Genomic DNA, 42,515 nt, shown 5'->3' with positions numbered 1-42,515 from the left:
CAAACGCAATCTGCTGCTCGGTAAATTTGCTTTTCTTCACGTCATGACTCCTTTCCAAAAAGGTAAAAATCATGCCGGAAATTCTACTTTTAAATGGTACGGTTTATCGGGGTAGGGTCATCTCAACAAAGCCTTCAGAGCTTCGATTGTGTCATGAGAAATTGAGTCTGGTACAAGCGTAAAAGGTCTATCCATTATTTCCCTCCTTTCTTGTTAATGGAATATGACGACGCTCCTCCTTTACCGTATTTTCTCGCTGGCGCCGCTCCCCTCCAATCCGTCTTCCCCCTATCCTCCCCTCGTCCTTGGGAAGGAGGGAGGCTATTTTAAGTAGCGCCTCCCTGGCCTCTGGTTGTATAGCATGAATAACGTTTAGTAATTTCTCTTGCGCTTTTATAGGCACTGCTTGATCCAGAGACCTTGCTTCTTCTCCTCTTTCTTTTTGCCTTTGAGATGTGTAGAAAAAATCAATCTGGCTCCACAAAGTGGGACTGATTGCCGAGGCATGGACGCCTAAAGCGTTGGAGAATTTTGTTAGAGCGTCATGGTTTAACGGAATCGTTCCGCTCAAGTACTGCCATACCACTCCCTGAGTCCCAATACCAGACTTGTCTCCAAATTTCTCCTGACTAATCCGATGCTCAGCACTATAGCGATCAAAAATTGCCTTGAGCCTCGCCGCGTCCTCTATTTGCCAATCCTGTAACTGCTTTCTTTTTGCCATGGGCATTAATTTATAGCTTTGCTATTAACAGTTCAACAAGCAATGCCATTGACATTAGTAACTAGCCCAGCTATTATTTTGATATGAAACTAAATGAATACCTAAAAACTACCACCTAATCTGCTTTTGCAAAACGAATTGGCGTATCGCAAGGAATGATCTATCAGTGGCTATATGGAATCCGTCCGGTATTCATTGATAAATGCGTCTCTATCGAGCGCGCCACAAACGGCGCTGTTATCCCGCCATCCCTTTTCTGAGAGTTAATCGCATACCTCCGTCAACACCTTGATCACCTTCCGGCTCTGCTTTGATAAAGCCGAGATGTACGTCTGATCCCCTGTACCAAAGTCCAGGATGTACTTAAGTCCAATAGCGATATGGCGTGCCTTAGGTAAGATGGCGCCCGATTCTGTTGTTTTCTTTTTAATATTCAGGGGGGAGTATGAATAAATTTCTTCACAGCACAATTGTATCCGGGATTTTTGCAGTAACTGTATCGGCTACCCAGGCAGCACCTATTTATATGACTGCCGATTTCTCCGGTGGGATTCTCGCCACGGGCGGGTTGGCTAACAGCCTGGGCTTGCAACGAACCAATACATGCAGCGGCTGTGCCGCCGGCAGCGTCAGCGGCAACGTGTTATTCGATCAAAATCTCATACCCGGGAGCGGTACTGGTACCGTGAATGTTGCACTCACAGACGTTGCCAGCGCATCAAGCAGTACTGTCTTCGGAATGGAATTTGGTAGTAAGCCACTGGAGTTTGAATTTGGAGACGCGGGTATTTTAGGGGGTCCCTCCATTCAGTTCCAGAACGGCGTATTCAATGGGTTTTTCTTCGTGAAAGATTTTGTGGTCAACGGAAAAACTTACGAACTCAACATGCAGGGTGCGAGCTGGACTATGAAATGGTTAAAAAACAGTTCCTCTTCGGATCTTGTTGCATCCGGGTATCTGAACGTGGGTAACCAGGGGTTGACGAACCCGACATATTTTGATCCTACACCAGCTCAATTGCCTGGCGGTACAGTTCCGGAACCTACCGTCCTCGCGCTTATCATGATTGGTGCTTTGGGTATTTTTATGGTTCCCCGCGTGAACAGACGTGCAGAGGGCTCGGTTTAGTACGCTTTATGATGAAAGCAGGTGGTGTTCGAGCATGGCGTCAAACCCATGCTCGGGCTTTCCCCCTGGTTTGGCAGGGATGCGTTGCATTTATGACCGCGTTACCTGTGCTTTGAAACGACGTCCCGAGGACCGAAACCTGATGAAGTATTTGATGAGAGAAGCGTTTCAGGAAGTTCTGATTGGTGAGCCGGATTACGAGTGGTTGATGATCGATCCCCATGGCAAGGTTCACCCGCACGCCACTGGAGGGTGAGCGGGTTCGAATTCTTCTTCATGCGAGTCTCCTTCTTGACTCGCTCAGCCTCTCATATTCTCGATCTCGTGACTACATAGCGAAAGAATTCGCTTGAGTAACTTGTGCGTTACGTGCTCAATTATTGCTGAAGAGGATGTGCCAATTAAAAATAGATAGCGAGACCCCTTAACACAATAACAATGATAAGAGGAATGGAAACCCTTCGTACGCCACCGTACGGAACAGATTCTGGAATGGATTATTATTCAAGCAGGCAATTTTGCTGAAATAAGACGGGGTGCAATATGAAACAGAAATATGCTTCCACTTTGACACATGCTGCGCTGGCATTGATCACCGGCATAATGTTCGGCTCAGTTGCCGTTGCTCAAGCCCAAGGTGACTCTGACCAGAACAAATCAAAAGCAGGACAATCCTCCTCTGGCAAGGCAGGTTCAGCGAGCAAGCAAAAGGGTCAAGGTAGTACAACCTCTGACGAGGATAGCTACGTTTACGGGAAAGACCAAGCTAGTGACTATTGGCGCTCTCAAGGCTACACCAGGGGCCAGGGGTCCAAGTCAACCGGCCGCGCAACGGGTATGGGGTCCAGTTCCTCTCAAGGATCAAGCACTTCAGGTCAGAGCTCGGGGTCGGGAGGCTATTAATCCCTCTTCGTTAAGGGCAAGTCCGGTTTACTGGTCGGAAATCTCCATGCGGCCAGCATTACCAGGGCGATACGAGTTCACTGCTCCTATTTTTGGATGTATAGGAGCGTCATCATTTATCTGATATTGAAGAGCGGATCAAGGAATCGCTTGCCACGCAAATCCGCTCTTTGATCAGGCAGATTCCCTTCTGACGAGGGAAAGATTGATGTCGGCTGTCAGACCGCCGAGAAAACGCTGAAATTGACCGTCTGCTTTCAATACGGCACGGACGTCGATTATGAGACGTAACTGGCCGCTTTTCAGCCTCAGGAGCTTCAGGTAGTTAGGGAAGTCGGGATGAGCAGGCACAGCCACACCGTGACCCGGATCCGCAGGATAACCGAGCCAATCGGGTACCAGGCCGGATTGACGCAGAGCTTCCTCCGATTCTTCGAATATGTAGGTAGTAATGCCGATGGCAGCGCTCGTCCAGCAGCTGATCGGTATGGGTGACTGCGTCGTCTGAGGATTGGGCTTCGGGCCTCTTAGCGGCTCGGGCTTGGGTTTTGCGTTCATAAGACTCCTCTGTAAGAGCGTTCCTGCCAGCGTTCAAAACTTGCTCTCTCTGCCAACGGATAGAACAGCCTGGGATGGATCGGTTTCCTGTCCAGAGCAAACTACGTCAAGAGGGATGTAAAGGGAATCATCCCAGAGAGATGCACGTATTCTACTGGTTTTCAACCACGTTGCCCATTGGACTCTAGTACACCCTATTCCTTGACTGAAACCGGAGCAGTGGGAGAAATTCTCCGGGCAGGCGAGAGCGCATTGACAACAGACAGTGGCAACGGCAGCAATTGTCCGCACGCGGTTGCCGCAACCGATTCGGCCGAAAGTCCAGCGGTAATCAGCCCACGCGTTCCATGACCGAGGCTGGTATACAGTCCGGGCAAAAGTTCGCCGACGAGCGGCATGGCGCCTGGAACAGACCCCCTGATAGAGGCGCGCCCATCCAGTTGCTCAAGCTGCCTGGTATCTTGAGTTACATCGTCACTCAGCCTGTGGAGCACGGGAGAAATTTCGCGCAGCCTGGATAAGTTTTCGGCATGCTCCGATACATTCAAGTTAATCGATGTATCGTTGAAACGATGGGTTGCTCCCACCACATGCCGTCCTGCAACAGCAGGGGCGAGATAGCCGCTGCCGCATACGATGGTGCGGAGATTCTGGCTTGCGGGTGTTGCAGGAATCAAGGTAAGCTGCCCCCGTACCGGGGTTAGCGGCAAGTTTGCCAACGCTGGAAGCGATTTCACCTGGTACCCGGTGCAAACAACAACTATCTCGGCCTCCAGGGACCACGCTTGCTTCCTCCGATCTTCTGCCTGCACACGCCAGCCGTGACTTGTTGGGGTAAGTGATTTTACTGTGCGACCGGTATACAGGGTGATAGCCTGACTGCCAAGCAATGCTGCACAAAGTTGAGGCGGAGCAAGCCAGCCGCTACCGGGGAACCAGAGGCCGCCGTATGAAAGCTCAATTCCCGCTAGGGCCGATGCTTCAACCGCATCTACCGGTCGGAATACATGCGAGGGCCAGTCGAGGGCCGCAAGCTTCTCGATCCGTCTTGCTTCTTCGGCGGAGAAGGACAACTGCAGCTCTCCGCATTCACTTCGCATGACATCATCAACGGGTAGTTTTTCGTCAAGCAAGGTGAGCGCATGTCCGTAGGATGCCAGCACAAAGCGGTGCAGGACATTCATTCCTGCACTCAGGCGGGCATGCAATATGCCAATTGGATTGCCTGATGCACCCGCGCCAAGGGTCTGTGATTCCAGAAGTTCAACTACAAGTCCACGGTTGGCCAGCGCCGAGGCAGCGGTACATCCCGCTACTCCCCCTCCGATAACGATCGCGGTGGAGGGAGCAGGTCGAACGGGAGGTGCGCCAGGAAGCTCGCCTTGCAGCATTTCACGCTTACGGCCAAAGCCGGATATTTTTCTGACCTGAAACCCTGCTTGCTCCAAACCGCGACGCACAACACCGGCACAGGTATAGGTCGCAAAGGTTGCGCCTGCTCGCGACGCGCACATAATCCAGTGGAAAATCTGCTGTGTCCACATTTCTGGATTTCGCGCGGGTGAAAAGCCGTCAAGAAACCACGCATCGATGCCATGCGTTTCAGGCAGCGCCTTGGCTACGTCATCTATTACCAGCGTGAGACGTACTCTTCCCCCGGCAAAACTCCATCGATTCCATCCGGGTACGCGCCGCCGCCAGCGCAGCATGAGTTCATCGGCGTATGGGCGCAGTTCGGGCCAAAGCGCGAGCCCTGCGCTCAGTTCTTCTTCATCGAGCGGATATTTTTCAACACTGAAGAAATCAAGGCTGGTCCGAAGGGGTGCAACTTTATCGAATAGCTGCCAGGCGCACAAAAAGCTCAGTCCTGTGCCAAATCCCGTTTCTCCAATGGAAAGGGCGCTGCCCTTCGGCAACAAGGTGAAACGCTCAGGCAGCCGATTGCCTTGCAGGAAGACGTACTGTTTTTCTTCCGGTCCCGAGTATCTTGAGAAATAGACGTCACCGAAGCGGGCGGAATATGGCTGGCCGTTTTGCCAGTCAAGCATGCGCATGAAGATTCAGCTGGTATGCTGGCGGAAGGCCAAGTCCTGCCCTCAATCGACGTTGTCTATGTGCCGGTGCAACCTGACCGGCTCCACCGTTTTCTTGCGCAGTCGAAGGTTGAGAAATTCCACAGTGACCGAGAATGCCATTGCGAAGTAGATGTAGCCTTTCGGAACATGGACGTCGAAACCCTCGACGATGAGGGTAACGCCGACCAGTATCAGGAAGGAAAGGGCAAGGATTTTGATTGTTGGATGCTTCTCTACAAAATCTCCTATTGGTTTGGCTGCCAGTAGCATGACCAGAACTGCGAGAATAATGGCAATAGCCATCAATGTAATGTGGTCGACCAGGCCGACAGCCGTTATGACAGAATCCAGCGAGAACACAATATCAAGGATGGCAACCTGTAGCAGGACCATGCCTACGCTCGTGACGGAGATGTTCTTGCTGCTATTGTCCGTACCTTCCAGACTGTTATGTATTTCATGGGTTGCCTTGAACAGGAGAAACAGTCCTCCCCCGATCAGGACAACATCGCGCCCTGAAATGGAATTGCCGAAAATTGCAAACCAGGGTTTGGTCAAGCTCATTACCCAGGAGATCGAGAACAATAGCGCAAGCCGGCTCAGCATCGCGAGACCCAGGCCCATCCTTCTGGCAAAATTTCGCTGGGCTTCGGGAAGACGTCCTACCAGTATTGAGATGAAGATAATGTTGTCGATACCCAGAACGATTTCCAACGTCGTCAACGTTACCAATGCAACCCATGCTTCCGGGCTTGTCAGCCACTCAAACATTTATACTCCTCATTCTCGATTCCCCGGCGCAGATTTTTTATTTGAACGCATTTGTCTTCCCGTGATTTTACTGTTTGGCCCGTCTTTGATACTGATACAGCGAATGGACGGGTTGCCCGAGTGCTGCGAGTTGCAACTCGGAAATGGAAATCGTGCCGGAATCGAAATCACACCAATCGGATCAGAAATCTGAGCAGTTTTTATGTTATCACGCCAAGGCTGACCGCAAACCAGGAATCAGGATCTGTCCAGGTATGCTCGACCCGGAAGCCGCTGGATCGGAGCAGGTTTTCGAGATGCTCAACGGTGTATTTGTAACTGTTTTCCGTGTGAATCCGCTCACCCTGATCGAACTGCAATGTCATATCAAGTGCATCAATTCTTACTGATTGCCGACAGGCGCTTTCAAGATGCAGTTCGATGCGCGATTCTGCCTCATTCCAGAATGAGATATGGCAAAACGATTCGGGGTCGAAGTGCCCCCCCAGTTCCCGGTTGATCCGTACAAGAAGGTTTTTATTGAATGAAGCGGTCACTCCCGCGTCATCGTCATACGCCGCATGCATGACTTCGGCATCCTTCACGAGATCTGCGCCAAGAAGCAACCTATCTCCGGTGGACAAATTCCGAGCAATGTTCTGCAGCAAGGCTATCGCTTCATCGTTTTCCAGGTTCCCGATACTGGAGCCAATATAAAGAACAAGGCGTGGCGGGGTCTGATGTTCAAGAAATGTCAGGTTGTCGAAATCGCCCACCTGAGGGTGAACTTTCACCGTGCCCAATTCGCTTTCCACCTCATCCTTGGCTAACTTCAAGGCCGCATCGGAGACATCGAGCGGAAAGTAATTCACGCCGAATTGCCGCTGCACGAGAGAACGCAACAGAATGCGGGTCTTGGTTGCGGTTCCTGCGCCAAGCTCGCTGACAGAGACATTGCAGCGAAGATGGCTGCATATCTCCTCCGCATGTGCCGTCAATATCCCCGCTTCTGTTCTCGTAGGATAATATTCCGGCAAACAGGTAATCTGCTCAAACAAGGCGGAGCCGGCAGCATCATAAAGGAGCTTTGGCGGCAGGCTCTTGGGTGTGCGAGAAAAGCCTTCCAGCACATCCTCGGCGATGGAAGGGAGAGGGGCAGGAGTAAATTTCCGGTGAAGGTGTTTCGATGTAATAATCATGAAATCCTGTCGTTACTGTCATGAGCCAGGCGTATTCCGGAGAACTGCCAGCGCTTCTGTGGCAGAAAGAAATTACGGTATGACTTTCGTATATGAGATCGAGGCGTAACGCAGGAACCGCCCCGCAGGACTATCTGGTTACACATGAATTTCCCGTTATATTCACCTTCTGCCCCTGCTGGCGGACGGTAACCGGCATAGGCGGAATAAGGACTTGAGGTCCACTCCCACACATCACCCAGCATCTGTTGGATGCTTGTCTGTTGAGATGCCCAATAAACGGCTGGCGCGGGATGAAAAATTCCGCTTTCAAGCAGATTTGGAGAATTGTTGTCAGAACATCTGTTCGACCGTGCAGCAACCTCCCATTCGGATTCCGTCGGCAGGCGGGCACCCGTCCAGCGCGCAAAAGCATCCGCTTCATAGAAGCTTACGTGGCATACCGGTTCACTTGGGTTGACCGGCACGCTTCCGCGGCAGGTAAATTGAGTCCATCCATCCCCGGTCTGTTCCCAATAGAGTGGCGCCGTCCATTGATTCTCGCAAACATGGTCCCAGGCATCCGACAGCCATAATTCCGCCCGCCGATAACCTCCGTCGACCATGAATTCCAGGTATTCCTCGTTCGTTACAAGGCGGGAGGCAATGCGAAAGGCGCTCAAGTAGGTGAGATGCCGGGGTAATTCGTTATCAAAGGCAAAACCTTCTGTATCGTGCCCTACCTGGTAGATGCCTTCTTCAAAACGACACCATTTCAATGGCGCAGCGGCTGTCGCAGTCGTTGCGACAGTACGCATTTGCTCCCCCAGGTAACTGGGCCGCAGGGGATTGGTCCAGAAGGCGTGTTTGATATCCGTGACGATCAATTCCTGGTGTTGCTGCTCATGATTCAATCCCAGTTCGAGCAATCGTAAAACTTCCTCTGAAGCTTCACTTGCAAGAAATTTCTCCATGGCATTGTCTACGTAGGCACGGTAAAGGCGAATCTGGTCGAGAGTGGGACGGGAAAACGTACCCCGAATAGAGCGATGGGGATGCCCTCCCAGTCGTTTGTAGTAGGAGTTGAAGAGGAAGCTGAATCGATCATCGAAGCGGGCGTAACCCTGAAAATGCTGCGCGAGGATGAATTCCTCGAAGAACCACGTGGTGTGGGCGAGATGCCATTTGGACGGGCTCGCGTCGGCCATGGACTGGACCATCTGATCATCCGGCCCAAGCGTTTCAACGAGTTTCAACGTCTGCCTGCGAATTTCACGATATCGTTGAAGCCATGTCGGCAATGGCGACAATACGACAGGTCGATCGAGTGTTTTCAGCATGATTATTTATCTATCGTGACGATACTCATTTCGATTGGAAGGGATATCTTTCCTTTCGTATGCTTTCATATGAACAGGCCAATTTCTGCATTCCTTCATTCCTTATCCCTTATCGACGACTGGTTCCTGTTGCAAATTTTCCCTAAAGAGAGAGGGTGCATTCTGTACGCTTTCAGACATATAAGTTCTGAATGAGGTGAATTACGTGCGATATGTGGGAAAAGTCTGTTTTTGTTCGATACCGTACTGACCCTCTTTCCCGGTTGGAGCATCCTGTACATGTCTGAAGCGCTTCGAGGAAGGACCGGCACACTGGCAGAAAGCGGCAGAATCCGGATCGAAGCGGTGAGGGTGAATGAAGAGAAGTTCTTACAGGAAGTTCAAGCAGTAGCCTTTAAGAATTTACTAATTTCATACTTTCATAGGAGATAATCATGGCTTATACAGATCGCGATACCTACGGCATGTACAAGAAGTATGGTAAGGAGGAAGGGAAGGGACCCGGGCCCCGTCTGATGGGAGCGGATACCCTTATTGGCGAGGATGTATACAACACCAAGGACGAAGATCTTGGCGACATCAAGGAAATCATGCTCGACATGAACAACGGCAAAATCGCTTATGCCGTGCTGTCTTTCGGCGGATTTCTGGGAATGGGAGATAAGCTCTTCGCCGTGCCCTGGAGCGCGCTGACACTCGATACGGAGAACAAGCGCTTCATCCTCAATGTGGAGAAGGACCGCCTCGACTCCGCGCCGGGATTCGATAAGGATGACTGGCCGGACATGGCGGATCCATCCTGGCAGAACACCATCAATTCCTACTATGGAACGAAGTCTTACATGGATACAAGCTACGAAACCACATCCAAGAAAGACTATACGACCTCTGCCCATCGAAACAATGAAAGGATCATTCCGGTTGCACCGGTCGGCGCTGACCACGTGAAAGATAAAACCGACGATACCTTTCACACGCACAAGTAAAGACTATTAGGTAGTGTCAGGTGAACAAGGGGTGCAGGATTATCCTGCACCCCTTGTTTTATGGGTTGCAAAACTGCTCGACCTTCCACACGCGGGTACCAGGCGCAGAACTCGTGCTTTAAACCGCATACGCGTTACAGGCTGGTTAAATGATCTGTCAAATAGCCTGTAAACTCGCATAAATGCAATCCATTCCCTATTGGCGTCTTTCCGGCTTCTATTTCTTCCATTTTGCCTTTATTGGCGCCTTTGCTCCTTACTGGACTCTTTACCTCAAATCCCTTTCCTTCGCTTCCTTTCAGATCGGCGTCCTCATGTCCCTGCTGCATGTCACTCGCATCTTTGCCCCGGCTGCGTGGGGCTGGCTTGCAGATCACATCGGCAAGCGCATGCTCATTGTACGATCGGCTGCAATTGCAGGCTTGGTCAGCTACTGCGGCGTTTTTCTCGGCGAGTCCTATGGCTGGCTGTTTGTGGTCATGGCGCTGATGAGTTTTTTCTGGAGCGCCTCCCTGCCGTTGATCGAAGCTACGACGCTTTCATATCTTGGAGAAAGCATCACAAAATACGGACTCATCCGGGTCTGGGGCTCGGTAGGATTCATTCTGGCGGTAACCGGCGTCGGTTATCTGCTGGATGTAACCAGCATCAGCTCGCTGCTATGGGCCGTCCTTGGCTTCAAGCTCGGTATTGTCTTTTTTTCACGCCTCATTCCTGAAGTCGGGACAGTAACGCATCCTGCCACCGAGCATTCCATTCCACAAATATTCCGACGGCCGGAAGTACTGGCTTTTTTTGCGGCGTGCCTGTTGATGGTGTTTGCGCATGGCCCCTACTACACCTTTTACTCGATTTATCTTGTCGAGTACGGATACAGCAAAAGTCTCGTAGGCTGGCTGTGGGCCACAGGGGTTATCTGTGAGATCGGCATATTTTTCCTGATGCCGCAGTTGATGCGCCGATTCCGCATGAAACAGATCATGGTGTTCAGTTTCGGCTGTGCCGTAGCACGCTTCCTGATGATAGGCTGGGGCGTGGAATGGCCGTTTGTCATATTGTCCGCACAGGTGCTGCATGCCGCAACCTACGGGGCGCATCACGCCACGGCCATGATGGTGGTGCACCGGCTCTTCGGTGGGCGCCACCAGGCGAAAGGGCAAGCCCTCTACACCAGCCTTACATTCGGGCTCGGTGGCACCATTGGCGGCATATTCAGCGGTTACTCGTGGGATTGGCTGGGGGCAGGGCTCACTTTTACGATCAGTGCGATGGCCGTGTTGCTCGGCCTGGGGCTGGTAGTCTGGAAGATGGACATCGACCGGTCCGCGTGACAATTGCCTCACTCTTGCTGTTCCTTGATATTTCATTATGGGATAATGAAATATTGAGATTTGAAGCCGTTATTCCCATTTCCACAAAAATGCAAACGTTATACGACAAACTCTGGCAAAGCCATGTGGTGCACGAAGAATCCGATGATCCGGAAGGCATGGCGCTGCTATATATCGATCGCCACCTCGTACACGAGGTGACCAGCCCCCAGGCGTTCGAAGGGTTGAAGCTGGCGGGACGCAAGCCGTGGCGCCTCAATTCCATTCTGGCGGTAGCAGACCACAATGTGCCGACCACCGGGCGGGATCATGGCATCAGCGATCCGGTATCTCGCCTGCAAGTGGAAACGCTCGATCAGAATTGCGAGGAATTGGGTATTACCGAATTCAGGATGAACGATCGGCGCCAGGGTATCGTGCATGTCATCGGACCGGAGCAGGGTGCCACCTTGCCAGGGATGACAGTGGTTTGTGGCGACTCGCATACCAGCACGCATGGCGCTTTTGCCTGTCTTGCTTTTGGCATAGGTACTTCGGAGGTGGAGCATGTGCTGGCGACACAGTGCTTGCTGGCGAAGAAGTCAAAAACGATGCAGATCGTGGTAGAGGGCAACTTGGGCCATGGCATTACCGCCAAGGACGTAGCGCTTGCCGTTGTCGGCAGGATCGGTACTGCCGGAGGTACAGGCTATGCGATCGAGTTTGCCGGCAGCGCGATCCGTGGGCTATCGATGGAAGGGCGCATGACACTCTGCAATATGGCGATCGAGGCGGGTGCGCGTGCGGGAATGGTGGCAGTGGATGATGTCACCATTGAATATCTCCTGGGCCGTCCCTTTGCACCTAAAGGCGATCTGTGGGAAAAAGCGGTTGCCTACTGGCGTACCCTGAAGAGTGACGAGAGTGCGAATTTCGATAAGGTTGTTCAACTGGACGCAACCTCGATCAAGCCGCAGGTAACCTGGGGAACTTCTCCGGAAATGGTTACGACAGTGGATGGAAAGGTGCCTGATCCGGCAGAAATCGCAGACGCGGTGAAGCGTCACGATATGGAGCGAGCGCTCAAATATATGGCGCTGGCTCCCAACACCCCGATCAGTGAAATCCGCCCCGACAAGATATTCATCGGCTCCTGCACGAATGCGCGCATAGAGGATTTGCGGGCCGCCGCCGAGGTGGTAAGGGGCCGTCGTATTGCAAAGAGCATCAAGCTTGCGATGGTCGTGCCGGGATCCGGCCTGGTCAAGCATCAGGCAGAGCAGGAGGGGCTCGACAGGATATTCCGCGATGCGGGGTTTGAATGGCGCGAACCGGGTTGTTCGATGTGTCTTGCAATGAATGACGACAGGCTGGAGCCCGGCGAGCGCTGCGCTTCCACTTCCAATCGTAACTTTGAGGGCAGGCAGGGTCCGGCGGGACGTACTCACCTGATGAGTCCTGCAATGGCAGCCGCGGCCGCAGTCGCGGGACATTTTGTGGATGTAAGGGAAATATATTAGAATTCCAGTACAACCATAGCCATAGCGGTTTTTTATACTACCGAGAATTGTGATGAGAATGCTGACAGTAATAGCTGCCTTGATTACTGCTTTTGGTCTGTCTGCCTGCCACACCATTCAGGGCGTGGGTAAAGACGTTCAAAGCGGCGGAGAAGCGCTGGAAAAATCTGCAAAATAATTGCAAAACGGGAATCAGCAGTGAAAAAGTTTCATTCATGCGAGGGGTTGGTGGCGCCGCTGGATCGGGCCAACGTCGACACCGACGCCATCATTCCCAAACAGTTTCTGAAATCCATCAAGAGATCCGGTTTCGGACAGAACCTCTTTGATGAATGGCGGTACCTGGATCATGGCGAGCCAGGCATCGACCCTGCCACTCGTAAACTCAACCCCAACTTTGTGCTTAACCTGCCGCGTTACCGCGGTGCCCGGATACTTCTTGCACGCGCCAATTTCGGTTGCGGATCCAGCCGGGAACATGCTCCCTGGGCATTGCAGGATTACGGCTTTGAGGTAATCATTGCCCCCAGTTTTGCCGATATTTTTTTCAACAACTGCTTCAAAATAGGTTTGCTTCCCATCGTGCTCGACACCTCACAGGTGGATCAACTGTTCCGCGAGGTCGAGGCCACCGAAGGGTACCGATTGCTCGTCAATCTGGAGCAGCAATCGGTAACTACTCCCGCCGGAGAATCTTTCTCTTTCGATATCGATTCTTTCCGCAAGCATAGTCTTCTGAATGGTCTGGACGAAATCGGCCTCACGTTGCAGCATGCGGACAAAATCCGGGCGTTCGAAGAAAGACGCCGCGTAGAACAGCCGTGGCTGTTCGCCTGACAGACTTTCCCCTTTAAAAGGATTTTATGAAAATAGCAATTCTGGCCGGAGATGGTATCGGTCCGGAAATTGTCGCGCAGGCAGTGCGCGTGCTGGAAACGCTGAGAAGCGATGGATTGAAGCTGGAACTGGAACAGGGGTTGCTGGGCGGGTGCGCGGTAGATGCAGCGGGCGAGCCTTTTCCCGAAGCAACGCGCAGATTGGTGAATGAGGCAGATGCCGTAATCCTGGGGGCAGTGGGCGGTCCCCGGTATGACGCGCTGCCCCGGCAACTCAGGCCGGAGCAAGGCCTTCTTGGGATAAGGAAGGCCTTGAACCTGTTTGCCAATCTCCGGCCCGCGGTACTTTATCCTGAACTTGCCGATGCTTCCACGCTGAAGCCCGAGGTGGTGTCCGGACTCGATATCCTGATCGTGCGCGAGTTGACCGGGGATATTTACTTTGGCGAGCCGCGTGGTATTGAATTACGGGATGGTCAGCGCATCGGCTACAATACCATGATTTACAGCGAAGCAGAGATCCGGAGAATAGCGCGAGTGGCTTTCCAGGCAGCGCGCAAGCGTAGTCGCAGGCTGTGCTCTGTAGACAAGATGAACGTACTGGAATCAACCCAGCTGTGGCGCGACGTGGTGACCGAAACGGCGGGTGAATATCCCGAGGTGGAGCTTTCGCACATGCTGGTGGACAATGCGGCCATGCAGCTTGTACGCAATCCCCGGCAGTTCGACGTGGTTGTGACAGGCAACATGTTCGGTGACATTCTGTCGGATGAGGCATCCATGCTGACCGGCTCGATAGGCATGCTGCCTTCGGCATCGCTCGATGAGCGGAACAAGGGGCTTTACGAACCCATACATGGTTCCGCTCCCGATATCGCCGGCAAGGACGTGGCGAATCCTCTGGCAACCGTACTCTCGGTCGCGATGATGTTGCGCTATACCTTCGATCTGGAGGAGGAGGCATCCCGAATCGAACGGGCAGTGAAAAAGGTGCTGGCTGATGGATATCGGACTGCGGATATTTACGAGCCAGGAAAGATGAGAACCGGAACCGCAGCAATGGGTGATGCGGTTCTGGCAAGTTTGTAGATACAGCACTTCACATCCTGCGGTTGAATCAAACCAGGAGATTTCTTCCAAAAGAGAGATATCAATGAAACGAGTCGGTTTTATCGGTTGGCGGGGCATGGTAGGGTCGGTTCTCATGCAACGCATGCGGGAAGAAAATGATTTTGCATTGGTGGAACCAACTTTCTTTTCCACTTCGCAGAAGGGCGGCAAAGCACCGGATATCGGCCAGGAGGCTCCGCCCCTGAAGGACGCGAATGATATAGACGAACTCAGGTCAATGGATGTTCTGGTTTCCTGCCAGGGAGGAGATTATACCGGCGCGGTTTTTCCCCGGCTGCGGGAAGCTGGCTGGCAGGGTTACTGGATCGATGCAGCCTCCACGCTGCGGATGAAAGATGATGCTGTCATCATACTGGACCCGGTCAACATGCCGGTTATCGAGCAGGCGCTGCACGATGGGATAAAAAACTATATCGGGGGCAATTGCACTGTCAGCCTGATGCTGATGGCCATGAACGGGCTCTTCAAAGAAGAACTGGTGGAGTGGATGAGCGCCATGACTTATCAGGCAGCTTCCGGGGCCGGCGCGCAGAATATGCGGGAATTGCTTCTGCAAATGGGCGAAGCGCATCGTGTGGCGAAAAATCTGCTGGATGACCCTGCGGCCGGCATACTCGATATCGACCGTGAGGTGGCGGGAACACTTCGTGATGAAAATTTTCCAACCGAGAATTTCGGTGTGCCGCTTGCAGGAAGTCTTATCCCCTGGATAGACAGGGATTTGGGCAATGGGCAGACACGGGAAGAATGGAAGGGACAATCCGAGACGAACAAGATACTGGGGCGTGGTGAACGAACGGTTCCCGTGGATGGTATCTGTGTTCGTGTAGGCGCCATGCGGTGCCATAGCCAGGCGCTGACCGTGAAGCTGAAGAAGGATGTTCCTCTGGATGAAGTTGAAGACGTGCTTGCCGCTTCGAACAGTTGGGTAAGGGTCGTTCCCAATGAGCGGGAGCATACATTGAAAGAGTTGACTCCTGCTGCGGTTACCGGCAAGCTGACAATACCGGTTGGCCGATTGCGCAAGCTTGCCATGGGCGGCGAGTATCTTTCTGCATTCACTGTGGGAGACCAGTTGCTCTGGGGTGCTGCCGAGCCGCTGCGCAGAATGCTCAGAATCCTGGTGGCGGCCTGAGAACCGATAGAAGCGGCAAAGGCGCACGATCGACCAAGACATCGTGCTGCCTGGTTTCCATCTTCTGGAGCTTCCCCTGCGCCTTTTCGAGACTCATTTTTTTGCAGTCGCCCGATTGAGATGGTCCTATCGTTCGATGGCAGCCCGCTTTCTTCTTGAACGAAACCCGGCTGCACGTCTTGCATGCCTGCAGCCCAGGTCTGATCGGGCTCCCGATCTTCGTCAAGGGATAGGGCATTCCTCCCAGAGAGTATATTGCCGTGCAGAAGCCGAGGTTTAAGTGCAGTCTGTTTTTTTCATTTCTGGCCGCTGTGATGTCGGTGGAAGCCAGTCATGCAGCAGGTCTGGGAAGGCTCACTGTCAATTCTGTGCAAGGGCAGCCGTTCAAGGCAGAAATCGATCTGGTGACGGTAACAACAGAAGAGAAATCTTCCCTGAATGCTCACCTTGCATCACATGATGTCTTCCGCAAGGTAAATGTCGATTATTCTCCGCTTTTATCCACGTTTAGAACCACCATTGAAATCCATCCAGATGGTCAGCCTTATATCCGGATTGTTTCTCCGCAACCCGTTGACGAGCCGTTCCTGAATATCCTGATTGAGCTGAACTGGGCATCGGGGCGTTTGTTGCGTGAATATACAGCCCTGCTACCCCTTGCCGAAACAGGTGCATCGTCCCGGGAAAATGAGTCAGCTCAGCCGGCATTGCATTGCTACCCTGCAGATGGTAAAACAGATCCAGCCATAGCGCACGATAGCGTCTCGTCAGGACAAGCCAGGCTCCTTCCAGGAGCAACTGTGTCAAACCCGTCCTATCGGACCTATGGCCCCGTAAAATCAGGCGATACGCTGTCAGGAATCGTAAAAAATATCACGCTTCCTCCTGAAGCAAGCTTCAATCAGGCGCTGGTTGCACTGTTTCACGCAAACCGCGAGGCATTTTCTGACAACAACATGCATCAACTCAAGGCCGGGTTCGTGCTGAGAATACCTGATAACAGTGAAATCAATACGATATCAATAGTGGAAGCCGATCAGGAAGTGAGGGTGCATACGGACGAGTGGCAAAAAAAACGGTCTTCCAAAACAGAAGAAAGGGAGAAAGAATGGGGGCCATTGCCGTGGGCACTCGTTTTGTAGCAGGAAAGCGTAAGATCCCTGCAGGAATCTTGTGGGGAAGCGATGGTCGATGGCGAACTAGTCAATCAGCACTTTACTGTTGCGCTGGAAAGCGTCTGTTTATACGTCACTACTTCCGTTTCCCGAAACGTGTTTAAAAATTCCCTGGGCAGGTCCGGTACAAGTATCACCAAAATCACGATGGTAGCTTTACCGTGAGAATCGCAATGGTGTTGGAGTATGACGGCAGCAATTTCTGCGGCTGGCAAAGCCAGCCAGGGGGAAATACCGTGCAGGATGCTGTGGAAGCGGCCTTATCGGAAATTGCGGGCGAGCCCGTTCGAGTAGTCACGGCAGGGAGAACTGATGCAGGAGTCCATGCTATCTACCAGGTGCTGCATTTCGATACTCGGGCGGAACGACCCATGAGTGCGTGGGTGCGGGGTACAAACGCACTGCTGCCCGACGGCATTGCCATGCTATGGGCCTCCCGAACGGCGGATGATTTTCATGCCCGCTACTGTGCGATCGAGCGCTGCTACCTCTATCTGTTGCTGAACCATCCGGTGCGGCCGGGACTTCATCAACACAAAGTCGGCTGGTTTCATCAGCCGCTCCATCTCGAATCGATGCAAACGGCGGCTCAGATGATGCTGGGCGAACACGATTTCAGCGCCTTTCGCGCTGCTGAATGCCAAGCCAAATCCCCCGTGCGCACCGTGACAAGACTGGAAGTTACGCGAGTGGGAAACATTGTTGTGTTTGAGCTGCGCGCCAATGCATTTCTGCACCACATGGTACGTAATATCGTCGGTTGCCTGATCTATGTGGGCAAAGGTAAGTTTCGTCCTGACTGGATAGGGAAACTGCTTGAAAACGGGAAGCGCAGCGAAGCTGCGCCGACTTTTTCCGCTTCCGGGTTATACTTGGCAGGAGTTGCCTATGACACGAGGTGGAAGCTCCCGCCTTTTGTCGAACCCTCTCTTGCCGCAATAGTGCCGGGCACGACCAGGCCGGCTGTCGTCACATCATAGGCGACGAGTGGCGGAAACCGGGTTTCGGCAGCAAAACCGGAAGTCAGGGATATATGTCGATTCGAGTAAAAGTTTGCGGTATAACCCGAGTGGAAGATGCGCTTGCGGCAGTGCATCTCGGAGCGAATGCTGTGGGCTTTGTCTTCTGGGAGCGGAGCGCGCGTTATATTTCACCGGCCGGAGTCCGCGGAATCGTGTCCGCGTTACCGCCATTCGTTACTTCAGTGGGTGTCTATGTCGACCCTGAGGCAGGGTGGGTGGACGAAAGCATCTCGGTTGCTGGGGTGAACCTGCTGCAATTTCACGGCAGCGAAAGCCCCGAGTTCTGCCGGCAATTTTCACTTCCCTATATAAAGGCGGTAAGAGTCAGGGCGGGGCTGGATTTGCTACAATACGCATCCCTTTATGCAGGAGCTATCGGTTTGCTGCTGGATACGTATGTGGAAGGCGAACCCGGGGGGACCGGAGAGGCGTTCGACTGGAACCTGATTCCGCGCAATCTGCCGCTGCCGCTGATTCTTTCGGGGGGATTACACGCAGGCAATATTACGAGCGCGATCCAGCAGGCCCGTCCATGGGCAGTAGATGTGTCCAGTGGCGTGGAAGCCGCGAAAGGCATTAAGGATTCGGAAAAAATTGCAGCATTCATGCGAGGAGTTGGAATCAGTGAAAGTCTATGATCTTCCGGATAGTCACGGTCACTTTGGTCCGTACGGCGGTATCTTTGTCGCGGAAACGCTGATCTCGGCCCTGGAGGATTTGCGCATACAGTACGAGCGCTATCGCAGCGATGCTGACTTTCAGGAGGAATTCGCCCATGAACTCAAGCATTATGTGGGACGCCCCACTCCCATTTATCATGCAAAACGGTGGTCGGCGCATCTGGGGGGCGCCCAGATCCTGCTCAAGCGCGAAGACCTGAACCATACGGGTGCACACAAAATCAATAATGCGATGGGACAGGCGCTACTGGCCAGGCGAATGGGCAAATCACGGGTAATAGCCGAGACCGGTGCAGGCCAGCATGGTGTTGCGACGGCCACGGTCGCAGCGCGTTATGGGATGGAGTGTGTCATCTACATGGGCTCGGTCGATGTGGAGCGCCAGGCCGCCAATGTTTACCGGATGAAGCTTCTGGGTGCGGATGTCATACCGGTCGAATCCGGTTCACGCACGCTGAAGGATGCCTTGAACGAGGCCATGCGCGACTGGGTGACCAATGTTGCAGATACTTTTTACATCATCGGTACTGTGGCTGGACCTCATCCCTATCCCATGATGGTACGTGATTTCCAGGCGATTATCGGGCGCGAGGCAATAATCCAGATGCAGGAGGATTATGGACGGCAGCCCGATGCCCTGATCGCCTGCGTAGGTGGCGGCTCAAATGCCATTGGGCTTTTTTATCCCTATCTTGACAGCAGCACCCGGATGATCGGAGTGGAAGCGGCGGGACATGGAGTGGAGACGGATCAGCATGCCGCCACCCTGACGAAGGGACGGCCTGGCGTGTTGCACGGCAATCGTACTTACCTGATACAGGACGAGAATGGGCAGATCGTTGAAACACATTCCATTTCGGCAGGCCTGGATTATCCTGGCGTAGGGCCGGAGCATGCCTGGCTCAAGGACAGCGGCCGTGCTGAATATATCGGAATAACCGATGAGCAGGCTCTGGAAGCATTCCATGCACTGTGCCATTACGAAGGGATCATTCCGGCGCTCGAATCCAGCCATGCACTGGCTTATGCAGCCCAGCTCGCATCTGCGCTCACTCCTGATAAGCTGTTGCTGGTGAACTTGTCGGGGCGTGGCGACAAGGATATGTCTACCGTTGCGCACGCTTCGCATATCACCCTCTAACCTGCAAAGTCCGTTCATGTCCCGTATTTCCACACTGTTTGGCAAGCTGCGCCAGAATCGGAGAAAGGCACTCATTCCTTTTATCACTGCTGGCGATCCCGAACCCGGAATGATGGTCACACTGATGCATGAACTGGTGCAGGCTGGCGCCGACATCATCGAGCTGGGCGTTCCATTTTCCGATCCGATGGCGGATGGACCGACGATTCAGCGTTCTTCCGAGCGTGCGCTGAAGCATCGCGTTTCATTGCAGGATGTGCTGGCAATGGTGGGAGAATTCAGGGAAAGTGATTCCAGTACGCCGGTTGTGCTGATGGGTTACGCCAATCCGGTCGAAGCGATGGGCTATGATGCATTCACGGCAAGAGCAAAAGCGTGCGGCGTAGATGGCGTGCTGATTGTGGATTATCCTCCAGAGGAATCGGTGGAATGGGTGGAATGCCTGAAATGTCAGAATATCGCTCCCATTTTCCTGCTTTCTCCGACTACGCCACAGCAACGCGTCGAGCGGGTGGCATCCCTCGCGGAAGGATATGTGTACTACGTTTCGCTGAAAGGCGTTACCGGTTCGCTTCACCTCGACCTGCGTGATGTGGCGGAGAAACTCGACAGACTGCGTTCCCACATTTCCATTCCCATCGGAGTGGGCTTTGGCATACGTGACGGCGCAACCGCCCGGGCAGTGGCGGAGCTTGCCGATGCAGTGGTGGTGGGAAGCCGCATCATCGAAGAAATTGAAAGATCGCCCAAGGCGGAGGTGCTAACAAATGTCCATCGTCTGGTAAAAAGTCTGCGAATTGCAATAGATGCGGCAAGTCCTGCATCATCAGCCGCCGTTAAACTTACACACTTATGAGCTGGTTTCAGAAACTTCTCCCGCCCAAGATCAAGCGCAAGGAAAGCGGTGAAAAGAAAGCGGTGCCTGAGGGACTGTGGAGCAAGTGCGCCTCCTGCGAGGCAGTGCTTTACTATTCCGATCTGGGGAACAATCTCAACGTCTGCCCCAAGTGCGGTCATCACAACCGGATCTCCGCACGCGTGCGGCTCGACCTGTTTCTGGATCCGGAGAATCGGCGCGAAATCGGGGCGGAAGTCCATGCGCTCGATCCCCTTAAATTCAAGGATAGCAAGCGTTACTCCGACAGGTTGACGGAGGCGAAAAGAGAGACTAACGAAGATGACGCCCTCGTGGTGATGCAAGGCAGCGTCAAGGCGGTTCCCGTCGTTGCCGCAGCATTCGAATTCGGTTTCATGGGGGGGTCGATGGGATCCGTCGTCGGCGAACGCTTCATACGCGGTGTGCAAACGTGTGTCGACCGGCGTCTGGCCTTTGTATGCTTTGCGGCGAGTGGCGGTGCGCGCATGCAGGAAGGCCTGCTGTCGCTCATGCAGATGGCCAAAACCACTGCCGTACTGACCCGGCTGAGCCGTGAAGGGCTTCCGTTTATTTCGGTCCTGACGGACCCTACCATGGGCGGTGTATCTGCCAGTTTTGCTTTCATTGGCGATGTAGTAATTGCTGAGCCGGGCGCCCTGATCGGTTTTGCGGGACCGAGGGTGATCGAGCAGACGGTGCGGCAGACGCTGCCGGAGGGATTTCAGCGCTCCGAGTTCCTGCTGGAGCATGGAGCGATAGACATGATCGTCGATCGCCGGCGCATGCGAGACAAGGTCGCCAACTTGTCTACGTTGCTGATGCGCACTTCCTCCCCCGCACCCTGAGCATTTTCGCTCGACGCATAATCACACTTACCGTGCCATCGCAGGCATGAGCACTTTCTCCTTTGCTTCTGCAACGTTGCCAGAGTGGCTGGGCTACCTGGAACGCATGCATCCCACAACTATCGAGATGGGCCTGGAGCGGATACGGTGCGTCCAGGCGGAACTGGGGCTCGAGCCTTCATTTTCCATCATTTCCGTTGCGGGTACCAACGGGAAGGGCTCGACATGCATGATGCTGGAAGCCATTCTGAGTCATGCCGGATATCGCGTCGGATGCTATACCTCGCCCCACTTGCTGCGATATAACGAACGCGTGCGGATCAACCAGGGGGAAGCAGGCGACGATGAATTGTGCGAAGCTTTCCGTGCTGTCGAGTCGGCGCGGATGAATAGCGGCGTGTCCCTGACTTATTTCGAGGTTGGCACGCTGGCGTCCATGTACTTGTTCAGTCAGGCCGAAGTGGAAATCGCAATTCTGGAGGTGGGACTAGGTGGGCGACTGGATGCGGTCAATGTATTTGATACCGATTGCGCGGTCCTTACCAGTGTGGATTTCGATCATATGGATTATCTGGGCAACACGCGTGAACAGATCGGATTCGAAAAGGCCGGAATTTTCAGGTCGGGGAAGGCGGCGATCTGTTCCGAGCCGGATTTGCCTGTAAGCGTGCGCCGTCATGCGCAATCAATCGGCGCCAACCTCACGCATATCGGGGAGCACTTCGGTTATTCAACCGCTCCACAGTCCTGGAGCTACTGGTGGAACGGCGAGAGCAGACACGCACTCCCTTACCCAACCCTGCGCGGTGCCTGTCAGTTGAAAAACGCCAGTGCATGCCTCGCCGCGCTGGATTCCCTGAAAGATACCTTCCCGGTCACCCTGAGCGATATTCGCCATGGATTGCTGGAGGTGGTTTGGCCAGGACGGTTTCAGGTGTTGCCTGGGCGGCCGGTCACGGTGCTTGATGTTGCCCATAATCCAGGTGCAGCGCGAGCGTTTGCTGCCAGCCTTGATAGCATGGAGCGTTATCCTCGAACGTATGCGGTATTCGCAATGCTCCGGGATAAGGATATCGCCGGCGTGGTGCGGGAGGTGAGGTCCAGAGTGGATGTCTGGCTGGTATCGGGCATTGACGCTCCAAGAGGCGCGACAGTGGATGAAGTCGCCGCGCAGGTTGCCCAGGCGCTGCAAATCGCTGAGTCGGGCGCGGGGGACGCAAGTGAAGTCGCCGTGCATACCATCCGCAAGTTCCGCAATCCATCCGAGGCATATGCCTACGCCTGTGAGCAGGCAGCCAGAAATGATAGAATTTGTGTTTTCGGCTCATTCCATACCGTGGCTGAAGTGTTAAAGAATATGGTTGAGCGCAGGTAGACTTCCCGATATTTAATGGCAAAGACCCTCAGCGAAGAAGAGATTCAGCTAAGAAAGCGCGCCAGACGACGTCTGGTCGGCGCAATCGTCCTGGCAACCGCGGCAGTGGTGGTATTGCCGATGATCCTTGACAGCAAGCCTGACCGGCGCGGTCATGAAATCGACATACACATCCCGTCTGAGGATTCAGTGGAAGAGCTTGCCGCCGAATCTGTTTCCCCGGCAAATACGCCTCTCGCAACCGCTTCCTCCATGCCTCAGGCTGAGGGGCCGGAGCAGGCAAGTGCGGCATCCGGTAAGAATATAACGGCTGTACCTCCTCGTGAGACGCTTGTCTCCATCAATGAAAAGACCAGTGCAAGCCCTGCGCCTGCTGCTCCGCGGAATGAAACGGCGGCTACAAGCACTGCTCCCGCTGCTTCTCGAGTGGAAACAGCCAGTAAAAACGCCCTGCCTGCTGCCCCGCGGAATGAAAGGGCGGCTACAAACACTGCGCCCGCCACTTCCCGAGCGGAAACGGCCAGTAAAAACGCCGCGCCGGCTGCTTCGCGGGAAGCATCATTTGTAGTGCAGTTAGGCGCTTTTTCTACGCCAACAAAAGCGGCCCGGCAATCGGAAAAGGTCGCTTCACAGAATTTCTCCGCCTATACTGAAATCGTGAAATCCGGCAAGGAAGAAGTAACCCGCGTGCGCGTCGGTCCTTTCGCGACACGCGAGGAGGCTGAGAAAACACGGGAAAAACTGAAGAACCTGGGATTCGAAGGTGTGGTTACAGAAAAGTAGGTGAGGATCATGAAACCCTGTACACAAGGCTACCTCGCATTCTGCCATGTTTACTGCTGATCTGACTGGCTTCGATTACGCTGTCCTGGCAATACTGATTGTGTCAATCCTGCTCAGTGTATCGCGCGGCGTTGTGCGAGAAATATTGTCCCTGGTCAGCTGGATAGTCGCATTCATGGTGGCGAATTCTTTGGCCGCAGGATTCGCGCCCATGGTGCCTTCAACTATCGACGGAGAATCACTGCGTATCCTGCTGGCTTTCATTGCATTATTCCTGACAACCCTGGTGGCGATGGGTCTCTTGACCATGCTGATTTCAGCTTTGATCCAGACGGTAGGATTGGGTTTCACCGATAGATTTTTCGGCTCCCTGTTCGGTTTTATCCGCGGGTTGGTAGTGGTGCTGGTAATCGTGCTGGCAGCAGGTCTTACCGCTCTGCCGCAGGAGCCCTTCTGGCGAAAAGCGGTACTGAGCAAGCACCTGGAGGCTGCAGCAATGGTGGTGCTGCCGTGGTTGCCGCAGGATTTGTCCAGGCGTATCCACTATGCGGAACTGAAGCGCAAGCAATAGCGCAATAAACCGAATGCGCCGGATTCCACTTGATGAACTCGTGCAACTTTTCGTATAGCGTCGATCTAAGTCATTTTTGCGGAGTGCGTCCATGTGTGGAATTCTGGGTTTAGTTTCGCATGCTCCCGTAAACCAGCTACTCTACGACGGGTTGCTGGTGCTGCAGCATCGCGGGCAGGATGCGGCCGGAATTGTTACCGCCCAGGGGAATACCTTCCACATGCACAAGAACAGCGGCCTGGTACGCGACGTGTTTCGCACGCGGAATATGCGCGCCTTGCTCGGGAACATGGGGATCGGCCAGGTGCGTTATCCCACTGCTGGTTCCGCCGAGTCTCCTGCAGAGGCACAGCCGTTTTATGTCAACTCGCCATTCGGAATCGTACTCGGGCATAACGGCAATCTGACCAATTCCGCACAACTCAACGATGAGTTGTTTCGCGAGGATTTGCGGCACGTCAACACCAATTCGGATTCGGAAGTGCTCCTTAATGTGCTGGCGCACGAGTTGCAGAGGAGCACGAAGAACCACCAGCTCGATCCCGCCGCTATTTTTGCCGCCGTATCCGGCGTGCACGAGCGTTGCAAAGGCGCCTACGCCGTCATAGCAATGATTGCAGGTTACGGATTGCTCGCGTTCCGCGATCCTTATGGTATTCGCCCCCTTGTGTTCGGGTGCGCGGAAACCGAGCATAGGACGGAGTATCTGGTAGCGTCCGAGAGTGTGGCGCTCGATACCCTGGGATTCAAGCTGGTGAGGGATGTTGAGCCGGGCGAAGCAATTTTTATTGATGACAGCGGCAATTTTTACAATAAGCAGTGCGCGCCCAACCCCTCGCACAATCCCTGCATCTTCGAGTATGTCTATCTCGCCCGGCCGGATTCAGTCATAGACGGAATTTCAGTCTATGAAACCCGGCTCAACATGGGAGAGAGTCTAGCCGATAAAGTCAAAGCCACGATGAGTCATCTCGATATCGATGTGGTCATTCCGATTCCTGATTCCAGTCGCCCCAGTGCTTTGCAGCTTGCCAACCGCCTGGGCATAAGTTTTCGTGAAGGTTTCGTAAAAAACCGCTACATCGGTCGAACTTTTATCATGCCTGGCCAGCAACTGCGCCGCAAGTCGGTCCGCCAGAAGCTCAATGCCATGGGCGTGGAGTTTCGCGGAAAAAATGTGTTGCTGGTCGATGATTCGATCGTACGCGGCACCACCAGCCGTGAAATCGTCCAGATGGCGAAGGAAGCCGGCGCGAACAAGGTGTTTTTTGCTTCTGCTGCACCCCCCGTGCGGTTTCCCAACGTTTATGGCATCGATATGCCTACGCGTCACGAACTCATTGCCACGGGGCGGGATGACGAGGAAATATGCCGGGAAATTGGCGCCGATCATCTGGTGTATCAGGAGCTCGATTCTCTCATTAAAGATGTACGCCGCGTCAATCCATTGATCTCTCAGTATGAGACCTCGTGTTTCGACGGGCGCTATATTACCGGGGATGTAACGCCGGAATACCTGGCCGTTCTGGAGGCGCAACGCAGTGGTAGTCCTCCTCTCACGGAGAGACGTTCCAGCACGCAACTCGACCTGAACCTAGTGACGGCGAATTAATGAAGGTTTGACAAAAGCAGGTACCGAGCGTACCTTCACAGTAGGCGCCGATTTGATCTTCAGCTTGCGGGCGCAGTATAAATTCAGCTAAAGCGGGAAAACCCGTTTTTGGCGAACGCTGAACGGGTTTTTTATTTGGGGAATTTGAGGGAGATATCTGGCATGTCTGACGATTTCGAGCTGGAAACACTGGCGCTGCATACGGGCATACATCGCAGCCAATTCAATGAACACTCGGAAGCTTTATTCCTTACTTCGAGTTTTGTCTTCGATAGTGCAGCGCAGGCCGCAGCACGCTTTTCCGACGCGGAACCGGGTAATATCTATTCACGCTTTACCAACCCCACGGTTACCGCTTTTCAGGAAAGGCTGGCCGCCCTGGAGGGGGCGGAAGCCTGTGTCGCCACCTCCTCCGGCATGTCAGCTATTCTAGCCTGCACCATGGGGCTCCTCCGCGCGGGGGACCATATCGTGGCTTCCCGCAGCCTGTTCGGTGCGACTGTCAGCTTGTTCAACAATATCCTCAAGCGCTTCAACATCGAAACGACGTTTGTTTCCGCTACGGACGTTTCTGCCTGGGAAGCAGCGGTAAGACCGAGCACCAGGCTGCTGTTCATGGAAACGCCCTCCAATCCGTTGACCGAGATTTCCGACATTGCCGCACTGGCTGCTGTAGCAAAAAAAGCAGGTGCATGGCTCGCCGTAGACAATTGCTTCTGCTCTCCCGCTCTGCAACGTCCGCTGGAATTGGGAGCAGACCTCGTGATTCACTCTGCGACCAAATATCTTGAGGGTCAGGGCCGGGTGTTGGGTGGCGCGGTGCTGGGCAAGCGTGATCTCGTGATGGACGGGGGAATATTCGGTTTTCTCCGCACGGCCGGGCCGAGCCTGAGTCCATTCAATGCCTGGGTAATCCTGAAGGGAATGGAAACCCTGAACCTTCGGATGGAAAGGCATTCCGAAAATGCACTGGAAATCGCGCGCTGGCTGGAAGCGCAACCTGGCGTAGCCAAAGTCCATTATCCAGGCTTGCCATCGCATCCGCAGTACGAGCTTGCCAGCCGCCAGCAGAAAACCGGAGGTGGAATCGTTTCATTCGAATTGAAGAATGGAAGAGAAGCGGCATGGAGGGTGGTGGATTCCGTTCGCATGATTTCCATCACCGCCAACCTGGGGGATGCCAAGAGCACCCTTACCCATCCTGCCACCACCACTCATGGGCGGATCAGCCAGGAAAACCGGGATGCAGCCGGCATTACCGAGGGCTTACTGCGCATTGCAGTGGGACTTGAGGCGGTAAAAGACATAAAGGCCGATCTCGCAAGGGGTTTGACTCAATAGAGATAGTAAGGAATCAGCACTTTCAGGAACGTCGTCACCCTTGGATTGAGCCAGACGGGCGGATTTCCTTCTATTGGTTCTGTAGTATCAGCCTCTTTTCTACACCCGTCGTCGAATAAAGGTATTGTTTTTCAGGTTGTCTCATCGCTAATGTACCAGCTGATTGATTTCCATGATGGGGAGCAGTATGGCAAGAACGATCATCAGCACGACACCCCCCATTACCAGAATCATTATCGGTTCCAGCAGCGTTAAGAAGACGCCCAGTCGCCGCTCCAGCGCCTGGGCTTCGAGCTGGGCAGCGCGTTCGAGCATTTCTTTCAGCTTGCCGCTCATTTCCCCGCTTGCGACCAGATGCACGAGCAGTGGCGGAAACACGCGGGTTTCGCGCAGCGCTCTGGAGAGGCTCGCGCCTTCGCGGACCTGTTCGATGGTATTTTCGATCGCTTTACGCATGACCATGTTGCTCATCACGCGTGCACCGGAACTGAGCGCTTTAAGAAGCGGTACACCTCCTCCGATCAGAATGGAAAGCGTGCTGGCGAAACGGGATGTGTTGCTGCTGCGAATCAACGATCCCAGCCATGCGGTGCGCAGCAGCAGAGCGTGCCATCGGTATCGGACGTTATCCCGCCGCAGCGCGACGCGTGCGGAAAGTCCCCCGCCGACAATGGCGATGATCAGATAAGGCCATGACATGAGAAGGAAATCGCTCAATCCGATCAATGCTCGAGTCAGGAGGGGCAGGCTCTGGCGAGAATGCTGAAATACCTGCACTACCTGGGGAACCACATACATGAGCAGGCCGGCAACAATGATAATGGCAATGATGGTCACCAGTGCCGGGTAAAGGAGCGCAAGACTGGTTTTCTGTTTTAGTGTCTGGCGTGCGTCCAGATACTCGGCAAGATGTCGCAGTACCAGCGGCAATGTGCCCGATTCTTCCCCGCCATGTACCAGCGCCCGATAGAAATCAGGAAAACTCCTGCTGTAGCTGCCCAGCGCGGCAGAGAGGGGGAGTCCAGCAATCACCTCTGTCTTGACACCGCCGAGCACTTCGCGTGTCATCGGCTCCTCGGCGGACTCGATCAGTGCAGCAAGCGACTGCTCGACTGTCAGGCCGGCGGTCAGCAAGGTAGCCATCTGTCGTGTCAGCAGACTCAGCTCCTCCGGGCGTAGGCCTCGGACCCAGTACGTCTGGCCGCGCTCGCGAGCGCGAACCTGATCGACGGCCGAAGGCAGCAAGCCCTGCGCGCGCAACTGCGCCCGTGCCTGGCGCGCGGTATCAGCCTGCAGCACACCCGTTACTGTGCGGCCTTCGGGGTCAAGCGCTTCGTAGCGGTAAGCTTCCATATGGAACTGCTATTCGCGTGTCACACGCACGATTTCCTCCAGGCTGGTAATGCCCTGGGTAGCGAGGCGCATGCCGTCGTCACGTAACGAGCGCATTCCAGCGGAAACCATATACTCTCGCAGGTCTTGTTCGGAAGCGCGATCATGAACTCGCCGGCGCAGATCGTTGTCAACCGCGAGCAATTCATAAATCCCGGTACGTCCCTGATAGCCGGAGTGATTGCATGCAGCACAACCCTGTGCTTTGTATAAAATTCCAGAAGCCGAAAAAGAGCCTAGGGAAGGGGATTTTCCCATGGCCTCGTCCCAGGGCTGGCGACATTCCAGGCAGAGCCGCCGCACCAGACGCTGCGCGCCTACACCGATGAGACTCGATGCCAGCAGAAACGGCTCGATTCCCATGTCGACAAGCCGGGTCACGGCGCTTATCGCATCATTGGTATGCAGAGTCGCAAATACCAGATGGCCCGTAAGACTGGCTTGTACCGCGATCTGCGCGGTTTCGAGGTCGCGAATCTCTCCGATCATGATGACATCCGGATCCTGGCGCAGGATTGTCCGCAAGGCTCGCGCAAACGTCATTTCGATTCGCGGGTTGACCTGGGTCTGACTGATGCCGTCGAGATCGTACTCGATGGGGTTCTCAACCGTCATGATGTTGAGCGACGCGGAATCCAGCCTCGACAGAGCGGCGTAAAGCGTGGTTGTTTTACCCGACCCGGTGGGACCGGTTACGAGGATAATGCCATGGGGCTCGCGAATAAGCCTGTCCATGCGAGTCAACGTCATTTCATCCATGCCAAGCCTGGGGAGATCCAGGCGGCCAGCCTGCTTGTCGAGCAAACGCAGTACGGCGCGTTCGCCGTGGGCGGTGGGGATGGTGGATACGCGTACGTCGACTGGCCTGCCCGCCATCCTGAGTGTAATCCGGCCGTCCTGAGGAAGGCGTTTTTCCGCAATGTCGAGCTGCGCCATGATCTTGATGCGTGAGATGAGGGCGGCATGTAATGCGCGCGCCGGTTCGATCAGGTCGCGTAATGTGCCGTCCACTCGCAACCGCACAACCGAGCGTGTTTCATAAGGTTCAATATGGATATCGGAGGCCGCGTTGCGTAACGCCTGTGTAAAGAGCGCATTGATCAGCCGGATGACCGGCGCATCATCCTGGCTCTCGAGCAGGTCCTCGACCTTCGGCAGCTCCTGCAATAACCTCGAGAGGTCTATATCCTGTGCGAGATCATCTGCGAGCGCGGCGGCACCTTCATTTGCGCCGTTATACAACGCCGAAACGACCTCATTGAACTCATCGGTATCGATGCGTCGTGCCCGCAGGGGCACGCCCAGAACGCGACGCAATTCTGCCAGTGCCCCGGCCTGGACTTCGCCGCGGACCACCACCTCTGCACAATCGCTGGTGACGCTCGTCACGGCCACTCCATTTTTCTTGACAAAGACATAAGGAATCCTGTCAGACGACATTATCGCAGCCCGGGTTTCAGGGTGTATTATCCATCACTCCCCCGGTATCCCAGTTGCCTTGAGCATTGGAGATATCCGGACTATCCGGACTATCGGGAGTGACGCTGTCATCAAGGATGACAGGCGGCGGTTGACGCGGTGGCAAAGTAGGCGATTCCATATCCGGAAGGACAAGATTGAACCCGGGCGTGGCTTTTTTCTGTTCGCTCAGCACCCGATCGTACTGTGCATCAGAAAGCGGATCGGCAGCTTCGCCCGATCGCATCAGTGTCGGCCGCAGAAATACCATTAGATTGGTTTTGTTGCGTGACCGCTTGTTGTAACTGAACAATTGTCCGACCAGCGGAATCGCTCCGATCAGTGGAATTCTTTCAACCGAGTCATTTACCGTATCCTGCATCAGGCCGCCGAGCACGAGAATCTGCCCGTCGTCCACGAGCACTGTCGATTCTATCGAGCGCTTGTTGGTAATCAAACCGTTGGTGGCATTGACCGTGCCGGGAACGACGCTCGAGACTTCCTGAAAAATCTGCACACGCACTGTATTGCCTTCCGAGATAAGGGGCTTGATCTTCAATGATAATCCCACATCATGGCGTGAAACAGTCTGAAACGGAGAGGTAACGGCGCCGCCCACTGGCGGAATGAATTGGCCGGTGGGAATCGGAACGTTCTGCCCGATCACGATTCTGGCTTCTTCGTTATTCAGTGTCAGCAGGGTAGGGGTGGAAAGAATATTGGCATTGGCATCCGTTTCCAGTGCCCGGATGAGAGTATGAATGTTGAGAACAGGGCCGATGCCGGGAATAGCCGTGACAAGGCCATTCATGATGCCGATAGTCAGACCGGACGCTGCATTCGCTATCGGATTCTGGGCGGTGGAGATGATACTGCCGCCCCCGGCAGTGCCCGCATTGAAATTGGTGCCACCAAAAACCTGGGTGCCGCCTTGTGCGGCATTGCTCAGATTCTGCCATTGAATGCCGAATTCCGCGGCTCTGTCGGCAGTGATTTCGGCAATCAGTGCTTCGATATAAACCTGCACGCGGCGCACGTCGAGCTTCTCTATTACCGCACGCAAATTATTATAAATAGCATCCGGGGCAGTAATAATGATCGAGTTGGTGGCTGCATCCGCCTGAATGATGCCGGGGGCGGAAGTCGCGGCAGTTTGCATCGGAGCTGGGGTGACGGAAGCAGCGGGAACAGCCCCTGCGCCGAGGCTGGAGCCCGGCATGGAAGTGCCCATCGAACCGCCTATTGAGGTACCTGATGAGGCACCCATCCCACCGCTGGTGGACGTACCAAGGGAAGACGTTCCAAAAGCCGTGCCGGTTGCCTGACTCAGCCCTGAAGATGAGGAAACCGGGGATCCCATGTTGTGATAGATCGCCCTGAGGGTTTCGGCAAGCCTGACTGCATCGGCATTCTTGAGAAAAACGACATGCATGTTGCCGGCCGCGCTGGTCGGAGAATCGAGCACTGTTACCAGTTGGCGCAGACGCGCAAGCGCTGCCCGGTTTCCGGAGCGTGCAAGGAGGGTATTCGAGCGAGCATCGGCGACGACTGTGAAACGCTGCTGGGTGGGGTCTGCGACACTCTCGGTCTGGGACTGCGCCGATTCCGAAAACAGCCGGTTCACGGTTTGCGCGACATCGATCGCCGAGGCGTGCTGAAGAGGTATCGAGACGGGATCGGTTCCACTGGGTTGATCCATCGAATCAATTATTTTTGCCAGGCGTTGGAGATTGCTCGCGTAATCTGTAATAACCAGCGTGTTACTGTTGGGGTTTGCAGTGATACTGTTGTTTGGAGCGATCAGCGGACGCAGAATCGGCACCATCTGCACCGCGGATTCATACTGCAGCGTAAATACCTGCGTCTGGATACGGTCACCTGCGGGCTGCCGCTGGTTCGTGGGGCCAAGTGTCGGGCTCCGGTATAGCTTGGCATCACTTTCCGGAACGATCCTGATGATGCCATAATCCTCAACAACTGCATATCCATGCAATCGCAATGCCGACAGGAATACTTCGTAGACCGACGATCTCGGCACTGGCCTGGCTGAAACGATGTTGATCGTACCCTTGACGCGCGGATCGAGCATGAAATTTTTCCGGGTAATTTCGCTGACCGCTTTCACCACGCCTTCAATATCGGCGTTGACGAAGTTGAGTGTAACGAGATCCTGAGCGGGAGAAGACCTAGGTTTGCCGGCGCGCAGGGAATCCGCTTCCGGCACGGCTCTCGAGGGGAGGTCAATTTCCTCGACTGCCAGGGTGGCAGAGGGATTTACGGACCAGGCCTCAGTGGCCCAACCCGCCACCGCCATCCATAAAAAAACTGCACATAGCGAGCGATGCCGCATGATTTTACCTCTGTAGCCCATGAGATGACGGCATCATTCAGTTATGACTGGCGCCTGAAGTTCGTCACGCAGGTCTGTCTCCACCGGAAGAGCAGGGCCTGCAGGTGGATTCTGACGTTGCAATGCAAGTGTTTCTCGCATTCCCTCACGTTCCAGGACAATATATTCGGTATGAACCTCAGCCAACCGGAGGCCGGGAGCGACGTCTTCACCTTCGGGCACCGCAAGCGTCTCTTTTCCATCCGCTTGCAGGATCGCGTATCCCCGCCCACTCCCGGAAGCGGCGATAACCCCGAACAGCCTGATCTCAGGTCCGGCAGGAACAGCAATGGATGGCTGTTCCCGTTGTGCAATACCGAACAGATCGCCAACAGTCGATACATCTTCGGCCACTTCCATGTTCGCATGCGTGCCTGACTCGAGGTGGGGCGGAGGGTGGGGGATGAACCAAAGGCGTGTCCAGTACAACAGTACCCCTCCAAGCAGCGCGAGTGCAGCGAGGATGATCAAATATACAAGGACTGTTTGCGCACGATTCGACCGGCCGATCGAGATTTCCGGCATTCTTTAATGCTTAGCTTTTCAATACGGCTGAAGTAAAAATCGGAGAGTTTCGATCAGGGAATGGACTCTTATAACGAGTTCCTGAAAAAAACGATAGTTCATGGTGGAGATTGCTGCATACTCAGTGAGATTCGGTGATATCACTTTCTATCGGTCAGATTTCGGTGAATAGCTCATGAGCCGCAATTGTACCTTGTTCAAGCGTATTGAGGCCTGGCGAAGTTGCGCGAGTATATTCCACTTTGCTTCGTGGCTAACCTGAACATGTTTATACTCTTTTATGGAATCTTTCCAGAATAGGATTAAACCTTGTTTTCATCTTCTTTTCGCTTGAAAGCATTTCGACGCCAAGGGATCATTCAATCAAAATAAGTAATAAGTAAGGGATTGGCTCTGTTTGGCGCCATCCTTCTCTTAAAAGGAGATTAATGCATATGGACATCGAAGAGGGTGGGAATAGGTCCTTTCCGCGGCTTCTTGCACACCTTGCCCTGGCCGCTGCTGCGGTTTGCGCGGCCTTTGGGGTTTTGGCAGAGCCCAAGCCCAAAGGCTATGAATATTACCTTACGGGCAACGCGGTTGATGCTGTCCTGCCGCAAAGGCCACGGTCGCCGTCAACTCTCCTGATGGGCGGAGGTCCCGACGTGGACGCTGCATTCAAGTGGATGATCCAGAAGGCGGGAGGCGGCGACTTCGTGGTGATCCGCGTCCGGGGATCCGACGGCTACAACCAGTATGTCTACGACATGGGCGGTATAGATTCCATTGAGACACTGGTCATAAAGACGCGTGAGGCGGCCAGCGATCCGTTCGTGCTTGATCGGATCAAAAAAGCGGAAATCTTGTTTATCGCGGGCGGCGACCAGAGTGATTACATTAATCTCTGGAAAGGAACTGCGCTCGAAACGGCGATTAATGAACTGATTGGCCGCAATGCGCCTATCGGCGGCACCAGCGCGGGACTTGCAGTTCTCGGTCAGTTTGACTTCGTGGCGTTGAATGGCACGGTGTACTCTGACGATGCGCTGGCCGATCCTTATAACCGTCGCATGACTCTCGATCGAGAATTTCTGACTGCGCCGGGCCTGAATGGAGTAATTGCCGATGCGCATCTCGACACGCGCGACCGGATGGGACGCCTTCTCACCTTTCTCGCGCGCACCATCCAGGACCAATGGGTGAGCGTTGAATCCGCCCGAGGCATTGGTCTGGATGTCGAAACCGCGGTGGCGATTGACAATGGCATTGCAATCCGCCTGGGTGTCGGCTCGGCATATTTTCTAAGGCCCACAATTGCCCCAACCGTCTGTCAAAGCGGGCAGCCCCTGACTTTCCGCAATGTCATGATAGACAGACTCTCGGGATCGGGATCATTCCATCTCGACCGGTGGGTGAGTCCGGGAAATGGCACAACCAGGTATGACCTTTCGGCTGAAACCGGTGTGTTGGTCTCGTCTCAGCCAGGAGGTGGAATCTATTGAGCGGTTTGTCTCGGCTGTCCGGAGATAACAGGATGCCGCCTATGCGCGGCAAGGAATGGATGATGTGACCATGACTGTCGGGGTGGCCATCAAGACAGTACCGTCGAAGCGATACAGCCCAATTTTCCCCTGGGCAACTATTTTAGAATGTGGAGCAGGAGGAGATACAGAGAATCGGTGAGACAGCCAAGCCATCTCACCGCTTTCCATTATCCGCAGTTTTCTACCCCAGGTAATCTTACGAACCGCTATTGCGCCGGGTTTTGTTGAGCAGTCGTCAACTGGCTTTTCCATATGTCGGGTAAATTCTGAACCCAGCCGTTGTAGACGATCGGAACTGGGAGGACGCCTTGACCTCCCATCCCCGCATTCCCGGTAATGGTGGCATCCCGCTGGGTCCCCGCAGACGCGAAAAGGCCCACTTTTCCGGCAATCACAGCATCCGACGGATTACCATCTCCATTCGGATCGGGATCGACGACGAGTAGTCTATTCGAAAATTTGCTCGCAACATAGGCATAATATCCCCCTCCCTGCTTGGCACCATATTGCACGCCATGGCAACCGGGATCACATGGAAGCATCGCAACAACCGTGTCTGAAGTTGGTACGCCGGGACGGGTATCGATCACTGTGATGGTCCCGGTCAGCATATTGGCGGTAACCATGCTTTTTCCATCTGGAGAGACAGGGGTTTGAATCGGCAGAGCGCCTACAGGACCGGTAATTGCCCCGGTGACCGGGTTATAGTTGGTAATCAGATTGATGGTCTTGATAACAGCATGAGTGTTCATGTTGATCACCGTCATCGTGTTGTCCAGCATGTTAGCCACATAATACTTGCTGGCATCCGGCATCATTCCCGTGGCCAACGGGTGACCAAAGGGAGTGCTCGCGGGCAGGATAGACTCGATGCTGTTGGAGCCGAAGCTATACTGGGTGGTATCTCCGGTGAAGACATTCGGTGTAACCATTTTTTTTCCATCATGGCTCATCCAGTGCGCATGAGCATTTCCCCGTCCGATATCTATACGCCGCTCCACGCCGGTCGCAAGTGGCGCAAGTTCCATGACCGAGTCTGTCCGTGTATCACCATTGTTGGTGACATGAAGCTGGTCGGTGTCTGTCCGGGTCATCACGTGGGCCGGTGCTTCACCTACTGATATATTGCGAATCAATGCTCCTGTTTGCCGATCGTAGACGGTCAATTTACTGTCGAACCATTGCGTCGCGTAAATGACACTCTGATTTCGATCGGTCCACATGTTGTGCGCATTATTCATGTTGATCGAGGGTAATGCGACCTTTCGGGTTACCTGCCACGTTGCGCCGCTTACAGCGGTAACCGTACCTGGTTTTGATTTGCCGGAAGTGGTTTCGAACTGTGTTGCCACCCATACTTCGCCCACTGCCGGCATGACCGGATTCTGGAGAGGTTCCAGGATACGATCATTCCCATAACGGTCATTGAGCACGGCAGGTAGATTCACTACGCCTGTATCCACCCGGACATCCACGTTCGGATAGGTGATGTGCCAAGGCGTACTGGAGGCATAGTTCTGCCAGTTTGCCGGGTTAGTCGCGACAAAGAAGGTGTGCAGCAGACGCGTAGCGAGGTCACTGCTGCTCGGAACCGTGATACCGTTGATCAAGCTGATAGAGCTTCCCAAATCCAGCCCGCTCGTATTCGGGTCATCGACAATGACGGCGCCTAGCATGTAGGGATGGATACTGCAGGTAAAGACATACAAACCGGGAGTTTTCAAGGTAACGCTGTCTCCTCCTTTTCTTGCGGAGGTGTTAAATGGCATACCCGCAGCACCGGTTGGATAAATTACGCTGGTTCTGGTATGAACTGTGTTTGAATTCCCTGAAAAATTTACCCGGACACCCGGTTTTGCCACTGCCAGTGACCGCGTTCCGGCAATCGTTGCACCGGTATCAAACCAGCGGGCGGGGTTATCCGTGAGCGAGAAATTGACTTCGTTTCCACTAGCGAGGCTGGCCCCCGAATTGAGGAGCGCGGTCATGGCGGCGATAGAAATATATCTGTAGATACAGAAATTCTTTAATGATGATTTAGGCATGATAGTTTATTCCCCTTTGGAACCCAGCGTTTGATAATGAAAACTGTCTTGCATGAAAACTTTCATGCTTGATGCAACTGCAAACGTTATTTCCGTTTGCCATTTGTTTTTCGGTTTTCCTAAAAATCTAAACTTGCAAAATAAGCATTAATTTGTTCCTGTTTGACGAATAAGTGATATGTTTTTTTTGAGATTATTGTTGACGTTACTTCCGGTGCGACTGAAAATTTTTCCCGGTGAGGCCATGTTGTGCTGTACCGAGATGTGGATTATGAGGCAGATCGGGAGGCGCGTGTCATGGTGCAAAACCGGAATCGACAATGAACAATTTCTTGGGTAATCTTCGTTCCATTTTGTCCGTTTTTTGATGGGTATTTACGTAAAAATGATGGAGAAATCTGGTTCCAATCTACTCTCTGAAAGACAACAAGCTCCAGGCCATTTGATCGCCCCAGAGTATGGACGGCGCGGAAGGCAGAGCGGCTTTACTTTGCTCGAGGTCATGGTGGTGGTCGTGATTCTAGGAATTCTCGCTGTAATGGTGGTGCCGAAGATCATCAGCCGTCCTGACGAAGCGCGTATCATCGCAGCAAAACAGGATGTCGCGAGCCTGATGCAGATGCTCAAGCTGTACCGTCTCGATAACCATCGCTATCCCAAGACCGAACAGGGATTGCAGGCGCTGATAACGAAGCCGACCGATCCGCCGATTCCACCCAACTGGAAAGCCGGAGGATATATCGAGCGTCTTCCGAAGGATCCCTGGGGCAATCCTTATCAATACCTGAACCCTGGTGTTCACGGCGAAATCGACGTTTTCAGTTTCGGGGCAGATGGCGCCCGCGGGGGAGACGGTAACGATGCGGATGTCGGCTCCTGGAACCTGTAAGGCCAACAGGATTCGTGGCTGAGATAAGAGCCGGGGGCGGATTCACGCTCATCGAAGTGCTTGTCGCACTGGTGATCATCGGGCTTTTTGCGGGACTCATCAGCAGCATAGTGCGGCCGGACGAACGCGCTCTTCTTCGTGTCGAGGCGGAACGACTGGCGCAACTCCTTGATCTGGCGGGGACCGAGGCGCGTATGTCAGGAAGATCTCTCGCCTGGACAACAGATGGCTCGAGCTATCGGTTCTTACGGAATCAACGGGGCGCCGGTTGGTCGGAAATTCGTAACAATGATCTCTTCCGGGAACGAACGTTTCCGCAGGGCATGAAGATCGCGGGCATGCTGATCGAAATGTCGCCAGCAGATTTTATGCGACTGGAGTTCAATCCTCACGGTTCGATGCCGGCTTATGCCATAAAGATATCTTTTGGGACGGAACGCTATACGGTCACAGGATCTCCGGTCGGCGATGTGCAAGTATTGCCGGGAGAGGGAAGAGTGAATGATGAAATCATATCCCGGCAGCTGCGGTAGAGGTCGTGGATTCACGCTGGTTGAGGTTCTGGTCGCATTGGCAATCATTGCGTTTGCGCTCATGGCCGCAGCGCGTGCCGCAGGGCAGGGCACAATCAATGTCGGTGAATTGCGCTCGCGCCTGCTGGCAGGATGGGTCGCGGAAAATCTGCTGACAGAGCAGCGTGCTCGCGGCACATGGTCGCCGCCTGGCACATATCGTGGAACAGCAAAGCAAGGAAATATGGATTTCACGTGGCAGGCAGATATTATGGAAACTACAAATCCCTCATTCCGGCGGGTGAATATTTCGGTATTTGCGCCTGCCGGAGAATCGCACCGGCTTGCGCATCTGACAGGATATCTAGCGCAACCGGCAATCCCGGGGAATCCGTGAGCAAGCTTGTCGGGAGACAGCGCGATGGCAGTTCGCAGGAGTGGAAGATTGCTGTTCACTTTCCTATGACTTCTTGCGTTCATGTCCTTGACGAAGAAGGTTTCATAATCCTTTTCCATCAAATCCATGCGTGAAACCAGTTTTCGGGGATTTACCCTGATTGAACTCCTGGTTGCGCTGACTGTTCTGTCTTTGCTGGCAGTGATGTCTTATCGTGGACTTGGGGCGATACTCGAGGCGCAAGAGTATGTCAAGCGGGAAACTGAAAAATGGCGCCGCATAAATTTATTCCTTACAAGATTTGAACGTGATGTGCAACTTGCGATACCGCGCCCGATTCGAACCGCCTCCGGCGTCTTGCCGGCCTGGCGTGGAGTGATAAAAGCGGCGCCCGATGGGGGCTTGTTGCCCTACATGGAATTCAGCCGTCTGGGCTCCATCGAAGAAACGGATACTGCACGGCGGACCGCCTACCAGCTGAATGATAAACGGGAAATCGAGCTTTGGTTGTGGCCGGGTCTTGATATCGGTCCCCGGACAGTGGCCATGCGTTATCCGGTATTGGCGGGGGTGGTGAAAATGGAGTTGCACTATCTTACTGCAAATCGTGCATGGGTGAATGCTTGGCCAAGTGGAGCGCCTGACACGCCGGTGTCTACGATTTCTTCCATTCCTCAGGCCGTGCGCCTGCGCATTGCGCTAGCCTCGGGAGAGGAAATAGAACGCATTTTCCAGTGAAACCATGAGAACAGGACAACGTGGGGTAGCAGTCATGCTTGCCATGGGTGTCGTTGCCCTCGCGTCGATAACCGCAACAGCTATCATTACCTCTCAGGGTATCTGGTCACGGCAAAGCCAGCTTGCGCATGATTACGTTCAGGCGCAGACGATGGTCAAGGCAGGGGTGGACTGGGTTCGAGCCGTGCTGAGCGATGACAGCCGGATGGGCAGCGTCGATCACCTGGGCGAACCCTGGGCATTGCAAATTCCGGCGATGCCCATTGAAAACGGTGAACTCACGGGCCACATCCACGATCAGCAGGGCTTGTTCAATCTGAACAACCTCGCTCCCGATGGAAAAATCAGTGCGGCACAGCTTGCTCACTTCAAGCGCTTGCTGGCCTTGCTCGATTTGCCGGATACGCTTGCCGATGCGTTGGCTGACTGGATAGACGTTGACAGCGAACCGCGTCCGCAGCATGGCGCCGAGGATGAATATTACAGCGTGCTGAATCCCTCTTACCTTACTGCCAACAGACCCCTGACCGATGTAGCGGAACTGGCCCGTATTCGCGGTTTCAACAGGGATATACGCGCCCGCTTGCGCCCGTTCGTGACGGCCCTGCCGAGTTTTACCACTGTCAATGTCAATACCGCGCCACCCGAAGTGCTTGCGGCCATTGTTGAGGGGCTGGGAATTGGAAATGCCCGCACATTGACTCTCCAGCGCGCGCGCGCCCATTTTCGCGATCAAGCCGATTTTCTGAACCGTCTTCCCCAGGGCGCTGGGGTAGAGGAAAGCGATATTGGAACCAGTAGCAATTATTTTCTCGCGACACTTAGCGTAGCCATCGGCGAAGCGCAGGCCGAGGGAGTGGTTCTCCTTAACCGTGATGAGGGGGGGTGGCCGGCTATTGTCTGGCGTAAATATTCATGAGTCTGCTAAGAATCCGGTGTCCTCTTCTGGAGGAACCATTGAGTTGCCAGTGGATATGGATTGGCGATGATGGGGTGCCCTTGCCAGGGGAAGGGCAGATAGCTGCCCTGCCGAAAAATGCGAGTTCCGTCCAGTTGATCATTCCAGCTGCCCAGGTTTTGCTCACACGGGCTCGCTTACCCGATGCTGCCAGGCGGCAGACTGGATCAGTACTGGCTTTTGCGGTTGAAGAAGAGATGCTGCGTGAGCCTGACGCTAATCAGGTGAGCTGGATCGGTTTCGCTGGAGACGAAGGCATACTCGCGGCTGTGGATAAAAAAGGATTGACACAGTGTCTCGATACGCTTCAGGCGGCTGCTATCCCGGTGGATGAAATTTACTGTGAAACACTGTTATTGCCATGGACGCCGAGAGAATGGAGTTTCACCTGGGATGGCCAGGAAGGTTTTGTGCGCACCGGCGAGTTTGAAGGGGGAGCAACAGATTGCGGAGACGACGTATCTCCCCCGCTGTCATTGCATCTCATGCTGGAAGATGCGGAAAGGCATGGAGCGAGACCGGCATCCATCGCGCTCTATACAATTGAGCCTGAAGGCACAATGACATTTGAGGGGAGTGCCGGTGGGACCATGAAGAACTCTGCGGCAGCGCCAGATATCGAAGCGTGGCAACGCGTGCTCGGTATTCCTGTATACATTGCGGGGACCTGGGATTGGCGCAGAGCACCGCAATCCAGTATCAGCCTGCTGCAGGAACGCAAACGCTGGCCTCTTTTCAGTGGGCTTTTTTCACGTCTGCGGCCAGCAGTCTGGATCGGCACGGCAGCGTTGGTGATCCATTCCCTGGCCGTTGCCGCTGACTGGGCCTTGCTTGCCAATGAAGAGCGTACCTTGCATCAGCAAATGGAAACCCGGTTTCGCACCATATTTCCGGCTGCGCTCGCGGTAGTGGACCCTGCGCTACAGATGCGCCGAAAGCTCGCCGAGGCGCGGCATGCGGCAGGGGTGCCTGATACCGCCGATTTTTTGCCCATGATCAAAACAGTGGAGCCGGGATTGAACGAATTGGCTCCTGGCAGTCTGCGTGCGGTTTCCTATGATAGCGGGAGAATAACGCTTGAGCTGGCCGCTGAGGAAGGGCTCGCGAACCGTATTGCTGCCCAATTGCGGGAAAACGATCTGAGTGTCGATATCAATCCGGCGCCGGCAGATGCGGGAGGCGGAGTTATTGTGCTCGTGGTGAGGACCCCGTGAGGGAACGGCTGCGGAAAGCATGGGAATCACGCTCTCCCCGGGAGCGGCGGATTATCATAATATTGGGGATGATTTCGAGTGCAGTACTTTATCTGTGGCTGGTCAGCGCCGCGGACAGGGCACGTACCCGGTTGCGCTCGAGCCTTCCGCAACTGCGCATTCAGGCGGAAGAGTTCGAGCAACAGGCGGCCGGGTACGAGCGTATAAAGGTTACCCCATTCATGCCCCCATCATCCGGCGATTTGCATGCACTCGCGCAAACCCAGGCAGATGTCCTGGGGCTTTCCCATGCTTTGAATGGCATCGATGCGCTGGGGGATGATCAGGTTGAGATAACGTTTACGGCCGTGTCATTCGCGGATTGGCTGAAGTGGACCGTAGCAATGCAGTTGCAGCGTGTGCGTTTTGAAAAGGGCCGGATTGAAGCTTTGCCCGAACCGGGAATAGTGACCGTGACGGGAACATTCGTTCGTGCCACTACAGAGTAGCGCCGATTGCGGCCGGACCAGTTATGGGTTTTTCGGCGAGCCCGTGACCAGCCTGTAACCAATAGGCGGTAGCAGTTACGCCAGCAGATAATCCTTGCCCCAAAGATATTCCTTACGCGCGCACCTCATCCGCTATAGTCTCGTCGTTCTTCAACGACATTCATATCCCCTTATTCTCAGGAATTTATCCTCTATCGATCATTTCCGCGTCGCTGGAAGGCGACGGTCACATGGACCCGCTTCCCCTCAAGTATCTGTTTTGGCTAAAAGAGCAGGGGTGGCATAGAAAATGCTTTAAACTGGCTCAAGCTGATCATTTATTGGAAAAGGCAGGGGCTGGAAACAACAGAAGAATATTTGAGAGAGCGGTGTTCTGCAGGAACCAATTCAGTTTATTTTCCGGCAACTCGATTTGTGCATGACACCACAGAGAATTTCTTCAGCTAATTCTCTGGACATCTAACCATCCCGTCGCAGACTCCGGCGCGAGCCGCTAGCTCGACCGATATTCCGCAGGACTCCCAGACCTCCAGCTTCGGATCAGGCCGCTGCATCTCATCAGCCATTCCGGATTGCATGGGTATTGACTTGCCTATTTCCAGATTTCTATGGGAAGGCGCAGAGGCGCGTTATAAACATAACGGCCTACAGATTTATTGCTGCTTTTTGAAACTTGATTTTTCACAATCAGAAAGGAGTCGAACGTGAACACCGACAAGAGGCAAGAGCAGGCCGGCTTATCAGATCGGCCTGCCGAGATGCTCACATCAACCATACTCGCAGGTGTTGCCTCATCCCGCCGCCGCTTCGGAGTGGCGATACTGGCAGTTTTCCTGGGACTGGCCCCGGTCATTTCCAGTGCAGAGCCTCCGGAGGGCAGGGGGCCTGGAGTGAAAAAGCCGCTTGGCTGGGCGAAGGGTCGCATCCTGGTCATGCCGCGCGCCGGATTGCCGGAAAAGGAACTGGCAAAGATTCTGGGCGAACATGGCG

39 protein-coding genes and 2 pseudogenes are annotated in these 42,515 nt (G+C 54.2%); 30 read left to right on the top strand and 11 right to left on the bottom strand.

The genetic code is table 11. The annotated features are described in order from the left end of the window. Window positions 1-187: 187 nt before the first annotated feature. Window positions 188-724 carry a hypothetical protein gene (locus AC52W5_RS00510; protein WP_495669561.1) on the bottom strand — a complete coding sequence of 179 codons (537 nt, stop codon included), beginning with the start codon at window positions 722-724 and terminating at the stop codon, window positions 188-190. Window positions 725-858: 134 nt separating this feature from the next. Between AC52W5_RS00510 and AC52W5_RS00505 the strand changes: the two are divergent. The 3 genes and pseudogenes from AC52W5_RS00505 to AC52W5_RS00495 all read left to right on the top strand — a co-directional run. Further along, window positions 859-984: pseudogene (locus AC52W5_RS00505) on the top strand (hypothetical protein); the annotation flags it as partial. Window positions 985-1,169: 185 nt separating this feature from the next. Then, a complete protein-coding gene (locus AC52W5_RS00500; RefSeq protein WP_495669560.1) occupies window positions 1,170-1,853 on the top strand; it encodes a PEP-CTERM sorting domain-containing protein in 684 nt (227 codons plus the stop codon). A gap of 34 nt (window positions 1,854-1,887) precedes the next feature. Then, entirely contained in the window at window positions 1,888-2,109 is a 222-nt protein-coding gene (locus AC52W5_RS00495) for a hypothetical protein (protein ID WP_495669559.1), read from the top strand. A gap of 821 nt (window positions 2,110-2,930) precedes the next feature. Here AC52W5_RS00495 and AC52W5_RS00490 read toward each other — a convergent pair. The 5 genes from AC52W5_RS00490 to egtB all read right to left on the bottom strand — a co-directional run bounded on the left by AC52W5_RS00490 (window position 2,931) and on the right by egtB (window position 8,657). Further along, window positions 2,931-3,314 carry a hypothetical protein gene (locus tag AC52W5_RS00490; RefSeq protein WP_495669558.1) on the bottom strand — a complete coding sequence of 128 codons (384 nt, stop codon included), beginning with the start codon at window positions 3,312-3,314 and terminating at the stop codon, window positions 2,931-2,933. Between the two features lie 194 nt (window positions 3,315-3,508). Then, complete coding sequence (mnmC, locus tag AC52W5_RS00485) at window positions 3,509-5,368, bottom strand: bifunctional tRNA (5-methylaminomethyl-2-thiouridine)(34)-methyltransferase MnmC2/FAD-dependent 5-carboxymethylaminomethyl-2-thiouridine(34) oxidoreductase MnmC1 (protein WP_495669557.1); 1,860 nt, start codon at window positions 5,366-5,368, stop codon at window positions 3,509-3,511. A gap of 42 nt (window positions 5,369-5,410) precedes the next feature. Next, window positions 5,411-6,160, bottom strand: a complete 750-nt coding sequence (locus AC52W5_RS00480) for a TerC family protein (protein WP_495669556.1) — start codon at window positions 6,158-6,160, stop codon at window positions 5,411-5,413. A gap of 200 nt (window positions 6,161-6,360) precedes the next feature. Then, window positions 6,361-7,338 carry an L-histidine N(alpha)-methyltransferase gene (gene egtD / locus AC52W5_RS00475; protein WP_495669555.1) on the bottom strand — a complete coding sequence of 326 codons (978 nt, stop codon included), beginning with the start codon at window positions 7,336-7,338 and terminating at the stop codon, window positions 6,361-6,363. Continuing rightward, the gene (gene egtB, locus AC52W5_RS00470; RefSeq protein ID WP_495669554.1) at window positions 7,335-8,657 is read right to left on the bottom strand and encodes an ergothioneine biosynthesis protein EgtB; all 1,323 of its coding nucleotides are present in this window, start codon (window positions 8,655-8,657) and stop codon (window positions 7,335-7,337) included. The genes egtD and egtB overlap by 4 nt, the downstream gene beginning before the upstream one ends. Before the next feature lie 434 nt (window positions 8,658-9,091). Between egtB and AC52W5_RS00465 the strand changes: the two genes are divergently transcribed. From AC52W5_RS00465 to AC52W5_RS00380, 18 genes are all read left to right on the top strand, one after another. Next, window positions 9,092-9,643: a PRC-barrel domain-containing protein gene (locus AC52W5_RS00465; RefSeq protein WP_074972998.1), complete on the top strand. Its 552-nt coding sequence runs from the start codon at window positions 9,092-9,094 to the stop codon at window positions 9,641-9,643. 182 nt (window positions 9,644-9,825) lie between these two features. Then, the gene (locus tag AC52W5_RS00460) at window positions 9,826-10,974 is read left to right on the top strand and encodes an MFS transporter (RefSeq protein WP_495669553.1); all 1,149 of its coding nucleotides are present in this window, start codon (window positions 9,826-9,828) and stop codon (window positions 10,972-10,974) included. A gap of 89 nt (window positions 10,975-11,063) precedes the next feature. After that, window positions 11,064-12,473 carry a 3-isopropylmalate dehydratase large subunit gene (gene leuC / locus AC52W5_RS00455; RefSeq protein WP_495669562.1) on the top strand — a complete coding sequence of 470 codons (1,410 nt, stop codon included), beginning with the start codon at window positions 11,064-11,066 and terminating at the stop codon, window positions 12,471-12,473. A 52-nt stretch (window positions 12,474-12,525) separates the two neighbouring features. Next, a complete protein-coding gene (locus tag AC52W5_RS00450) occupies window positions 12,526-12,651 on the top strand; it encodes an entericidin A/B family lipoprotein (protein WP_495669552.1) in 126 nt (41 codons plus the stop codon). 20 nt (window positions 12,652-12,671) lie between these two features. After that, on the top strand, window positions 12,672-13,310 hold the full coding sequence (leuD, locus tag AC52W5_RS00445; RefSeq protein ID WP_495669551.1) for a 3-isopropylmalate dehydratase small subunit: 639 nt from the start codon (window positions 12,672-12,674) through the stop codon (window positions 13,308-13,310). Window positions 13,311-13,336: 26 nt separating this feature from the next. After that, entirely contained in the window at window positions 13,337-14,398 is a 1,062-nt protein-coding gene (leuB, locus tag AC52W5_RS00440) for a 3-isopropylmalate dehydrogenase (RefSeq protein ID WP_495669550.1), read from the top strand. A gap of 64 nt (window positions 14,399-14,462) precedes the next feature. Then, a complete protein-coding gene (gene asd, locus AC52W5_RS00435; protein ID WP_495669549.1) occupies window positions 14,463-15,575 on the top strand; it encodes an aspartate-semialdehyde dehydrogenase in 1,113 nt (370 codons plus the stop codon). Between the two features lie 314 nt (window positions 15,576-15,889). Beyond that, window positions 15,890-16,717, top strand: a complete 828-nt coding sequence (locus AC52W5_RS00430; protein ID WP_495669548.1) for a type IV pilus assembly protein FimV — start codon at window positions 15,890-15,892, stop codon at window positions 16,715-16,717. A 194-nt stretch (window positions 16,718-16,911) separates the two neighbouring features. Beyond that, a complete protein-coding gene (gene truA, locus AC52W5_RS00425; protein WP_495669547.1) occupies window positions 16,912-17,730 on the top strand; it encodes a tRNA pseudouridine(38-40) synthase TruA in 819 nt (272 codons plus the stop codon). 53 nt (window positions 17,731-17,783) lie between these two features. After that, entirely contained in the window at window positions 17,784-18,410 is a 627-nt protein-coding gene (locus AC52W5_RS00420; RefSeq protein ID WP_495669546.1) for a phosphoribosylanthranilate isomerase, read from the top strand. After that, complete coding sequence (trpB, locus tag AC52W5_RS00415) at window positions 18,397-19,593, top strand: tryptophan synthase subunit beta (RefSeq protein ID WP_074972978.1); 1,197 nt, start codon at window positions 18,397-18,399, stop codon at window positions 19,591-19,593. The genes AC52W5_RS00420 and trpB overlap by 14 nt, the downstream gene beginning before the upstream one ends. Window positions 19,594-19,609: 16 nt before the next feature. After that, window positions 19,610-20,449 (top strand): tryptophan synthase subunit alpha, encoded by an 840-nt coding sequence (trpA, locus tag AC52W5_RS00410; protein WP_495669545.1) that lies wholly within the window; start codon window positions 19,610-19,612, stop codon window positions 20,447-20,449. Beyond that, window positions 20,446-21,315, top strand: a complete 870-nt coding sequence (gene accD, locus AC52W5_RS00405) for an acetyl-CoA carboxylase, carboxyltransferase subunit beta (RefSeq protein WP_495669544.1) — start codon at window positions 20,446-20,448, stop codon at window positions 21,313-21,315. Before trpA ends, accD begins: the two co-directional genes overlap by 4 nt. Window positions 21,316-21,361: 46 nt before the next feature. After that, window positions 21,362-22,690 (top strand): bifunctional tetrahydrofolate synthase/dihydrofolate synthase, encoded by a 1,329-nt coding sequence (gene folC / locus AC52W5_RS00400; protein WP_495669543.1) that lies wholly within the window; start codon window positions 21,362-21,364, stop codon window positions 22,688-22,690. A 15-nt stretch (window positions 22,691-22,705) separates the two neighbouring features. Then, complete coding sequence (locus tag AC52W5_RS00395; RefSeq protein WP_495669542.1) at window positions 22,706-23,473, top strand: SPOR domain-containing protein; 768 nt, start codon at window positions 22,706-22,708, stop codon at window positions 23,471-23,473. Window positions 23,474-23,519: 46 nt separating this feature from the next. Continuing rightward, window positions 23,520-24,044: a CvpA family protein gene (locus tag AC52W5_RS00390; protein WP_495669541.1), complete on the top strand. Its 525-nt coding sequence runs from the start codon at window positions 23,520-23,522 to the stop codon at window positions 24,042-24,044. Between the two features lie 91 nt (window positions 24,045-24,135). Next, the gene (purF, locus tag AC52W5_RS00385; protein WP_495669540.1) at window positions 24,136-25,656 is read left to right on the top strand and encodes an amidophosphoribosyltransferase; all 1,521 of its coding nucleotides are present in this window, start codon (window positions 24,136-24,138) and stop codon (window positions 25,654-25,656) included. A gap of 162 nt (window positions 25,657-25,818) precedes the next feature. After that, window positions 25,819-26,997: an O-succinylhomoserine sulfhydrylase gene (locus AC52W5_RS00380; protein WP_495669539.1), complete on the top strand. Its 1,179-nt coding sequence runs from the start codon at window positions 25,819-25,821 to the stop codon at window positions 26,995-26,997. A gap of 147 nt (window positions 26,998-27,144) precedes the next feature. Here the strand turns inward: AC52W5_RS00380 and gspF are convergent, their stop codons facing one another. Genes gspF through AC52W5_RS00360 form a run of 4 tightly spaced genes read right to left on the bottom strand, consistent with a single transcriptional unit; the run spans window position 27,145 to window position 32,761 of the window. Next, window positions 27,145-28,350: a type II secretion system inner membrane protein GspF gene (gspF, locus tag AC52W5_RS00375; RefSeq protein WP_495669538.1), complete on the bottom strand. Its 1,206-nt coding sequence runs from the start codon at window positions 28,348-28,350 to the stop codon at window positions 27,145-27,147. A gap of 9 nt (window positions 28,351-28,359) precedes the next feature. Beyond that, complete coding sequence (gene gspE, locus AC52W5_RS00370) at window positions 28,360-29,829, bottom strand: type II secretion system ATPase GspE (protein WP_495669537.1); 1,470 nt, start codon at window positions 29,827-29,829, stop codon at window positions 28,360-28,362. A 16-nt stretch (window positions 29,830-29,845) separates the two neighbouring features. Then, the gene (gspD, locus tag AC52W5_RS00365) at window positions 29,846-32,197 is read right to left on the bottom strand and encodes a type II secretion system secretin GspD (RefSeq protein ID WP_495669536.1); all 2,352 of its coding nucleotides are present in this window, start codon (window positions 32,195-32,197) and stop codon (window positions 29,846-29,848) included. Window positions 32,198-32,230: 33 nt separating this feature from the next. Then, window positions 32,231-32,761, bottom strand: a complete 531-nt coding sequence (locus tag AC52W5_RS00360; protein ID WP_495669535.1) for a type II secretion system protein N — start codon at window positions 32,759-32,761, stop codon at window positions 32,231-32,233. A gap of 434 nt (window positions 32,762-33,195) precedes the next feature. On the opposite strand from AC52W5_RS00360, the gene AC52W5_RS00355 reads away from it, so the two are divergent. Next, window positions 33,196-34,242, top strand: coding sequence for a cyanophycinase (locus tag AC52W5_RS00355; protein ID WP_495669534.1), 1,047 nt, complete (start codon window positions 33,196-33,198; stop codon window positions 34,240-34,242). A gap of 248 nt (window positions 34,243-34,490) precedes the next feature. Here AC52W5_RS00355 and AC52W5_RS00350 read toward each other — a convergent pair whose 3' ends face one another. Continuing rightward, window positions 34,491-36,329, bottom strand: coding sequence for a copper oxidase (locus tag AC52W5_RS00350; RefSeq protein ID WP_495669533.1), 1,839 nt, complete (start codon window positions 36,327-36,329; stop codon window positions 34,491-34,493). A 442-nt stretch (window positions 36,330-36,771) separates the two neighbouring features. On the opposite strand from AC52W5_RS00350, the gene gspG reads away from it, so the two are divergent. The 8 genes and pseudogenes from gspG to AC52W5_RS00310 form a co-directional block, all read left to right on the top strand. After that, a complete protein-coding gene (gene gspG / locus AC52W5_RS00345) occupies window positions 36,772-37,218 on the top strand; it encodes a type II secretion system major pseudopilin GspG (RefSeq protein WP_495669532.1) in 447 nt (148 codons plus the stop codon). Between the two features lie 14 nt (window positions 37,219-37,232). Beyond that, window positions 37,233-37,751, top strand: a complete 519-nt coding sequence (locus AC52W5_RS00340) for a GspH/FimT family pseudopilin (protein WP_495669531.1) — start codon at window positions 37,233-37,235, stop codon at window positions 37,749-37,751. Next, window positions 37,720-38,127, top strand: a complete 408-nt coding sequence (gene gspI, locus AC52W5_RS00335; RefSeq protein ID WP_495669530.1) for a type II secretion system minor pseudopilin GspI — start codon at window positions 37,720-37,722, stop codon at window positions 38,125-38,127. The genes AC52W5_RS00340 and gspI overlap by 32 nt, the downstream gene beginning before the upstream one ends. Window positions 38,128-38,253: 126 nt before the next feature. Beyond that, window positions 38,254-38,865 (top strand): type II secretion system minor pseudopilin GspJ, encoded by a 612-nt coding sequence (gene gspJ, locus AC52W5_RS00330; RefSeq protein WP_495669529.1) that lies wholly within the window; start codon window positions 38,254-38,256, stop codon window positions 38,863-38,865. 4 nt (window positions 38,866-38,869) lie between these two features. Beyond that, entirely contained in the window at window positions 38,870-39,784 is a 915-nt protein-coding gene (gene gspK / locus AC52W5_RS00325; protein WP_495669528.1) for a type II secretion system minor pseudopilin GspK, read from the top strand. After that, window positions 39,781-41,037, top strand: coding sequence for a type II secretion system protein GspL (gene gspL, locus AC52W5_RS00320; RefSeq protein WP_495669527.1), 1,257 nt, complete (start codon window positions 39,781-39,783; stop codon window positions 41,035-41,037). Before gspK ends, gspL begins: the two co-directional genes overlap by 4 nt. Beyond that, window positions 41,034-41,525 (top strand): type II secretion system protein M, encoded by a 492-nt coding sequence (locus tag AC52W5_RS00315; RefSeq protein WP_495669526.1) that lies wholly within the window; start codon window positions 41,034-41,036, stop codon window positions 41,523-41,525. Before gspL ends, AC52W5_RS00315 begins: the two co-directional genes overlap by 4 nt. Window positions 41,526-42,229: 704 nt before the next feature. Continuing rightward, window positions 42,230-42,515 (top strand): annotated as a pseudogene (locus AC52W5_RS00310) (S8 family serine peptidase); the annotation flags it as partial.

The organism is Nitrosospira sp. CT (assembly GCF_059489795.1).
The sequence above is the reverse complement of the archived record's forward strand: the minus strand, read 5'-3'. Positions and strand labels throughout refer to the sequence as shown.

What these genes read in the sequence shown, in the direction of transcription:
- AC52W5_RS00510 (WP_495669561.1), bottom strand. Translation starts at nt 724, where the DNA reads ATGGCAAAAAGAAAGCAGTTACAGGATTGGCAAATAGAGGACGCGGCG.
- AC52W5_RS00500 (WP_495669560.1), top strand. Translation starts at nt 1,170, where the DNA reads ATGAATAAATTTCTTCACAGCACAATTGTATCCGGGATTTTTGCAGTA.
- AC52W5_RS00495 (WP_495669559.1), top strand. Translation starts at nt 1,888, where the DNA reads ATGGCGTCAAACCCATGCTCGGGCTTTCCCCCTGGTTTGGCAGGGATG.
- AC52W5_RS00490 (WP_495669558.1), bottom strand. Translation starts at nt 3,314, where the DNA reads ATGAACGCAAAACCCAAGCCCGAGCCGCTAAGAGGCCCGAAGCCCAAT.
- mnmC (WP_495669557.1), bottom strand. Translation starts at nt 5,368, where the DNA reads ATGCGCATGCTTGACTGGCAAAACGGCCAGCCATATTCCGCCCGCTTC.
- AC52W5_RS00480 (WP_495669556.1), bottom strand. Translation starts at nt 6,160, where the DNA reads ATGTTTGAGTGGCTGACAAGCCCGGAAGCATGGGTTGCATTGGTAACG.
- egtD (WP_495669555.1), bottom strand. Translation starts at nt 7,338, where the DNA reads ATGATTATTACATCGAAACACCTTCACCGGAAATTTACTCCTGCCCCT.
- egtB (WP_495669554.1), bottom strand. Translation starts at nt 8,657, where the DNA reads ATGCTGAAAACACTCGATCGACCTGTCGTATTGTCGCCATTGCCGACA.
- AC52W5_RS00465 (WP_074972998.1), top strand. Translation starts at nt 9,092, where the DNA reads ATGGCTTATACAGATCGCGATACCTACGGCATGTACAAGAAGTATGGT.
- AC52W5_RS00460 (WP_495669553.1), top strand. Translation starts at nt 9,826, where the DNA reads ATGCAATCCATTCCCTATTGGCGTCTTTCCGGCTTCTATTTCTTCCAT.
- leuC (WP_495669562.1), top strand. Translation starts at nt 11,064, where the DNA reads ATGCAAACGTTATACGACAAACTCTGGCAAAGCCATGTGGTGCACGAA.
- AC52W5_RS00450 (WP_495669552.1), top strand. Translation starts at nt 12,526, where the DNA reads ATGAGAATGCTGACAGTAATAGCTGCCTTGATTACTGCTTTTGGTCTG.
- leuB (WP_495669550.1), top strand. Translation starts at nt 13,337, where the DNA reads ATGAAAATAGCAATTCTGGCCGGAGATGGTATCGGTCCGGAAATTGTC.
- asd (WP_495669549.1), top strand. Translation starts at nt 14,463, where the DNA reads ATGAAACGAGTCGGTTTTATCGGTTGGCGGGGCATGGTAGGGTCGGTT.
- AC52W5_RS00430 (WP_495669548.1), top strand. Translation starts at nt 15,890, where the DNA reads ATGTCGGTGGAAGCCAGTCATGCAGCAGGTCTGGGAAGGCTCACTGTC.
- AC52W5_RS00420 (WP_495669546.1), top strand. Translation starts at nt 17,784, where the DNA reads ATGTCGATTCGAGTAAAAGTTTGCGGTATAACCCGAGTGGAAGATGCG.
- trpA (WP_495669545.1), top strand. Translation starts at nt 19,610, where the DNA reads ATGTCCCGTATTTCCACACTGTTTGGCAAGCTGCGCCAGAATCGGAGA.
- accD (WP_495669544.1), top strand. Translation starts at nt 20,446, where the DNA reads ATGAGCTGGTTTCAGAAACTTCTCCCGCCCAAGATCAAGCGCAAGGAA.
- folC (WP_495669543.1), top strand. Translation starts at nt 21,362, where the DNA reads ATGAGCACTTTCTCCTTTGCTTCTGCAACGTTGCCAGAGTGGCTGGGC.
- AC52W5_RS00395 (WP_495669542.1), top strand. Translation starts at nt 22,706, where the DNA reads ATGGCAAAGACCCTCAGCGAAGAAGAGATTCAGCTAAGAAAGCGCGCC.
- AC52W5_RS00390 (WP_495669541.1), top strand. Translation starts at nt 23,520, where the DNA reads ATGTTTACTGCTGATCTGACTGGCTTCGATTACGCTGTCCTGGCAATA.
- purF (WP_495669540.1), top strand. Translation starts at nt 24,136, where the DNA reads ATGTGTGGAATTCTGGGTTTAGTTTCGCATGCTCCCGTAAACCAGCTA.
- AC52W5_RS00380 (WP_495669539.1), top strand. Translation starts at nt 25,819, where the DNA reads ATGTCTGACGATTTCGAGCTGGAAACACTGGCGCTGCATACGGGCATA.
- gspF (WP_495669538.1), bottom strand. Translation starts at nt 28,350, where the DNA reads ATGGAAGCTTACCGCTACGAAGCGCTTGACCCCGAAGGCCGCACAGTA.
- gspE (WP_495669537.1), bottom strand. Translation starts at nt 29,829, where the DNA reads ATGTCGTCTGACAGGATTCCTTATGTCTTTGTCAAGAAAAATGGAGTG.
- gspD (WP_495669536.1), bottom strand. Translation starts at nt 32,197, where the DNA reads ATGCGGCATCGCTCGCTATGTGCAGTTTTTTTATGGATGGCGGTGGCG.
- AC52W5_RS00360 (WP_495669535.1), bottom strand. Translation starts at nt 32,761, where the DNA reads ATGCCGGAAATCTCGATCGGCCGGTCGAATCGTGCGCAAACAGTCCTT.
- AC52W5_RS00355 (WP_495669534.1), top strand. Translation starts at nt 33,196, where the DNA reads ATGGACATCGAAGAGGGTGGGAATAGGTCCTTTCCGCGGCTTCTTGCA.
- AC52W5_RS00350 (WP_495669533.1), bottom strand. Translation starts at nt 36,329, where the DNA reads ATGCCTAAATCATCATTAAAGAATTTCTGTATCTACAGATATATTTCT.
- gspI (WP_495669530.1), top strand. Translation starts at nt 37,720, where the DNA reads ATGATGAAATCATATCCCGGCAGCTGCGGTAGAGGTCGTGGATTCACG.
- gspJ (WP_495669529.1), top strand. Translation starts at nt 38,254, where the DNA reads ATGCGTGAAACCAGTTTTCGGGGATTTACCCTGATTGAACTCCTGGTT.
- gspK (WP_495669528.1), top strand. Translation starts at nt 38,870, where the DNA reads ATGAGAACAGGACAACGTGGGGTAGCAGTCATGCTTGCCATGGGTGTC.
- gspL (WP_495669527.1), top strand. Translation starts at nt 39,781, where the DNA reads ATGAGTCTGCTAAGAATCCGGTGTCCTCTTCTGGAGGAACCATTGAGT.